Below are 57,671 nucleotides of genomic sequence, written 5' to 3'. Positions count from 1 at the left end.
GCGGTCGTTGTGGCGAATGGAAGGATGACTGGCGCGGTGCGCACGCGCCGGCGCCAGGGTGCGTGATGCACGACCGGGCCGGGCTGTCTCGCGTCCGACCCACACTCGCCATCAGTCACCCCTACTGCAGGTCGCGCAGATCCAGATTGCGCAGCTTGGGCGCTTTCCAGCTGGTGACGCCGACCACGCCCAAGGTCACGCAGCCGCCAAGTACCACGGCGGGCACCAACCCGATCAGCCGCGCCATGACACCGTCGTAGAACGCACCCAGTTCGTTCGACGAGCCGATGAAGATGCCGTTGATCGAGGACACGCGGCCGCGCATCGCGTCCGGCGTGGCCAACTGCAGGATGGTCGAACGCACGATCACCGAGACACCGTCGCACATGCCGTAGGCGAGCAGGATCGCCGCCGACAGCCAGAAGTGCCGCGACAGGCCGAAGGCGATGGTGCACAGGCCGAAGCCGGCCACTGCCAGCAGCAGCACGCGCCCGGCATTGCGCTGCAGCGGGTGCCGTGCCAGCCACACGCCGACCAGGATCGAACCCAGCGCCGGTGCCCCGCGCAGGATGCCCAGCCCCTCGGGGCCGTAGTGCAGGATGTCGTGGATGAACGCCGGCAGCATCGACACCGCGCCGCCCAGCAGCACCGAGAACATGTCCAGGGCCATCGCGCCGAGCATGATCTGGTTGGAGAACACGAACTGCGCGCCTTCGGCGATGCTGCGGAAGATCGGTGCGCGCGGGCCTTCGTGCACCGGCTCGGACACGCGCAGCAGCCACAGCGCCAACAGCGCCGCGCTCGAGGCGCCGATGGCGGTGCCGTAGGCCAGGCTCTTGCCGCCCCAGCCGACCAGCAGACCGCCCAGCGCCGGGCCGATCACCATGCCGGCCTGGAACGCGACGCTGCCGACGCTGGCGCCGCGCGCATAGGCCTCGCGCGGCAGGACGCGGGCGAACAGCGCGTTGTACACCGGCGACAGAAACGCACGCGCGGCGCCGGTCAGGGCGATCGCCGCGTAGATCGGCCACACGCCCTGCGCCGCCAGCCAGCCGCGGCTCACCGCCAGCAGGACCGCGGCGGTGGCGACCAGGCCGACGCTGGCGAGCATGCCCAGGTAGCGGCGCGGCAGGTGGTCGACCAGGTAGCCGGCGAACGGGGCGATGCAGAAGAACGGCAGGATCTCGGCCAGCCCGATCAGGCCCAGCGAGAACGGATCGCGGGTGATCTCGTAGATATGCCAGCCGACCGTGACCGCGACGACCTGGTAGGACAGCATCGCCAGGATGCGGTAGGCCAGCACCAGGGCGAAGCCGGGGTGCGCCAGCAGCGTGCGCAAGGTCTGCGGTGGGGTGGGCAGCGGCGCGCTCATGCCTGCTGGGCGCGCGCGGTGTCCTGGATGAAGGCCAGCAGCGCGGCCAGGCCGTTGCTGCGGGTCGGTGACAGATGCTTGCCCAGGCCGATGGCGGCGACGAAGTCCGGCGCGGTGGCGAGGATGTCCGCGGCGCTGCGCCCGGAATAGACCCGCAGCGCCAGATAGATCAGCCCGGAGACGATCGCCGAGTCGCTGATCGCATGGAACACCAGGCGTTCGGCATTGCCCTCGGGCACGATCCACACCATCGACTGGCAGCCGTGCAGACGGTGCTCCTCGGTCTTCCAGTGCTCGGGGAAGGCGGGCAGCTTGCGGCCCAGGTCGATCAGGTACTGATAGCGCTCGGACCAGTCGCCGAAGAAGCCGAACTCCTCGGCGATGGCGGCCTGGGCGTCGGCGGGCGTGGGTTCGAGCGGAAAGTCGGTGTCGGTCATAGCAGTCCAAGATCAAGCGATGTAAAGCCCCTCTCCCTCCGGGAGAGGGGTTGGGGTGAGGGTGCGGGCGAAGCATCGCGAACTGTCGATGCGAGTCGCTTCGCGTCGTACCCTCGTCCACCCCTTCGGGCGTCTTGTAAAGCCCCTCTCCCCTCGGGAGAGGGGTTGGGGTGAGGGTACGGGCGCAGCTTCGCGAACTTGTCCATGCGAGTCGCCTCGCGCCGTACCCTCATCCGGCGCCCGTACCCTCATCCGCCCCTTCGGGGCACCTTCTCCCAAGGGGAGAAGGGAACAGCCGCGCTTCTTCTGACTGCGCGTGTGGTGTTCACCCGCGCTTCCAACGTACGCCCTGCGGCGTGTCCTCCAGGACAATGCCGGCGTCGGCCAGTTCCTGGCGGATGGCATCGGCGCGGGCGAAGTCGCGGGCCTGCTTGGCGTCGCTGCGGGCGTCGATCAGCGCCTGGATGCGGGCGTCGTCGTCGCTGCCGGCACCCTGGAACCAGACCTGCGGATCCTGCTGCAGCAGGCCCAGGGCCAGGCCGGCGCCGAGCAGGCGGCCCTTGGCCTGGCGCAGCGTGTCCGCACGTTGCGTGGCGTCGGCGGGGTCGGGGCCGCCGGCCGGCGCCGCCTCGCGCAGTGCCTGTCGCGCCTGGGTCGCCAGGCTCGACAGCACCGACAGCGCCAGCGGCGTATTGAGGTCGTCGTCGAGGGCCTCTTCGATCTCGGCCGGAATGACGGCTTCGGCGTCGATGGCCTGCAGATCGCGCAGCGTTCCGTACAGGCCGTCGAGCCGGGCCACCTGGGCCTGGATCAGGGCGTCGGACCAGTCCAGCGGCTGCCGATAGTGGGCACTGAGCAGCGCGCAGCGCAGCGCCTCGGGCGGGTGGCGCTCGATCAGGTCGTGCACGGTCTCGATGTTGCCCAGCGACTTGCTCATCTTGGCGCCGCTGAAGGTCAGCATGCCGTTGTGCAGCCAGACGCGGGCGAAGGTGGCGCCGCCGTGGGCGCATTCGCTCTGCGCGATCTCGTTCTCGTGGTGCGGGAACTGCAGGTCGACGCCGCCGGCATGGATGTCGATGGTCTCGCCCAGGTGCGCGGCGGCCATCGCCGAGCACTCGATGTGCCAGCCGGGGCGGCCGCGGCCCCATGGCGAGTCCCAGCCCGGCAGGTCGTCGCTGGAGGGCTTCCACAGCACGAAGTCGCCCGGATCGCGCTTGTACGGGGCGACCTCGACGCGGGCGCCGGCCAGCATCTCCTCCGGGTCGCGCCGCGACAGCTTGCCGTAATCGGCGAAGCTGGCCACCGCGAACAGCACGTGGCCCTCGGCGGCATAGGCGTGGCCGCCGGCGATCAGCCGCTCGATCATCGCCACGATGTGCGGGATGTGCGCGGTGGCCGCCGGCTCGATGTCCGGCGGAGTCACGCCCAGCGCGGCCATGTCCTGGCGGTAGATGGCCGCGAAGCGGTCGGTGATGGCCGAGATCGGCACGCCCTGCGCCTGCGCGGCGGCGTTGATCTTGTCGTCCACGTCGGTGATGTTGCGGGCGTAGCGCAGTTTGCCGTAGCGGCGCCGCAGCAGTGCCGCCAGCACGTCGAACACCACCGGGCCGCGGGCGTTGCCGATGTGCGCGTAGTTGTAGACGGTGGGGCCGCAGACGTAGAGCGTCGGGCCGGCCACCGGATCGAGCGGTTCGAAGGCGTCGACCCGGCGGGTCAGGTTGTTGTGCAGGCGCAGGCTCATCGGCATCGGCGGTGGGGAAACCGTCCGATTCTACCGGCAGCCGTCGCCAGGCGGGCGCGCGGCGCGCCTGTCGGCTCGCGTTCAGCCCGACGCAAGCCGCCATGCCTACACTCATTGGTCTGCCCTTGCGAAGCTGCTGCCGATGCGCCCGAACCCGTTGTTGCCGCTGGTCGGCATCCTTGCCTGCGCCGCCGCGCCGGCCTGGGCGCAGGACTCCGAGGCGCGCAATCGGGTGGTGGTGATCGAGAACGTCAAGCTGGACTATGCCCAGGTGCTGAACGTGGAGCCGGTCTACCAGACCCTGCGCGCCACCCGCACCGAGCAGCAATGCGACCCGGCCCCCGCGCCGGCCCCGACGGCGCCGGCGCCCAAGCCGGCCGAGGACGACAGCCGCTTGAACCGGTTGATGGATTCGGTGAAGGACATCTTCAGCCGCCGCCACGAGGAGCCGGCACCGCAGACGGCTGCGCCGGCCGCGGCGCCGCAGGGCGGACGCAACTGTCGGATGGTCGAGGTCGGCCGTGAGTTCCGCCGGCCCATCGCCTACGACGTGGACTATGTCTACAAGGGCACCAAGTACCGCTCGCGGCTGCCCGAGGATCCGGGCAACCGCCTGCGTATCCGCGTCTCGGTGGCGCCGTACGTGCCCGACGCGGTGGTGGTGCCGCCGCGCTGAGCGCCGCGCGCGCTTGCGCCTGTGGCGTGCGCGTGCGAGGATGCGCGCCGATGAAAGCGAACCTGCCCCAGCACGATCTCAGCGCCGCACGCATGGCCTCGGGCATGACGTCGCGCGCGCGTCGACCGGAATCCCACATTCTCGCTGGGTAACCGGAGCGTCGTGCCGTTCGTTCTGAAAACCCAGCCCGAGGCTGGGTTTTTTCGTTTTCATCGGCCGGAAAAGTTTCACCCGTAAAGAACCTCCCTGTAGAACGCCTCGCGCGTCCCCGCGTCCCCACCGCTGCAAAGGATCGATCGATGTCTCTGAAGCACTTCTTGAACACCCAGGACTGGAGCCGCGCCGAACTGGACGCGGTGCTGACCCAGGCGGCGCTGTTCAAGCGCAACCGCCTCGGCAGCGAGCTGAAGGGCAAGTCGATCGCGCTGGTGTTCTTCAACCCGTCCATGCGCACCCGCACCAGCTTCGAGCTGGGCGCGTTCCAGTTGGGCGGCCACGCGGTGGTGCTGCAGCCGGGCAAGGACGCATGGCCGATCGAGTTCGACCTGGGCACGGTGATGGACGGCGACACCGAAGAGCACATCGCCGAGGTGGCGCGGGTGCTGGGCCGCTATGTGGACCTGATCGGCGTGCGCGCGTTCCCGAAGTTCGTCGACTGGGCCAAGGACCGCGAGGACCTGGTGCTGAAGAGCTTCGCCAAATATTCGCCGGTGCCGGTGATCAACATGGAGACCATCACCCATCCCTGCCAGGAGCTGGCGCATGCGCTGGCGCTGCAGGAGCACTTCGGCACCCGCGACCTGCGCGGCAAGAAGTACGTGCTGACCTGGACCTACCATCCCAAGCCGCTGAACACCGCGGTGGCCAATTCCGCGCTGACCATCGCCACCCGCCTGGGCATGGACGTGACCCTGCTGTGCCCGACCCCCGACTACGTGCTCGACGAGCGCTACATGGGTTGGGCCGCGCAGAACGTGGCCGAGAGCGGCGGCTCGCTGAGCGTCAGCCACGACATCGACAGCGCCTACGCCGGCGCCGACGTGGTCTACGCCAAGAGCTGGGGCGCGCTGCCGTTCTTCGGCAACTGGGGCCCGGAGAAGCCGATCCGCGACCAGTACCAGCACTTCATCGTCGACGAACGCAAGATGGCGCTGACCAACAACGGCGTGTTCTCGCACTGCCTGCCGCTGCGCCGCAACGTCAAGGCCACCGACGCGGTGATGGATTCGCCCAACTGCATCGCCATCGACGAGGCCGAGAACCGCCTGCATGTGCAGAAGGCGATCATGGCGGCGCTGGCTGGCCAGGGCCGCCGGGATTCGTGATTCGGGATTGGGGATTCGCAACATCGGCTTCCCTATCCGTTCTTACTTTAGTCAACCGCAGAGAGACTCCCCCATGTCGCAGCAATCCGCTTCCACGAATCCCGACTCCCCAATCCCGAATCCCGGCCTCAAGGACATCGTCCTCGCCTTCTCCGGCGGCCTCGACACCAGCTTCTGCATTCCCTACCTGCAGGCCAAGGGGTATGCGGTGCACACCGTGTTCGCCGACACCGGCGGCGTGGATGCCGAGGAGCGCGACTTCATCGAGAAGCGCGCCGCGGAACTGGGCGCGGCCAGCCACGTTACCGTCGACGGCGGCCCGGCGATCTGGGCCGGCTTCGTCAAGCCGTTCGTGTGGGCGGGCGAGGGCTACCAGGGCCAGTATCCGCTGCTGGTGTCGGACCGCTACCTGATCGTCGATGCCGCGCTCAAGCGCGCCGAGGAGCTGGGCACCAAGACCATCGCCCACGGCTGCACCGGCATGGGCAACGACCAGGTGCGCTTCGACCTGGCGGTCAAGGCGCTGGGCGACTACGAGATCGTCGCGCCGATCCGCGAGATCCAGAAGGAACACACCCAGACCCGCGCCTACGAGCAGAAGTACCTGGAGGAGCGCGGCTTCGGCGTGCGTGCCAAGCAGCAGGCCTACACGATCAACGAGAACCTGCTCGGCCTGACCATGTCGGGCGGCGAGATCGACCGCTGGGAAGCGCCGGGCGAGGGCGCCCGCGGCTGGTGCGCGCCGCGCAGCGCGTGGCCGACCGAGCCGCTGACGGTGAAGCTGAAGTTCGTGCAGGGCGAGGCGGTCGAACTCGACGGCAAGGCGCTGCCGGGCGAACAGATCCTGGCCAGGCTCAACAAGCTGTTCGCGCCCTACGGCGTGGGCCGCGGCGTGTACACCGGCGACACCGTGATCGGCCTGAAGGGCCGCATCGTGTTCGAGGCGCCGGGCCTGGTGGCGCTGCTGGCCGCGCACCGCGCGCTGGAGGACGCGGTGCTGACCAAGCAGCAGAACCGCTTCAAGCCGGACGTGGCGCGCAAGTGGGTGGAGCTGGTCTATGAAGGCTTCTACCACGACCCGCTGAAGACCGACTTGGAAGCCTTCCTGAAGTCGTCGCAGGCGATGGTCAACGGCGAGGTGACGCTGGAGACCCGCGGCGGCCGCGTCGACGCGGTGGCGGTGAAGTCGCCGCACCTGCTCAACGCCAAGGGCGCGACCTACGCGCAGTCGGCGGACTGGGGCGTGGCCGAGGCCGAGGGCTTCATCAAGCTGTTCGGCATGAGTTCGACGCTGTACGCGCAAGTGAATCGCTGACGCTCCGAAAAGCCCCTCTCCCTCCGGGAGAGGGGTTGGGGTGAGGGTCCGGGCGAAGCCTCGCACTAGTTGGTTGCGCGAGCTTCGCCAGGATCTTCACCTGCTGGCGCGATTGGCTTCACCAGGCTTCGCTCGTACCCTCATCCGCCCCTGCGGGGCACCTTCTCCCGAGGGGAGAAGGACCTGTCTGATGGACCTCATGCACGCACTGCGCATCAGCACCGACAAGCAGGAACTGGATTTGCCGTTGATCCATCGCTTCCTAAGCGAGCAGGCCTATTGGAGCCTGGGCATCCCGCTGGACACGGTGCAGCGGGCGATCGCCGGTTCGCTGTGCTTCGGCGGCCATCTCGATGGCGTCGGGCAGGTGGCGTTCGCCCGGGTCATCACCGACGGCGCGACCTTCGCCTATCTCGCCGACGTGTTCGTGCTCGACGCCTATCGCGGCCGCGGCTACGGCAAGCAACTGGTGGCGGCGGTGATGGCCCACCCCCAACTGCAAGGCCTGCGTCGCTTCATGCTCGCCACCTCCGATGCGCATGCGCTGTACGCCCAGTATGGGTTCGCCGCGCCGGCGCGGCCGCAGTCGTTGATGGAAATCGCCTATCCCGATCTCTACCGCACCAGCACCACGGCAGCCTGACACACCATGACCGATCTGCTCACCTCCACGCTCGATCACCTGCAGGCGCTGGTGTCCTTCGACACCCGCAATCCGCCGCGGGCGATCGGCACCGATGGCATCTTCGACTACCTCCGCGCGCAACTGCCCGGCTTCGCGGTGGAGGTGGTCGACCACGGCGCCGGCGCGGTCAGCCTGTACGCGGTACGCGGCACGCCGAAGTACCTGTTCAACGTGCACCTGGACACGGTGCCGGATTCGCCGCACTGGAGCGCCGATCCGCACGTCATGCGGCGCCTGGACGATCGCGTGGTCGGCCTTGGCGTGTGCGACATCAAGGGCGCGGCGGCGGCGCTGCTGGCCGCGGCCAATGCCGGCGACGGCGATGCCGCGTTCCTGTTCTCCAGCGACGAGGAAGCCAACGACCCGCGCTGCATCGCCGCGTTCCTGGCCCGCGGTATTCCCTATGAAGCGGTGCTGGTGGCCGAGCCGACCATGAGCGAGGCGGTGCTGGCGCACCGCGGCATCAGTTCGGTGCTGATGCGCTTCGCCGGCCGCGCCGGGCATGCCTCCGGCAAGCAGGATGCCGCGGCCAGCGCCCTGCATCAGGCAATGCGCTGGGGCGGCCGTGCGCTGGACCACGTCGAGTCGCTGGCGCATGCGCGCTTCGGCGGGCTGACCGGGCTGCGCTTCAACATCGGCCGGGTCGAGGGCGGGATCAAGGCCAATATGATCGCGCCGGCGGCGGAGCTGCGCTTCGGTTTCCGGCCGCTGCCGTCGATGGATGTGGATGCGTTGCTGGCGACCTTCGCCGGCTTCGCCGAGCCGGCCGCGGCGCATTTCGAGGAGACCTTCCGCGGGCCGAGCCTGCCGTCGGGAGACATTGCGCGCGCCGAGGACAAGCGCCTGGCCGCGCGCGACGTCGCCGATGCGCTGGAGCTGCCGATCGGCAACGCGGTGGACTTCTGGACCGAGGCCTCGCTGTTCTCCGCCGGCGGCTACACCGCGCTGGTCTACGGCCCGGGCGACATCGCCCAGGCGCATACCGCCGACGAGTTCGTGACGCTGGAGCAACTGCAGCGCTACGCCGCCTCGGTGCACCGCATCATCAACGGCGCGCGCTGAGCCGCGCGCCTTTCCACGTCGCCCGGACCGATCCTGCGATCGGCTCCACCCTGGATTCCTTCGGACATCGCCCCACGCCATGCACGCCAACCGCCAAACCCGCCAGACCATCGTGCGCCTGCTCTCGAGCATGGCCAGCGCGAAGGAGATCAGCCAGTACCTCAAGCGCTTCTCGCAACTGGACGCCAAGCGCTTCGCCGTGGTCAAGGTCGGCGGCGCGGTGCTGCGCGACGACCTTGAGGCGCTGACCTCCTCGCTGTCGTTCCTGCAGGAAGTGGGCCTGACCCCGATCGTGCTGCACGGCGCCGGCCCGCAGCTGGACACGGAGCTGTCCGCCGCCGGCATCGACAAGCAGACTGTCAACGGCCTGCGGGTGACCTCGCCGGAAGCGCTGGCGATCGTGCGCCGGGTGTTCCAGGCTTCCAACCTGAAGCTGGTCGAGGCGCTGCAGCAGAACGGCGCGCGCGCCACCTCGATCACCGGCGGCGTGTTCGAGGCGCAGTACCTGGACCGCGATACCTACGGGCTGGTCGGCGAGGTCACCGCGGTGAACCTGGCGCCGATCGAGGCCAGCCTGCAGGCCGGCTCAATCCCGGTCATCACCAGCCTGGGCGAGACCCCCAGCGGCCAGATCCTCAATATCAACGCCGATTTCGCCGCCAACGAACTGGTGCAGGAACTGCAGCCGTACAAGATCATCTTCCTCACCGGCACCGGCGGCCTGCTCGACGAACAGGGCCGGGTGATCGATTCGATCAACCTGTCCACCGAGTACGACCACCTGATCGCGCAGCCGTGGATCCATGGCGGCATGAAGGTCAAGATCGAGCAGATCAAGGACCTGCTGGACCGGCTGCCGCTGGAGTCTTCGGTGTCGATCACGCGCCCGGCCGACCTGGCCAAGGAACTGTTCACCCACAAGGGCTCGGGCACCCTGGTGCGGCGCGGCGAGAAGGTGCTGCGCGCCACGGCGTGGGGCGAACTGGACCTGCCGCGGCTGAAGACCCTGATCGAATCCAGTTTCGGCCGCACCCTGGTGCCGGACTATTTCGACACCACCAAGCTGCTGCGCGCCTACGTCAGCGAGAACTACCGCACCGCGGTGATCCTCACCGACGAGGGTGGCTATACCTACCTGGACAAGTTCGCGGTGCTCGACGACGCGCAGGGCGAGGGCCTAGGCCGCGCGGTGTGGAACGTGATGCGCGAGGAAACGCCGCAGCTGTTCTGGCGTTCGCGCCACAACAACCAGGTCAACATCTTCTATTACGCCGAGTCCGACGGTTGCTTCAAGCAGGAGAAGTGGAAGGTGTTCTGGTACGGCCTGGAGACCTTCGAGCAGATCCAGCACTGCGTGGCGCATTGCGCGACGCGCACGCCGACCCTGCAGGGTTGAGCGGCGCCTTCGTCATGACCGTTCCCATCTCCAGCATCGATCCCGTGCTGCCCGAGGCCTGGCGCCACGTGCCCACACTGCGCGGCCGCCACGTCAGCCTGGAGCCGCTGCAGGCGGCGCACGCCGAGGGCTTGCGCAACGCCGTACGCGGCAGCGGCCTGGAGGCGCTGTGGTACACCAACGTGCCAGCGCCGGAGCGGGTGGACGCCTACGTCGCCGCCGCGCTGGAGGTGCAGGCGCTGGGCCGGGTGCTGCCGTTCGTGGTGCGCGATGCGCAGGGCGAGATCGTCGGCAGCACGCGCTTCTACGGCCTGGATCCGCAGGTGCCGACGCTGTCGATCGGCTACACCTGGTATGCGCCGCGGGTGCAGCGCAGCGGCCTGAACACCGAGGCCAAGCTGCTGCTGCTCGGGCATGCTTTCGACACGCTCGGCTGCCTCAGCGTGGTGTTCGAGACCAGTTGGTTCAACCACGCCTCGCGCACCGCGATCGCGCGGCTGGGGGCCAAGCAGGACGGCGTGCTGCGCAACCACAAGCGCCACGCCGACGGCACCCCGCGCGACACCGTCATCTTCTCCATCATCGATACGGAATGGGCCGGGGTGAAACGCCACCTGCAGTTCCGCCTGGATTCGCACGCATGAGCACTTCCATTCATTCCATCGGCATCGTCGGCGCCCGTGGCCACACCGGCGCCGAACTGATCCGCCTGATCGCCGCGCATCCGCAGTTGCGGCTGGCCTTCCTGTCGTCGCGCGAGCTGGACGGGCAGCGCGTCGACGCCCACCACGACGCTTACCAGGGCGAACTGCGCTACGAGAATCTCGACCCGGAAGCAGTGGCGGCCAAGCGTGCCGACGTGGTGGTGCTGGCGCTGCCCAACGGCAAGGCCGCGCCCTACGTGGCGGCGCTGGATGCGGCGGTCGCCGCCGGTGCGCCCGACCCGGTCGTGGTCGATCTGTCCGCGGATTACCGCTTCGACCCGGCCTGGTACTACGGCCTGCCGGAACTGACCCGCGTCGGCTATGCCGGGCAGCGCCGCATCAGCAACCCGGGCTGCTACGCCACCGCGATGCAGCTGGCGATCGCGCCGCTGCGCGAGCAGCTCGCCGGGCCGCCGCAGTGCTTCGGCGTGTCCGGCTATTCCGGTGCCGGCACCACGCCGTCGGACAAGAACAACCCGGCGCTGCTGCACGACAACCTGATGCCGTACGCGTTGACCGACCACATGCACGAGCGCGAGGTGTCCGCGCAGCTTGGCGTGCCGGTGGAATTCATGCCGCATGTGGCGCCGCATTTCCGCGGCATCACCATGACCGTGAACCTGTGGCTGCAACAGCCGCTCAAGCTGGACGCGGTGCAGCAGCTGTATCGCACGCGCTATGCCGGTGAGCCGCTGATCGAGGTGATCGACGAGGCACCCTGGGTCAGCCGCATCGCCGGCCGCCACGGCGTGCAGCTCGGCGGCTTCACCCTGGCCCCGGGCAACAAGCGGCTGGTGCTGGTGGCGACGCTGGACAACCTGCTCAAGGGCGCCGCGACGCAGGCGATGCAGAACCTCAATCTGGCGCTGGGCGTGGACGAACTGACGTCGATCCCGCGGATGGACGCGCCGCAGTAGGGCGCCACCTCAGCGCGGCATCCATCACCGCCGCAGCGCGCCGCTTTCCGAATCCCCAATCCCCATTCCCCAATCCCGGCTCTCCAATGACCAATCTGCTCTGGCAAAAACCCGGTGTCGCCGTCGACACGCAGATCCAGGCCTTCCTGGCCGGCGACGACGTGCTCCTGGACCGCGAGTTCTTCCTGCACGACATCGCCGCCAGCGGCGCGCACGCCGAGGGCCTGCAGCGCATCGGCATCCTGTCCGCCGACGAACTGGCCGGGCTGCAGCGCGAGCTGGCGGTGCTGGCCGAGGATTTCCGCAGCGGCGCGTTCGTGCTGGATGCGCGCTTCGAGGACGGCCACTCGGCGATCGAGGCGCGGCTGACCGAGCGCCTGGGCGATGCCGGGCGCAAGATCCACACCGGGCGCAGCCGCAACGACCAGATCCTGGTCGCCACCCGGCTGTGGCTGAAGGACAAGTTGGCGTGGCTGGCGCAATTGAGCGCGGAGATCGCCAAGGTGGCGCTGGACCGCGCGCAGGCCGAGCGCGACCTGCCATTGCCCGGCTACACCCACATCCAGCGTGCCGTGGTGTCCTCGGCGGGCATGTGGTGGGCGGGCTGGGCCGAGGCCTTCCTCGACGATGCCGTCCGCGCCCGCGACACCCTGCGCCTGGTCGACTGCAATCCGCTGGGCACCGCCGCCGGCTACGGCGTCAACCTGCCGCTGGACCGTGCCCACACCACCGCCGCGCTGGGTTTCGCGCGCCTGCAGGTCAGCCCGATCTATGCGCAGCTCTCGCGCGGCAAGTTCGAGATGGCCGCGCTGGAAGCGCTGGGCAGCGCCACCCTGGATCTGCGCCGCCTGGCCTGGGACCTGTCGCTGTTCACCAGCGGCGAATTCGGCTTCGTCGCGTTGCCGGCGCAGTACACCACCGGCAGCTCGATCATGCCCAACAAGCGCAACCCGGACGTGATCGAGCTGATGCGCGCCACCCACGCCAGCGTGGCTGCCGCGCGCACCGAGATCGAGCAGTTGCTGTCGTTGCCGTCGGGCTATCACCGCGACCTGCAGAGCAGCAAGGGCGCGATCTTCCATGGCTTCGGCCGAGGCCTGTCCGCGCTGGAGCTGCTGCCGGCGCTGCTGGCCAACCTGGAGTGGCGCGAGGACAGGCTGCGCGCGGCGATCGATTCGGGCATGTACGCCACCGACGTGGCGGTGGAAGCCGCAGTGGCCGGTGTGCCGTTCCGCGAGGCCTACCAGGCCGCCGCCGCGTCCGCCGACAGCGCTGGGCAGGGGCGCACGCCGGAAGGCAGCCTGGCCGCGCGGGTCTCGCCCGGCGCTGCCGCCGATCTGCGCCTGGACGAGCTGCAGGCGCGCTGGCACGCGCTGGACGCTTGATTGCCTGTGGGAGGGCTTCAGCCGCGACGCCTCGGCGCTAACGCGTCGGGGCTGAAGCCCCTCCCACAAAAAGCATTCGCTGCGACGCCGAACATGCAAACCGATTGCAGAAGGAACACCGTACGATGAAGCACTACCTGGTCCTGGCGATGCGCAAACCGAGCTTCGACGAGCGCGTGGTCGCGCCGCATCAGGCCTTCCTCGACGACCTGCGCGCACGCGGCCTGCTGGCGCTGACCGGCGGCTTCAGCGACCGCAGCGGCGGCGCCTACCTGCTGCAGGGCGTGGACGACCTGGCGCAGGCGCAGGCGATCGTCGCCGCCGATCCGCTGGCGATCCACGGCAGCTCCGACCTCACCGTCTACGAATGGAACACGCGCTGATCCCATGACCTCGCAGACGCCATCGCCCTTCGTCGAACAACGCCTGCCGCCGTGGCGGCGCGCGGTGCTCAAGGTCGGCAGCAGCCTGTTGGCCGCCGACGGCGGCGGGCTGACCCCGCGCTTCGCGCTGGGCCTGGCGCAGTTCGTCTCGGCCAACCTGGCGGCCGGGCGCGAACTGGTGATCGTGTCCTCCGGCGCGGTCGCCGCCGGGCGCGCCATCGTGCCCAAGGCCGCCGAGGCCGGTGCGGCGCTGGCGGCACGGCAGGCGCTGGCCGCGCTCGGCCAGGCGCAGTTGATCGCGCTGTGGCAGCGCTTCTTCGAGCGGCCGGTGGCGCAGGTGCTGCTGACCCACGACGACCTGCGCAACCGTCGCCGCTACCTCAATGCGCGCGCCACGCTGGGCGAACTGTTGCGGCTGGGCGCGCTGCCGGTGGTGAACGAGAACGACACCGTCTCGGTGGACGAACTCAAGCTCGGCGACAACGACAATCTGGCCGCGATCGTCGCCGCCCTGGTCGATGCCGATGCGCTGTTCATCGCCACCGATATCGACGGCCTGTACACCGCCGACCCGCGCCGCGACCCGCAGGCACAACCGCTGCACGAGGTGCAGGAACTGAGCGCGGCGGTGCTGGCCATGGCCGGCGGCAGCGGCAGCGGCGTGGGCACCGGCGGCATGCGCACCAAGCTGGAGGCCGCGGCCAAGGCCGGCGCCGCCGGCATCGAGACCTATCTGTTCAACGGCCGCAGCGCCGAGGTGCTGCGCGGCCTGGCCCAGGACAGCCTGCGCGGCACCCGCATCCATGCCGCGCGCACCCGCATCGCTGCGCGGAAGTACTGGCTGCGTCACGTGCCGGTGGAACCGGGAGCGATCCTGATCGATGCTGGCGCTGCCGCCGCGCTGCTCGACAAGGGCGCCTCGCTGCTGCCGGGCGGCGTGGCCGGTGCTGTGGGCGAGTTCCGCCGCGGCGACATGGTGGAGGTGCGCCTGCGCGACGCGGCCGGGGAACGCTGCCTGGCGCGCGGGGTCAGCCAGTACGCGGCGGTGGACATCCGCCGCATCGCCGGCCGCCACTCGCGCGACATCGAGGCGATCCTGGGCTACAACTACGGCGAGAACGTGATCCATCGCGACGATCTGGTGGTGGTGCGGGAATCGGGAGTCGGCAATGGGGAGTCGGCGTAACTGCGTCGAGCCCCGCACCAGCCGCGACGGCGCCGCGGATTCTGCTCCAATGTGCGCGCCGCCTTTCATTTCCCAACGTAGCGCCTAGCCTTTTCGAATCCCGAATCCCGAATCCCGAATCCCGAATCCACCGGAGCCGCCCAATGACCTCCATCCGCACCCAGGCCCTGCACTGCCGCGATGCCGCGCAAGCGCTGGCGCAGTTGTCGTCGCCGGCCAAACAGGCGCTGCTGGAGGCGATGGCGGCGGCGCTGGAGGCGGATGCCGAAGCGATCCTCGCCGCCAATGCGCGCGATCTGGAGGCGGCGCGGGCCAAGGAGGTCGGCAGCGCGATGCTCGATCGGCTGGCGCTGGACCGCAAACGCCTGGACGGCATCGCCGCGGCGCTGCGCGAGGTGGCGGGCCTGCCCGACCCGGTGGGGCAGGTAACCCGCGACGACGTGCGCCCCAACGGCATCCGCGTGCAGAAGATCCGCGTGCCGCTGGGCGTGGTGGCGATGATCTACGAGGCGCGCCCCAACGTTACCGCCGACGCCGCGGCGCTGTGCATCAAGGCCGGCAACGGGGTGATCCTGCGCGGCGGCTCCGAGGCGATCCACTCCAATACCGCCATCGCCGCATCACTGCGCCGGGCGCTTCGCGCCGCCGGCATCGGCGAGGCCGCGTTGACCCTGGTCGAGGATCTGCGCCGCGAGACCATGCTGGAGCTGCTGCAGCTGAACGACATCGTCGACCTGGCGATCCCGCGCGGCGGCGAGGGCCTGATCCGCTTCGTCGCCGAACATGCGCGGGTGCCGGTGATCAAGCACTACAAGGGCGTGTGCCATCTGTTCGTGGACGCCTCGGCGGACCTGGCGCTGGCGGCGAAGCTGCTCATCGACGGCAAGACCACGCGGCCGGCCGCCTGCAATTCGCTGGAAACGCTGCTGGTGCACGCCGACGTGGCCGCGCGCTTCCTGCCGCTGGCGGCGCAGGCGCTGCGCGAATGCGGCGTCGCCCTGCGCGGCGATGCCGCCACCCGCGCGCTGCTGCCGGACATCGACCCCGCCAGCGACGACGACTACGCCGCCGAATATCTGGACCTGATCCTGGCGGTGGCGGTGGTGCCCGACCTGGACGCGGCGATCGCACACATCCGCCGCTACGGCTCGGACCACACCGAAGTCATCGCCACCGCCGATGCGGCCAACGCCGAGGCGTTCGTGCAGGCGCTGCGCGCGGCGGTGGTGATGGTCAACGCCTCCTCGCGCTTCTCCGACGGCGGCGAACTCGGCCTGGGCGCGGAGATCGGCATCTCCACCACGCGCCTGCACGCCTACGGCCCGATGGGCCTGGAAGCGCTGACCGTGGAGCGCTTCGTGGTGCGCGGCGAAGGCCAGGTGCGGCACTGAGGCGCTGCGATCCTGGTCGGTCGGGCGCCTGAGCTGCCTGGCAAGGGAGTGATCTGCGTCGTGTCGGTGGAGCTGGGGCAGGGCAGCCACCTGGGCTGATTGGCATAGCGTGCCTGCGCGCTCGCGTGCCCGCGGCGCCAACGGCGAGGGTCGGCGACCCAGCCTTTGTCACTTGCCGAGTGAGGCGCCGTCGCCTAGCGTCGCGGATTCGCCTCCTTTCGGGATCCAATGCTCATGCGCCGCCTCGCTCCCTGCCTGCTCGCCGCTGCCGTCGCCCTCGCCACCGCCGGCACCGCGTTCGCCCAGACCGCGCCGATGACCCCGGACATCACCGGCAAGCCCTTCGTCGCGCCGACCGCGGCCAACGACTACATCAAGCGCGAGGTGATGATCCCGATGCGCGACGGGGTCAAGCTGCACACGGTGATCGTGCTGCCCAAGGGCGCGCACGGCGCGCCGATGCTGCTGACCCGCACGCCCTACGACGCCAGCGGCCGTGCCAGCCGGCTGGCCTCGCCGCACATGCGCGATCTGCTGCCGCAAGGCGACGAGGTGTTCGTCGACGGCGGCTACATCCGCGTGTTCCAGGATATCCGTGGCAAATACGGCTCGGAGGGCGACTACGTGGTGACCCGGCCGCTGCGCGGGCCGCTCAACCCGACCAAGGTCGACCATGCCACCGACGCCTGGGACACCATCGACTGGCTGGTCAAGCACGTGCCCGAATCCAACGGCAAGGTCGGCATGATCGGTTCGTCCTACGAGGGCTTCACCGTGGTGATGGCGCTGGCCGATCCGCATCCGGCGCTAAAGGTGGCCGCGCCGGAGAGCCCGATGATCGACGGCTGGATGGGCGACGACTGGCTCAACTACGGCGCCTTCCGCCAGGTCAACCTGGACTACTTCACCGGCCAGATGACCCGGCGCGGCAAGGGCGAGGGCATCCCGCGCCAGGGCTACGACGACTACAGCAATTTCCTGCGCGCCGGCTCGGCCGGCGACTACGCCAAGGCCGCCGGGCTGGAGCAGTTGCCGTGGTGGCGCAAGCTCACCGAGCACCCGGCCTACGATGCGTTCTGGCAGGAGCAGGCGCTGGACAAGGTGATGGCGCGCACCCCGCTGAAGGTGCCGACGATGTGGCTGCAGGGGCTGTGGGACCAGGAAGACATGTGGGGCGCGATCCACAGCTACGAGGCGATGGAGCCGCGCGACACCGGCAACGACAAGAACTACCTGGTGATGGGGCCGTGGCGGCACAGTCAGGTCAACTACGAGGGCGCCTCGCTGGGCGCGCTGCAGTTCGACGGCGACACCGCGCTGCAGTTCCGCCGCGACGTGCTCAAGCCGTTCTTCGATCAGTACCTGGTCGACGGCGCGCCCAAGGCCGACACGCCGCCGGTGCTGATCTACGATACCGGCGCCAACCACTGGGACCGCCTGCAGCGCTGGCCGCTGAGCTGCGCGCAGGGCTGCCCGGCGCAGAGCAAGCCGCTGTACCTGGAGGCCGGCGGCCGCGTCTCGTTCGAGGCGCCCCAGGCCGGGCAGGGCGAGTACACCGAGTACGTGTCCGACCCGGCCAAGCCGGTGCCGTTCGTGCCGCGCCCGGTGGTGTTCGGCGACCGCGACATGTGGACCACCTGGCTGGTGCACGACCAGCGCTTCGTCGACGGCCGCCCGGACGTGCTGACCTTCGTCAGCGAACCGCTGCAGGCGCCGCTGCGCATCGCCGGCGCGCCGGAAGTGCACCTGCAGGCGTCCACCAGCGGCAGCGACAGCGACTGGGTGGTGAAGCTGATCGACGTGTACCCGGACCAGATGGCGTCCGATCCGAAACTGGGCGGCTACGAATTGCCGGTGTCGTTGGCGATCTTCCGCGGCCGCTACCGCGAAAGCTTCGAGCATCCGGCGCCGCTGACCCCGAACCAGCCGCTGGCCTACCGCTTCGGCCTGCCCACCGCCAACCACACCTTCGAGCGTGGCCACCGGGTGATGGTGCAGGTGCAGTCGAGCCTGTTCCCGCTGTACGACCGCAATCCGCAGACCTACGTGCCGAACATCTACTTCGCCAAGCCCGGCGATTACCAGAAGGCGACGCAGCGGATCTGGCACACGCCGCAGCAGGCCAGTTTCATCAGTTTGCCTGTGTACTGAGCCAGAGAGTGCCGCACCGGCGGCGCGCGACGCCACGCGTCGCGCTGCCGACCGTCCAGGTTCGGTGGGCCGATCGTCATGACAGGGCCGGGCGCTGCGCAGGCGCGCTGGCCGCATGGTGTCGCCTGCGCCTGTCGATGCAATCGTTTGCCGGCGCGGTTCGGCGAACGCAGCCGATGGAGGGACGCACGCAGCCGCGCAGAACCGGGCCATGCCGGTGGCGTCATTTTTTATTGCTTTGCGCAATAACCTTGAAAAACCCGCAGCGGGCTTTGTGAAAAAAGCGTCGCTGGAGTGTGGTGCTAAACACAGTTGTGTCACGTATTTGTGCCGATTTATTGCCCATGTGTGTCGTCGTTGGCAAAGATCGGTGCGTGCAAACGGAAGGGGGGACCGCGTAACGCCAGTTCTCTGGCGGGTATGCGGCACGATCGATCCGGACCTGAAGGTGGCACCTCGCAATGCAGGCGAGGCATGTCGGCGCAGTGTCACTGCACATGGTGTTGCCGTCCTGCCGTTCGAACTGTTTGGCTTTCACAAGGAGTGCCCGTGATGTCATTGGACACCGCCCGTTTGTCTCGTTCGCCCCGTCACGTGGCGCATTGCCGCCGCCGGCCTCATCCCCGGGTTTCTCCCTCGCAACGACCCCGACGCTAGCTGCGTCCACCCCGACGTGGCGCGCGGCAGTGCGTGCGCTGCGTTGCTTGATCACCGATCCAAAGCTTGTCGTGGACCGATAGGGCCGCGTAGGTGAGGTGTTGCCTGCGCATCGGCCGGCACGGCGCCCAGGCGCGTCGATTGCCCCAGGCCATCGGCTCACGCTCGCCCGCTTCCGCCCATCCTCGCGAAAGGAGTGTTCGTCATGAGTATCCAGGTCAAGGTTGTCCCGCACGATGCGGACCCCGCGCGCGCCCAGGCTATCCCGCTGCCATCAGACGGTGTAGTTCATCTGGATCAGCCCAGCCGTGTGGTGCTTGACATGCCGCCTGATGATATCGCGGCGTACACGCGTGAGGGCGATGATCTGATCGTGCGGATGAAAAGCGGCGAAATGCTGCGCGTTGCCCACTTCTTTGATCCAGCCCCTGAACCAAGCCAATTGTTCCTGACTCAGGAAGAGCGTCTGGTTGCGGTGCAGTTCTCCGGCACTGGCGAAGCAGGCGCATTGCTGGGCACATATGCGCCATTGAGTGTCGAGGCAGGATTCGAGTCACTGACTGCGGCGGGCATAGGCGCATCATCTGGCGGCCTCCTCGGGCCATTGCTGCTGGCTGGCGGGGTAGCGGCGGGCGCTGGCGCACTGGGTAGTATGAGCAAGCAGGACGACAGCAACCTGATCGCGCAGCCGCCGGCCTCGCCGCCCCCAGCGTCGCCCGTGCCGCCAGCGGCCGCCAGCAACTTGCGCATCGCGGAGAACGGCTTGCAGTTGACCGGAGCCGCGCAGGCTGGTGCCTGGGTACACGTCGACACCGATGGCGACGGACAGGTGGACCATATCGTGATGACCGAAAGCAGTGGCACCTTCGTTGTTGCCCTGCCTACTCCGTTGATCGATGGAGAAATGGTCTCGGTCGTGGTGATCGATCAGGTGGGCAATACCAGCCCGCCAGCGATGGTGCAGGCGCCGGACGTCACCCCGCCCGGTGCGGCCGGCAACCTGCAAGTGGCGCCCGATGGCAGCAGCCTCACCGGCACCGCGGAGGCAGGCGCGACGGTGGGTGTGGATACCAATGGCGATGGCGTGCCGGACGTGACCGCCGTGGTCGGCAGCGACGGCACCTTCACGGTACCGCTGCAGCCGCCACTCACCAATGGCGAACCGCTGACGGTGGTGGTGACCGACACAGCCGGCAACACCGGCCCCGGCGCCAGCGTCAACGCGCCCGACACCACGCCGCCGGCGGCGGCCGGCAATCTGCAGGTCTCGGCCGATGGCGGTAGCCTCACCGGCACCGCGGAGGCGGGCGCCACAGTGGGCGTGGATACCAATGGCGACGGCGTGCCGGACGTCACAGCCGTGGTCGGCAGCGATGGCACCTTCACCGTGCCCTTGCAGCCGCCGCTGACCGATGGCGAGACCCTGACCGTGGTGGTGACCGATCCGGGCGGCAACACCAGTCCGCCGGCCAGCGTGCAGGCGCCGGATCTGCTGGCGGCACCGGTCATCGACGCCAGCAACGGCAGCGTCATCGCCGGTACCTCGGAAGCGGGTGCGACCATCACCCTGACCGACGGCAATGGCGCACCGATCGGCCAGGCCATCGTCGATGCGTCCGGCAACTGGAGCTTCACCCCGGCCACACCGCTGGCGGACGGCACGGTGATCACGGCAGTCGCCAGCAATGCCGCCGGCACGGTCAGTCCGCCGGCGACCACCACGGTGGACGCGGTGGCACCCGCGGCACCGGTGCTGCAGCCGAGCAACGGCATGGAGATCAACGGCACGGCGGAGGCCGGTGCGACAGTGACGGTGACCGACGGCAACGGTGCGGTGATCGGGCAGGCCGCGGTCGATGCGTCCGGCAACTGGAGCCTCGTCCCCGCCAGTCCGCTGCCCGACGGCACGGTCATCACCGCTGTCGCCACCGATGCTGCAGGCAACGCCAGCCCGCCGGCGACGACCACCGTCGATGCGCTGGCGCCGGCCGCGCCAGTGCTGCAGCCGAGCGATGGCAGCGCGATCGTCGGCACGGCGGAGGCCGGCGCGACGGTCACCGTCACCGACGGCAACGGCACGGTGATCGGCCAGACCACCGCCGATGGCGCCGGCAACTGGAGCGTCACACCGGGCACGGCCTTGCCGGACGGCACCGTGGTCAACGTCGTCGCCACGGACGCGGCCGGCAACGTCAGCCCGCCCGCATCGCTCACCGTGGATGCGCTGGCACCGGCGGCGCCGGTGCTGCAGCCGAGCAACGGCACGGTGATCGTCGGTACCGCCGAGGCGGGGGCGACGGTGACGGTGACCGACGGCAACGGCACGCTGATCGGACAGACCACTGCCGATGGCGCGGGCAACTGGAGCGTGACCCCGGGCGCCGCGTTGCCCGATGGCACCGTGGTCAACGCCGTGGCCACCGATGCGACCGGCAACGTCAGTCCGCCGGCGACGACCACGGTGGATGCGCTGGCGCCGGCGGCGCCGGTGCTGCAGCCGAGCAATGGCACGGCGATCGTCGGGACTGCCGAGGCGGGTGCGACGGTCACCGTCACAGATGGCAACGGCAACTTGATCGGGCAGACGACGGCCGATGGCGCCGGCAACTGGAGCGTGACCCCGGGCGCCGCGTTGCCGGATGGCACGGTGGTGAATGCTGTGGCCACCGACGCGGCCGGCAATGCCAGCCCGCCGGCTTCCGCCACGGTCGATGCGCTGGCACCGGCTGCGCCGGTGCTGCAGCCGAGCAATGGCACGGCGATTGTCGGTACGGCGGAGGCGGGTGCGACCGTCACGGTGACCGACGGCAACGGCACGCTGATCGGGCAGACCACCGCCGATGGCGCCGGCAACTGGAGCGTCACACCGGGCACGGCCTTGCCGAACGGCACGGTGGTAAATGCCGTGGCCACCGATGCCGCCGGCAATGTCAGTCCTCCGGCGACCACCACGGTGGATGCGCTGGCACCGGCGGCACCGCTGGTCACGATCAGCCTGGACGGCAGCCTGCTCACCGGCACCGCCGAAGCCAACGCGCAACTGCGTGTGGTGGTGAACGGCGATACCGCCAATCCACTGTTGATCCAGGCCGATGGCAATGGCGCCTTCAGCCTGCCGCTGGTGCCGGCGCTGGTGATCGGGCAGGCACTGTCGGTGGTGGCGGTCGATGCCGCCGGCAACGTCAGCCCGCCCGCACTGCTCACTGCCCCGGATCTGTCGCCGCCGCTGCTCAGCGTGCCCGAGGCCGGCGATACCTGGATCAACGCTGCGGAAATCGGCGACGGCATCCAGGTGGTGGTGCAACTGCGGCCGAACATGCTGGTCGGCCAGGTGGTCACCGTGCATTTCGCCGGCCAGAACGGTTACGTGGTGGATGTCCCGCATACGCTCACCAGCGGCGACCTCGCTGCCGGCAACGTGGTGGTCTCGGTGCTGCCGCCGAGCGGCGGCGCCGCGTTGCCGCAGGGCGCCGCGACGGTCACCGCCGATCTCAACGGGGGCCCGGCCTCGTCCTCGGTCGGCTTCACCATCGATACGATCCCGCCGGCCACCCCGGTGCTGTCGCTGGTCGCCAATCTGCTGACGATTTCCAGCGAACCGGGCACTGCACTGACGGTCAACGTCAATGTGGGCGGCGTGCAGGCCACGGCCACGCTGACGGCCGACAACAGCGGCCTGGCCTCGCTGGATCTGCTCACCGGCCTGGACATCGGCCTGAGTTGGTCGCAGTTGTTGAACGCGCAGGTGTCCGTAGTGGGCGCCGATCCGGCGGGCAACACCAGTTCGGTCGCCTCGCTGGGGGTTGGCGCCAACATCGCGCAGCCGCTGACGCTGGGCGACTTCGGGCTGGACTTCGCATTGCTGCCGGCGACCTTCGGATTCAGCGGCAACGCCGACCCCAATGTCAGCCTGGCGATCCGCGTCATCACTCCGGCGCTCAATGTCGAACTCACGCCCATCCAGGCCGACGCCAATGGTGACTTCGCCTTGAACCTGCTCAGTCCCAGCGTCCTGAGCCAACTCGGGCTCACCGCGTCCGGCGTGCTCAACCTTGGCGCGCAGGTCGCCTTCGAAGTGGTCGCCACCGACACGCTGGGCAACGACAGTGCGCGCTATGGCATCAGCCTGTCCGGTAGCGGCGCGGCCCTGAGCATCGGCACCATCAGCGTGAACGGCACCGGCGGCATCGACATCCTGTCCGGCGCCGACGGCAGCAGCGAGCGCATCCTCGCCGGCGACGGCAGCGACCTGATCTTCAACATCGGCAGCGGCGATCAGGTGTTGGCCGGCAATGGCGACGACACCATCCAGATCACCGCGACCAACTTCACCAGCATCGACGGTGGCGCCGGCTTCGATACGGTGCTGTTCGCCAACGGCATCGACCTGGACTACAACGCGGCAGGCGTGGGCACGCTGTCCAACATCGAGCGTATCGACCTGGGCAAGGGCGACTCCGGAAGTACCCTGACCCTGACCGCGTCGGAGGTGCTGGCGATCACCGACGGCAACGATACCTTGCAGATCACCGGCGACAGCGCGGATGTGCTCAACGTCGTCGGTGCCGTCGACAGCGGCACAACACAGGCGATCGATGGCATCACCTACCACGTCTACAGCTTCGGCAGCGCCACGTTGCTGGTGGAGGACAACACGCTTGCGGTGGTGACGGCCTGATGGGGGAGACCTGCACGCACGGCCGGCGCGTGCGCCGGCCTGGCCGGGCGGCCAGCGCCTGCGTCTGGCTGTTGCTGGCGGTGCCGCCAGGTGCCTTCGCCATGTCGCTGGCCCAGGCGGTGCAACAAGGCCTGAGCAGCGAGCCGCAACTGCGCGCGGCGATGGCCGAGGCGGCACGTGCCGCCACCGACGTGCGCATCGCACGCAGCGGCTACTACCCGGCGTTGTCGGTGGGCGCCGGGCCCAAGGCAATGGATCCCGGCGAGGTGGTCTACGACGTCAACCTCTCGCAGATGCTGTACGACTGGGGCCGTGTGTCGAGCAGGGTCGCGGCGGCACGGGCGCAGCAGCGCGGGCAGGACGCCGGGGTGGAGGTCGCCGCCGACGATGCCGCGCTGGCGATCGTGGACGTGTACCTGGACGTACTGCTGGCGCAGCAGCGGCTGCAGGCGGTGCAGGCGCACCTGCAACGCCTGCAGGCCATCGCCGACCTCAGCGAAGCGCGCAGCGGTGGCTACGCCGATCGCAGCGAACTGGAGCGCACACGGCTGGAACTGGCGCGCGGGCAGGACCAGTTGGCGTCCGAGCAGGGCACGCTGCAGGAGGTGCGCAACCAGTTCCTGTTGCTGGTTGGCACGGAGGCCGAGGGTCTGCTCGAACCGGACCTGCCGGACCTGCCGCAACTGGCGCCGGCGCAGCTGGCGCGGACGGTGGACGCCTCGCCCTTGCTGCGCAAGGCCAACGAACAGGTGCGTGCCGCCGAAGCGGAAGTGCGCGAGGCCCGCGCGGCGTTGAAGCCGCAATTGAATCTGGAAGCCGCCGCGCTGCGCCGCGACGTCGGCGGGCGCCTGCAGAACGATTCGACCATTTCGCTGCGCCTGAGCATGGACGTCTTTCAGGGCATGTCGACGTTCCTGCGCCCGCAGGCCGCCCGGCAGCGCCTGGAAGCGGCGCAGTGGAACGTGGATGCCGTGCGCCGCGAGATCCTGCGCACCGTGCAGACGCTGGCCGATGCCGGCGATGCGCTGCGCGGGCGCGAGCAGGCACTGCTGCAACAGGCGCAGCAGGCGGTGGAGGTGGCCGAGCTCTACCGCGAGCAGTTGAGCGTGGGCCGGCGCGAGGTGATCGAACTGCTCAACGTACAGCGCGAGCGGCTGGAGGCCGAACGTCAGTTGATCGCGTTGCGGATCGAACGTAAGCGCCTGCGCTGCCGTGCCGCGGCGCAGGTCGGGGCGTTGCAGGCCATGTTCCGGGAGAGCGCCCATGCAGGTTGAGGACAATTCGGCGGTGTCGATCGGCGCCCCGCAGGCAGCGGACGTGGATGGCCTGCGGCCTGGCCTGTTGTTGCTGTGCCAGCGCCTGGGGCGGCCGTTGACCGATGCCGAACTGGTGGATGGCATTGCGCTGGATCAGGGGCGACTGCCCTTGCAGTTGGTCCCCCGGGCACTGCGCCGTGCCGATCTCAATGCCGACGTGCTGGACTATCCGCTCGCGGGGATGGACGGCTATCTGCTGCCCGCGCTGCTGTTGCTGCACGATGGTCGCACCCTGCTGCTGGAGGCGATCGAGTCGGAGAATGCTCGGGTGCTGCTGCCGCATGCCAGTGGCGGCGAGCAGACCATGCCGCTGTCCGAAATGGAGCGGCTGTACAGCGGCTCGGCGGTATTCGCCAAACCCCGCTTTCGCGACGATGGACGCATCGGCGGCTATGCCGGCAGCGACGCGGAGCACTGGTTCTACGGCCCGCTGAAGAAGTTGTGGCGCTCTTACGCCGAAGTGGCGACGGCGGCGATGGTCGCCAACCTGCTGGCGATCGCCACCGCGCTGTTCGCAATGCAGGTCTACGACCGCGTGGTGCCCAACGCGGCCTTCGATACCTTGTGGATCCTCGCCAGCGGCGTGGTCCTGGCGATCGTGCTGGAAGGCGTGTTGCGCACCCTGCGCGGGCAGTTGCTGGCGGTGCTGGGCAAGCGCCTGGATCTGCAGTTGTCCACGCTGCTGTTCTCGCGCGTGCTGGCCATGCGCATGGCGGCCAAACCGGGGTCGATGGGAGCCTTCAGTACGCAGGTCCGCGAGTTCGAGTCGGTGCGCGAGTTCTACACCACGTCCAGCGCAGCGCTGATCAGCGATTTGCCGTTCGTGGCGATCTTCCTAGCCATCATCGCCTTGATCGGCGGCCACGTGGTGTGGGTGCCGCTGGTCGCCTGCGTGTTGATGGTGCTGCCCGGGCTGCTGGCGCAGCGCCTGCTCGGCGCACTGTCGCGGCAGAACCTGCGCGAGGGCGCGATGAAGAACGGCCTGCTGCTGGAGGCGTTCGAGCATCTGGAATCGATCAAGGCCGCGCGTGCCGAGGGTCGCTGCCAGGGCCTGTGGGAGGGGCTGACCGCGCAACTGGCGGCCTCGGCGATGAAGACCCATTCGCTGACCACCGCGCTCAGCTATGCCGCCTCGGTGGTGCAGCAGCTGGCCTACGTCGGTGTGGTGGTGTTCGGCGTCTATCGGATCCAGCAGGGCGAGATGACCGTCGGTGCGCTGGTGGCCTGCTCGCTGCTGGCCGCGCGCGCGATCGCACCGCTGGGGCAGGCGGCCGCGGTGCTGGGGCGCTGGCAGCATACCCGGGTGGCGATGGAGGGGTTGGACCAGCTGCTGGGCGCAGCGCAGGAACGGCCGGCCGGCAAACGCTTCGTGCACAAGCTGCGGCTGAAGGGCGACTATCGCCTGGATGCGGTGACGCTGCGCCATGGCGATCAGCCGCCGGCGCTGGACGTGCAGGCGCTGCGAATCGGCGCCGGCGAGCGCGTGGCGTTGCTAGGCGGCAACGGCGCCGGCAAGTCCACCCTGTTGCGCCTGCTGGCGGGCCTGGTCGACGCGCAATCGGGGCGGCTATTGCTCGACGACGTCGCGATCGCGCAGATCGACCCGGCCGACCGCATGCGCAACATCGGCTACCTGCCGCAGGACGTGGCCCTGTTCCACGGCAGCCTGCGCGACAACCTCAACCTGCACGGCGCGGCGCTGGGCGACGACGAGCTGTACGCGGCGTTGGACGGGGTGGGGCTGGGGGCATTCGTGCGCGCGCATCCCTTCGGCCTGGATCTGCCCATCCAGGGCAACAGCAGCCTGTCCGGAGGACAGCGCCAGGCGCTGGGCCTGGCCCGGCTGCTGCTGCAGGATCCCGGCGTGGTGCTGCTCGACGAGCCCACCGCAGCCTTCGACCAACACAGCGAGCAGCTGGTCATCGCCTACCTGCAGCGCTGGCTGGGCACGCGCACGCTGGTGCTGAGCACGCACAAGCGCAGCATGCTCGAACTGACCCGGCGTGCCGTGGTGCTGCGGCAAGGACGCGTGGTGGTGGATGGACCGGTGGAGCAGGTGCTGCAGGGCAACCGGGTACAGGCGCCGGCGCCGGCACTGGCGGGCGGCCATGGTTGAGCGCACCGCGATCGCACTGCGGCGGCGGTTGGCCGATCCGCTGCTGGCCTCCACCCATCCGCTGTACCGGCCGTTGTTGTGGACCGTGTTGGCGACAGTGGCGATCTTCCTGGCCTGGGCGGCCTGGGCCGAGCTGGACGAGGTCACCCGTGGCGATGGCCGGGTGGTGCCGTACAGCCGCATGCAGAAGATCCAGAGCCTGGAGGGCGGGATCCTGGACCGGCTGCTGGTGCAGGAGGGCGAACTGGTCAAACCGGGACAGCCACTGGTGCGCCTGGAACGCACCCACTTCCTGACCAACTACCAGGAGTCGGTCAACCAGGAGCAGGTGCTGCATGCGGCGATCGCGCGGCTGGAGGCCGAAGTGCTGGGCAAGAACAGCATTGCGTTCCCGGCGCAGGTCGCCGACAACCAGGCCTTGCAGCGTTCCGAGCGCGACCTGTTCGAGTCCCGCCGCAGCAAGCTGGCCGAAGGCAGCCAGGCGATCCAGCGGCAGATCCGCCTGGCCCAGGACCAGTTGAACATCGTGCGGCCGTTGGTGGCCCGCGGCGCGGTCAGCCAGGTCGAATCACTCAAGCTCAGCCAGGACATCGCCACCTTGCAGGGCCGGCTCGGCGAGCTGCGCAACACCTATTTCCAGGAGGCCTACACCGAGCTGGCGCAGCGCAAGGCCGACCTCAGCGCGCTGGAGCCGATCGTGCGCCAGCGCCAAGACCAGTTGCGCCGGACCGAGATCCTGTCGCCGGTGCGTGGGCGGGTGAACACCGTGCTGATCAACACCCGCGGCGGCGTGATCCCACCGGGCGAGCCGATCATGGAGATCATCCCGGTGGAGGAGCGGCTGCTGGTGGAAGCCAGGATCAAGCCGCGCGACGTGGCGTTCCTGGTGCCGGGCATGAACGCGCGGGTCAAGATCACCGCCTACGACTACACCATCTACGGCGAGCTCAGCGGCACGGTCGAGCAGATCAGCGCCGACACCATCGAGGAGCAGACGCCGCAAGGCAAGGAATCGTTCTACCAGGTGCTGATCCGGACCGACGGCAGTCAGTTGCAGCGCAGCGGTGAGCCGCTGCCGATCATTCCGGGCATGGTGGCCGAGGTCGACATCCTCACCGGCAAGCGCAGCGTGCTCAATTACCTGCTGCGGCCGCTGTTGAAGGCGCGGTTGCGCTGAGCGCGGCCGCGCCCAGTCCAGCTCAGCTGCGTGACTCGACCAGAGAGATGCCTACCCGATCCACCGTTTTGTCGAGTTCGGTCACCGCTGCCACTGGCGCGCAGTAGGACGCAATCGGTCAGAGGCAGAGTGCGGCCTGCCGATTTATGGCGCGTGTCTGTTGTCTGAGTCGTGGGCGTCGGAACGGACATGCCCTCCGCCTCGCCTTCGGCGCGTGTCGTCGCCGAAGACGCGGGTCGTGATGCATGCGCCGGTTCCCCGTCGCCATTGTGGCGAGGCGCCGGGCCCGGGCGTCAAGGCCAGGTTGCTTCGAGAAGACGGGGGCGGGCGGCGGCGGGCGGCTGCCGCGCTGCGTGGCCGCACCGGATTGCGGACACAAAAAAACCCGGAAAACTGTGGTTTTCCAGGCTTCTTGTGACCTTGAAACTGGTCGGGGAGACAGGATTCGAACCTGCGACCTCTACGTCCCGAACGTAGCGCTCTACCAGACTGAGCTACACCCCGAAGGAGCCGCACATGATACGGAGGTCTTCCGCATTCGGCAAGCGCCTTTGCAAAAAAATTTCAGTCCCCCGCGGCGGCCGCGTCGGCCGCGTCCGCGGCGTTGCGCTCGCGGGCCTCGAACCACATCCCGTTGAGGATGGCGGCGGTGGAGGCCAGGCCGACACCGAGAATCCAGGCGAAGTACCACATGATCGTTTCTCCTTGCGGGCGCGTCAGTACGCGTTGGGGTTGTCGTCCAGGGAGGCGGCGGTGACCTTGCCCTTCAGCACGCGGTACACCCAGGTGGTGTAGCCGAGGATGATCGGCAGGAACACCACGGTGGCCAGCAGCATGATCCACAGGGTCAGGTGGCTGCTGGAGGCGTCCCACACGGTCAGGCTGGAGCCCGGCTGGCTGGAGGACGGCAGCAGGAACGGGAAGATCGCAAAGCCCACGGTCAGGATGATGCCGGCGATGGCCGCACCGGAGGCGATGAACGCCAGGCCGCCGCGGCGCTTGCGCAACAGCGCCGCGCTGAGCAGCAGGCCGAGCAGGCCGGCGGCCGGGGCCAGGGCCGTCAGCGGCATGGTCTTGTAGTTGTGCATCCAGCCGCCCACCTCGCCGAGCACGGCGGTCTTCAGCAGCGGGTTGGTGGCGCCGTCGGTGACCACCTGCGAAGTGACCGCATAGCCGGGCAGGCCGGTGGCCGCCCATACTCCGGCGCCGGCGAACAGCGCGCAGGCCGCCAGGGCGGCGATGCTGCCGTAGCGCGCCGCGCGCTCGGCCACCGGGCCGTCGGTCTTCAGCACCAGCATCGCCGCGCCGTGCGCCACCAGCATGCTCACGCTGAGCAGGCCGGCGAGCAGGGCGAACGGCATCAGCAGGCCGAAGAAGCTGCCGGTGTAGAACACCCGCAGGGTGTCGTCGAAATGGAACGGCACGCCCAGCAGCACGTTGCCCACCGCCACGCCCATGATCAGCGCCGGGATGAAGCCGCCGACGAACAGCGCCCAGTCCCAGCCGTTGCGCCAGCGCTGGCTGGGCAGCTTGCCGCGGAACTTGAACCCGACCGGGCGCAGGATCAGCGCGAACAGGATCACGAACATGGCCAGGTAGAAGCCGGAGAAGCTCACCGCGTACAGCGGCGGGAAGGCGGCGAAGATCGCGCCGCCGCCCAGGATCAACCAGACCTGGTTGCCTTCCCAGACCGGGCCGATGGTGTTGACCACCAGCCGGCGTTCGGCGTCTGTCTTGGCCACGAACGGCAGCAACGCGCCGACGCCCAGGTCGAAACCGTCCATCACCGCGAAGCCGATCAGCAGGATGCCCAGCAGCAGCCACCAGATCACGCGCAGCGTGGTGTAGTCCAATGCAATGAAGTCCATGGTGTGTCTCCTGCCGGAATCAGAGGTGGCCGGCGGCCGCAGGCGCGGCGATCGGGGTGACGGGACGCGGGGCGGGTTGCAGCAGGGCGGGCAGGTCGTCCGGCCCCTTGCGGATCGCCTTGAGCATCAGCTTGATCTCGATGATCAGCAGCGTGGTGTAGATCGCCACGAAGCCGGCGAGGGTGATCAGGATGTCGTGCAGGGCCAGGCCGGAGGCGGCATAGAAGGTCGGCAGCACGCCTTCCACCGCCCACGGCTGGCGGCCGTACTCGGCCACGAACCAGCCGCACTCGATCGCGATCCACGGCATCGGCAGTGTCCACAGCGCCAGCTTCAGGAACCAGCGCTTGTCCTCGAAATTGTGCTTGCACGAGAACCACAGCGCGGCGGCGAAGAAGGCGATCAGGTAGAAGCCCAGGCCGGCCATCACCCGGAACGTCCAGAACAGCGGCAGTACGCGCGGCACCGTGTCCAGCGCGGCCTTGGCGATCTCCTCCGGCGTGGCGTTGAGGATGTCCTCGCGGTAGCGCTTGAGCAGCAGGCCATGGCCCAGGTCCTGCCAGTGGCGATCGAACACCGCGCGCGCCTCGGCGTCGTTGCGGTTGGCCTTGAGCCGCTGCAGCGCGCCGTAGGCGATCTGCCCGCCGCGCACGCGGTGCTCGGCGCGCTTGACCAGTTCCAGGATGCCCGGCACCGGCGTGTTCAACGAGCGCGTGGCGATCAGGCCCATCAGGTATGGCACCTTGATCGCGTAGTCGTTCTTGCCGGTGGCCTGATTGGGGATGCCGAAGGCGGTGAAGTCGGCCGGCGCCTGCTCTGTTTCCCACATCGCCTCGATCGCGGCCAGCTTCATCTTCTGGTGCTCGTTGGCGGCGTAGCCGCTCTCGTCGCCCAGCACCACCACCGACAGCGAGGAGGCCAGGCCGAACGCGGCGGCCACCGCGAACGAGCGCCGGGCGATGTCGCGGTGCTTGCCGCGCAGCAGGTACAGCGCGCTGATCGACATCACGAACACCGCGCCGGTCACGTAACCGGCGCTGACCGTATGCACGAACTTGGCCTGCGCCACCGGGTTGAACACCACCGCCATGAAGTCCACCACTTCCATGCGCATGGTGTCCGGATTGAACACCGCGCCGGTCGGGTTCTGCATCCAGCCGTTGGCGATCAGGATCCACACCGCCGACAGGTTGGTGCCCAGCGCCATCAGCCAGGTCACCATCAGGTGCTTGACCGGGGTGAGCTTGCTCCAGCCGAAGAAGAACAGGCCGATGAAGGTCGCCTCCAGGAAGAACGCCATCAGTCCTTCGATCGCCAGCGGCGCGCCGAAGATGTCGCCGACGTAGTGGCTGTAGTAGGACCAGTTCATGCCGAACTGGAACTCCATGACGATGCCGGTGGCCACGCCCATCGCGAAGTTGATGCCGAACAGCACGCCCCAGAACAGGGTCATGCGCCGCCACACGTCCTTGCGGGTCATGACGTACACGCTCTCCATGATCGCGATCATGAAGGACAGGCCCAGGGTGAGCGGGACGAACAGGAAGTGGTACATCGCGGTCATGGCGAACTGCAGCCGCGACAGCTCTACGACAGTGGTGTCGATCATGGCTGTGCTACCTCGTGGAAGATGTGCATCTGGGTGGCCGAGTGGCGGGAGATTGGAGGCGATCTTCCGCCGCTGCGGCGCGTTCGACCTTGATTCAGATCAATGTGCGGGACCGGGGTGCCCGGCATCGTGGCGGCCACGGCGGTTCCGGTCCGGAAGCGCCTTCCCGCTAAACTGGCGACTTCGTTCGCCGCGCCGAGCCCGTTTTGACCGATTCCGCCGAGCCGTCCACTGCACTGCCCGCCGATACGCCGCAGCAGCGGCAGCAGCGCATGCGCTGGCTGGAGGGCCTGGCTGCGGCCGCGCGCGGCCGCCAGCGCCTGGCTGCGGCGGCGATCAGCGCGTCCGGCGCGCTGCTGATCGTGCAGGCCGGTGCCATCGCCTGGCTGGTGCAGGCGCTGCTGGTCGAGCGCCGTGACCTGGCGCAGGCACTGCCGGCCTTGGGCCTGCTGGCGCTGGTGTTGGTCCTGCGCGCCGGGCTCGGCGTCGCCGCGCAGCGGGCTGCCGGCGATGTCGCCGATGCGGCCAAACTCGAGCTGCGCCGGCGCGTGTACCGGCAACTGCTGCAGCGCGGTCCGCTGTGGCTGCGTGGGCAGCGCAACGGCGAACTGGGCGAACTGCTGCTGGCGCATGGCGATGCGCTGGACGGTTACTACGCCGGCTACCGGCCCGCGCGCTGGGAAGTGAGCGTGGTGCCGCTGCTGATCGTGCTGGCGGTGGCGTGGAGCGACTGGGTGGTCGGTCTGATCCTGTTGTTCACCGCGCCGCTGGTGCCGATCTTCATGATGCTGGTGGGCTGGGGCGCCGAGGCTGCCGGCCGCCGTCAGTTGCGCGAACTGGCGCGGATGGGCGGGCACTTCGCCGACCGGCTCAAGGGCCTGGGCCTGTTGCGCCTGTACGGGCGCGGCGACGACGAACTGCGCGGGATCGCCGCTGCCGCCGAGGGCGTGCGCGAGCGCACGCTGAAAGTGCTGCGCATCGCGTTCCTGTCGTCCACCGTGCTGGAGTTCTTCGCCTCGGTCAGCGTGGCGATCGTCGCGCTGTACCTGGGCCTGAGCTACCTCGGCATGATCGCCCTGCACGGCAGCGTGCCGACCCTGGGTACCGGCGTGTTCTGCCTGCTGCTGGCGCCGGAGTTCTATGCGCCGCTGCGGCGCCTGGCCGCGCATTACCACGACCGCGCCAATGCGCTGGCCGCGGCGGCCGAGGTGGAGCGCATGCTGGAAAGCCTGCCGCAGGCCATGGATGCGCCGGCTGCGCACGCCGAGGGGGCCGCCGTGCCGAACGACGCCGCTGCCGAGGCAATGCCCGTCGCCGCGCCTTCCACAAGCGCGTCGCGCGAGGTACCGCTGCTGCAGGTGCGCGCGCTGCATCTGCGGCCGCTGGGCGCGCGTTGCGATGCGGTGCAGGATCTGAACTTCGCATTGCACGCCGGCCAGCGCCTGGCCCTGGTCGGCCCCAGCGGCAGCGGCAAGAGCACGCTGCTGGAAGCGCTGGCCGGGTGGCTGCCGCCGCGTGCCGGTACCTTGCAGGTGCGCAAGGGACTGCGCATCGGCTACGCCGGGCAGCGGCCGTATCTGTTCCACGGCAGCATCGCTGACAACCTGCGCCTGGCCGATCCGCAGGCCAGCGCTGCGCAACTGCATGCCGCCGCCGAGGCGGCGCAGGTGCTGCGCTTCGCCGCGCGGCTGCCGCAGGGGCTGGACACGCCGATCGGCGAGCGCGGCTTCGGCCTTTCGGGCGGCGAGGCGCGGCGCATCGGCCTGGCGCGACTGTTGCTGCGCGATCCCGAACTGCTGTTGCTGGACGAACCGACCGCGTTCCTGGACGCGGATACCGAGGCGGACCTGCTGCGCACGCTGGCGGACTTCGCCCGCGGCCGCAGCGTGATCGTCGCCACCCACAGCGAGGCGGCGATGCGCTGGGCCGATACCGTGCTGCGGTTGCCGGCCCGCAACGCCTCCGCCGCGACCCAGGGAGCGCAGCCATGAGCGGCACCCGCGACAGCTTGCGCGGCGTGTTCGGCCGCCATCTCGGCCGGCTGCTGCTGACCGCGCTGCTGGTGCTGTGCACGATGCTGGCCGGGGTCGGGCTGCTCGGCCTGTCCGGCGGTTTCCTCACCGCCGCCGCGCTGGCCGGCGCGGTCGGCATGGGCAGCGGCTTCAACTTCTTCTCGCCGTCGGCCGGCATCCGCGCACTGACCTTCGCGCGCATCGCCTCGCGCTACGGCGAAAAGCTGGTCGGACACGACGCGACCCTGCGCATCGCCCGCGACCTGCGGGTGTGGTTCTTCCGCCGCGCGCTGCCGCTGGCACCGGCGCGGCTCGGCGCCAGCCGCACCGGCGAACTGCTGGCACGGCTGATGTCGGACATCGGCGAGGTCGACGGCCTGGTGGTGCGCGCGCTGGCGCCGCTGGCCGCACTGCTCGGCGTCGGCACGATCGGCATTGCCGCGGCAGCGGCGATCCACGGGCCGGCGGCGCTGGTGCTGACCGCGCTGGCGTTGGCGATCGGGCTCGGCGTGCCGTGGGTGGTGGCGCGCGGCGGCGAGGCCCGCGAACGCGCACGCGCGCAGCAGCGCGAAGCCTTGCGTACCCTGGCCTACGAAGGCCTGGAGGGCGCCGCCGACCTGGCTGCGCTCGACGCGCAAGCCGCCTGGATCGCGCGCGTGGACGCCAGCGCGCAGGCGGTGCGCGCCGAGGACCGGCGTCAGCGGCAGCGGCTGATCGGCGGCAACGCCTTGCACGCGCTGTGCGCTGCGGCGGGCCTGTTGGCGATGCTGTGGGTGGCGCTGCGTGCGGCGCGTGCCGACGCGATCAGCGCCGAACAGGCCGCCGGCCTGGTGTTCCTGACCGTGGCCCTGCTCGAGGTCTGGGCCGGGGCCGGCCTGGCCTGGCAGGCGCTGCAGTCCGGCCGCGTCGCCGCGCGGCGCCTGCAGGCGATCGCCGGGCAGGCGCCACCAGTGCTAGACCCGGCGCAACCGCAGTCGCTGCCGGCCACTGGCGAGGTGCAGTTCGACGACGTCGTGTTCGCCTGGCCGGGCGAGGCGCGGCGCGTACTCGACGGTGTGTCCCTGCGCATCGCCCCGGGCGAGCGCATCGCCCTCTGCGGCGACAGCGGCAGCGGCAAGACCACCCTGTCGGCGCTGCTGCTGCGGCTGTGGGATCCGCAACAGGGCAGCGTGCGCTACGCCGGCACGGATTTGCGTGAGGTCGCCGAGGCACAGTGGCATCGCCGCGTCGCCTGGCTGCCGCAGGGCGCGCCGGTGTTCGCCGGCAGCGTGCGCGACAATCTGCGCCTGGGCGATCCATCGGCCGACGATGCGCGGCTGCAGCGGGTGCTGACCGACGTGCGGCTCGACGCCTGGCTGCACGAAGTCGGTGGCCTCGACGCCTGGCTCGGCGAAAACGGCGCCACCATGTCCGCCGGCCAGGCGCGGCGCCTGGCCCTGGCCCGTGCCCTGTTGCGCGAGGCACCGTTGCTGGTGCTGGACGAACCCACCGAAGGTCTGGACGTGGACACCGCGCAGGCGCTGCTGCGCGACCTGGCACAGGCGCTGGGCCAGCGCAGCCTGCTGCTGATCAGTCACGATGCGCTGCCCGACGGTGTGGTGCATGTGCGCTATCGCTTGCAGGGCGGACAGCTCGTGCGCAGCGTCGAAGCGTCGGGCGATGACACGGTGTGAGACACGCGCAGCGTGACTGGTCGCGCGTGGCGCACGTGTGCCACGAATGGCGGCGACCTCCAAGCACGCACGTCGCAGAACGATGGCAACTGGGACGAGATTCTCTAATGGTATACAACGCGCCGTCAGTGTCGGCCTGTGAGACGTCACCGCTCTAGAATTTCGCGACGGTCGGTGATGCGGAACGAACACCACGAAGCGGTAGTCAGTTTCTTTCCGGGTGACCGGGCGACAGGGGGTTGCCCATCAGAGAAAAGGAGTTTCACGTATGTCTGGAACAATGTTCGCGAAGAAACGTTTGTCTGCCCTGGTGCGACTCGGGGTGATGGCAGGTTTGTCGTTGAGTGGCACAGTCAACGCGCAGGCGCTGACCAATGATCCGCTTTCGGCGCAGCAGTGGGCGCTCAATGCGATCCGTGCGCCGCAGGCCTGGGCGCTGGCCCCAGCCGGTGGCGAGAGGATCCGCGTGGCGGTTCTCGATACGGGCTATTCCGAGCATCCAGATATTAACTGGGCCAAGGACGGTGCTGGTCAAGACTTCTATCTGGACGCAACTCAGGTCTTGGACGATGACGAAAAGGCAGGGCAGGATCCTAGGAATGTTCCGTCGTACACGCACGGTACGCATGTTGCTGGTATCGTTGCGGCCCGAACCAACAATGGTCAGGGAATCGCTGGCGTCTGTCCGCAATGCGAAGTGGTGTCGATCAAGATCGACCCTGTAGATCAGGACATTGCACGCGGCGTTCAACTCGCGGTGCAGGCTGGCGCGCGAGTGATCAATCTCAGCCTCGCTCAGCCAGATGTTTCGTGTAGCGCTAGCGAAACGTACAAGCTCACAAAAGCGGCGATCGCCAGCGCGGTGTCCGCGGGGGTGTCGGTCGTCGCAGCGGCCGGCAACCACAATACGCCTGATATCAGCTACGGCAACGAGCCACTCCCGAGGGCGCGGGTCGATGTAGCGAATGTGAGTCCAGCGTCCTGTCCCGGGGTGATTTCTGTCGGGGCATCCCTCGGTACGCCGCAGCAGCCAAATGTGGAAGCTCCCTACAGCAATGGTGGCCCGTCACTGACATTGACTGCTCCAGGTGGTGGCGTGACGATTGAGGACGGTTTGTACGGTGCTGGCGTGGAACCATGCTCTCTGCAGAACAATGTCGGCAATAGGGGATTCAGCACAAGCAGGGTGGGTGTGCTGGCGACTTGGGCTGAGGGCACCGGCACGCAATGGGTGCACTGCTATCGCTATTTGAGCGGAACGTCGATGGCAGCACCACATGTCAGTGGTGTCATCGGTCTGATGCTTTCTGTTAATCCCTCGCTGAGTCCCGCGCAGATCACGAACATCCTGCAATCTTCTGCCGGCCCGGTGGTATGTCCTTCCGGCGGTTGTGGCGCTGGCATGCTGAATGCAGAAGCTGCAGTCAGTCAGGCACGAGGCGTCGCCGGCCAGTGGACGTCCGCTGGTCCTTGCCGCTACAACGTGCCTGGCCAATCGGCGCAAACGCCGTGCGCATTGGGCAGCATGGATGTCTCGCCGGACGGCACTGAGACGGTCACCGCTTATGGCCATGTGTGGAAGTTCGATGCTCAGGGCTTGCCGGTGACGCTTCCCGTGCCGCTCAGCAGTTCGCCTGTCTATGCACGCGGGAACGGGCCGTGCACGGCGCAGTTCGCGAAGCGCAAGAAGTCGTGCACGTTCGACACCCGCGCCGAAGTGAACTACCCGGGTGTGGGCTATTTGGAATCCATTACCGCCTATGGCCGTTACTGGAACTTTGACGCTAACGGTCAGCCATTCGGCCCGCAGGGTGGAGCGCTGCACGATGTACCGCGATACGCTGCCGCCAATGGGCCGTGTTACCAGAAAACCCAGAGGAATCCCTGCGTATTCGACACGCGCTCGCTGGTCGTGTTCCCGGAGTGGGGCGGGCTGGTCGAGTCGGTCAACGCCTATGGCCAGTACTGGATGTGGGATGCCAACGGCAATCTGCTTGCTTCCGGTCCGCTGCAGAGCGTTGCGCGCTATCAGCAGATCTGCAACTACGGTCCGGCGGGTACGCCGTGCAAGTTCGATACGCGTGAGCTCAAGAGCAATCGACATGAGGTGATCACCGCCTATGGCCGTTACTTCGAGTTCAATGGCGAGGCGCTGATCCAGAACACGGCCTTGGCGGACATGCCGCGGTTCAACTGATATCACCGTTGCCGGCGTCCTGCTGCAACGATCGGCGAGAGTACGGCAAAGGATCTGCCGTGCTCTCGCTTCTGCCTTTCCAATTCCGTGTGTCGCCAGCGCTTCAGTCGGTTCGTGCGTACGGCCGTGGCAGCGGTTACGCGCGGGGGATCTGCCAGGTGCGACGTGTTCGGAGGGAAATCAACTCACTGAGCGGGATGCATCTTGAGGTAAGTCCATCTCGACTTGCCGATGGCGGCATCGCCAGGCACCGCATGATGGAGTGGTGCGGCCAGTACGCCGCACCACTCACAGCGCATCCAGAAACTCCCGCACCGCCGGTCCGAACCGCGCGAAATCCACCAGGAACGCATCGTGGCCCTGCGGCGAATCCAGCCCCAGGAACTGCGCCTGTGCGCCGCCGGCGCGCAGGCCGTCGGCGATCTGTTGCTGCTGCTGCACCGGGAACAGGATGTCGGTGTTGGCGCCGATCGCCAGCGCGCGCTCGATGCGGATCGTGGCGATGCCGGCCAGCACGTCGCCGCCCGCAGGTTCTGCCAGGTCGAACCAGTCCATCGAGCGGCTCAGGTACAGATAGCAGTTCGGGTCGAAGCGGCGCACGAAGCGGCGGGCGTGGCCTTCCAGGTAGCTCTCGACCTGGAATTCCAGGCCGAACGGATCGTCGTCGGTCTGGTCCGAGTCCAGCCGCACGCGGCCGAAGCGTCCGTCCCATTCCAGCGCCGAGCGATAGGTGATCACGCCGAGCTTGCGCGCCATGCGCATGCCCGACTCGGGATAGGTGGCTTCGTCGTAGTCGCCGCCATTCCAGTTCGGATCCAGGCGGATCGCCTCGCGCTGCAGCGAGCGGATCGCGATCGAGAACGGCAGTGCCTGCGCGCTGCCGGAGATGTTGATGTGGCTGCGCGCCAGGCTGGGATGCCGGTGCAGCAGCGCCAGCGCAGTCATGCCGCCCATCGAGTTGCCGATCACGCAGGCCAACTGCGCGATGTTCAGTGCCCGCACCACTTGCGCGGCGGCGTCTGCACCGTCCTCGATCGAAAGCTCCGGGAAGCGCAGGCGATACGGCTGGCCGTCGTCCGGGTGCGCTGAGGCGGGGCCGGTCGAGCCCTTGCAACTGCCCAGCGAGTTCACGCAGATCACGAACCAGCGCTGGGTGTCGATCGGCTTGCCCGGGCCGAGCATGCCTTCCCACCAGCCTGGCGTGGGATCGTCGGCATTGGCTGCGGCATGCGCGTCGGGCGAGAGTCCGGTGACGATCAGGACCGCGTTGTCGCGCGCGGCCGACAGCGTGCCCCAGGTTTCGTAGGCGACCCGCGCGCCATGCAACTGGCCGCCACGTTTCATCGGGAACGGCGAGGGCAGGGCGAGGAAGCGGCTGCCGGGCGGGATGAATTCGGTCATGCGCCGATTCTAGCCGCGCGATTGCGCATCCGGCGTATGCGTGGTGCGGGATGGAGCGTGTCGGGCCGCGATGGCGTCCGTGAGTGACGCCGGGCCGGATCTACCGCGCGTCTGATCATTCGCTTCCACCGCGATCCAGTCCGACACGCTGTTGCCTCGTGGGAGCGGCTTCAGCCGCGACAGGCCTCCCGGTAGAGCGTGTCGCGGCTGAAGCCGCTGCTGCAACGACGTTTCGCATTCTTGCTGGCGTCTTGGCCTGGTCGCGACCGGACGGTCCCGATCAGGCACGGTCGCTCCCACACGACTGCTTGCGCTATGGCTTGCCGATCACCAGCTCCACCGGCGCGGTCGCCGGCAGGGTGACCGTCACCGGCGCCGATTCCAGATCGCCCTCCTGGCGCATGGCATTACCGCTGGCCGACAGCCGCGCGATCACCTGCACCTGCTTGAGTTGCGAGAGTTTCTGCGTCGGCATCGGGCTGTCCGCGTCGCTCAGCGTCACCCGCAACGGCAGCGCCTGCAGTGGATGCTTCTGCACCGCCACCGGCATCGGCGGGCCGCCCGGTACGCGTGCGATCACGAATACGCTGGCGTCGCCGCGCAGGCGCACGCGGGCGGCGAACGCCGGGTCCAGCGACACCGCCACGGTCAGGCCGGCGGTCGCCGGCGCCTTGTCAGGCTGCGCCGTGGCGCCGGCAGTGGGCAAGGCGGGCAGGCCGGCGGCGCTGCGCGCCGCGTCGATCTGTGGCCGCAGCGCCGCGGCGGTGGCTGCGTCCACGCGCGGCAACAGCGCTTCCCAGGTGGCCGCGGCGGCGGCGTCCTGGCCGCGCTGGCGCTGGGCGATGCCCAGGAACCAGGCGCCGCGTTCGCTGCCCGGCGCCAATTGCAGGGCGTGCTGCAGCCAGGCCAACGCCTGGTCGTCGAACTGCCGTTGCGGGTTGGCCATCGCACGCGCCTCGGCTGCTTCGATCAGCAGCGGCGCCTGCTCCGGCGCCAGGCGCACCGCACGCGCGAATGCGGCCGCGGCCTCGGCGTGGTGGCCCAGCGACATCTGGCTGCGGCCGAGCAAGGCCCAGCCGTCGGCCCGGTTGGGATCCTTCGCCAGCGCCGCCTGCAGTTGCTTCACGCCATCCTCGAGCGTGCGTGGTGCCTCGCGGTTCTGCGCCTGCAACGCGCGCGGGGTGCCGACCAACGCATACAGCGCCGCCGTCGCCACGCCCAGCGCCAGGATCGCCACCGCCAGCACCGCGCCGTTGCGGCCGCGGCTGCGCAGCGGCCACAACACCACCGCGAACACCAGCGCCGCCAGCGCCACCGCCGCGGCCGACATGCCCCAACTCAGCATCGCCTCACCATTCCTGTTCGTCCTGCAGCGGTAGCGCGGTCGCTGCCGGCGCGCGTCGCCGCACCATCCGGATCAGCACCACGGCGCCGCCGGCCAGCAGCAGCAAGGGGCCGAACCACAGCAGCCAGGTGCGCGCTTCCAGTTGCGGCCGGTACAGCACGAACTCGCCATAGCGATCGACCAGGAACTGCTTGATCTGCGCATCCGATTTGCCCTGGTGCATCAGTTCCAGCACTTCGCGGCGCAGGTCCATGGCGATCTGCGCGTGGGAGTCGGCCAGCGACTGGTTCTGGCATTGCACGCAGCGCAGTTCCGCGGTCAGCGCATGGAAGCGCGCCTCCTCGGCGGCGGAGCGGTAGGCCAGCGGGGTCGGATCGGACACTGGTTCGGCGCCGGCCAGCGTGGACCACGCCAGCAGCGCCAGCAGGCCCAGCCGCAGCGCAGGCCGGCGGTGCTGGCTCATGGCGTGGCCTTACCCTGGGCGCGCGTCGGCGGGGCGTCGCGCTCGGCCTGCTCCAGTGCCGGCAGCAGTTCGTCGCGGATGATCGCATCGGTCAGCGGGCCGGCATGCTTCCAGCGCACCACGCCGCGCGCGTCGACCAGGAAGGTCTCCGGCGCCGCGGCCACGCCCCAGTCGATCGCGGTACGCCCTTCGGGATCGAACAGCACCGCCAGGAACGGATTGCCCAACTGCTCCAGCCAGCGCAGCGCGTCCTCGCGGGTGTCCTTCCAGTCGTAGCCGATCACCCGCACACGCTTGCTGAGCGCGAAGCGGGTGAGCACCGGGTGTTCCTCGCGGCAGGCCGGGCACCAGCTGCCCCACACGTTGAGCACGTACGGCGCGCCCAGCAACTCGCTGCTGCGCACGCGGATCGAGGCGTCGTGCAGCAGCGGCAGTTCGAACGCCGGCGCCGGCTTGCCGATCAGCGCCGAGGGCAGTGCGTCGCGATCGGCGCTGCCGGAACGCTGCACCGCATACACCATCAACGCCAGCAGGCCGAGGAAGAACAGCGCGCCCAGCAGGATGGCGGGCAGCGGCAGGCGACGTGGAGCGGGAGCGGACATCAGGGGGTCTCCGGGGAACGACGGAAGCGCCGGTCGGCGGCGGTGACGAAACCGCCCAGCGCCATCAGCGCCGTGCCAAGCCAGATCCAGCGCACGAAGGGTTTGACGTGGACGCGCATCGCCCAGGCGTTGCCGCCCAGCGGCTCGCCGAGGGCGACGTAGACATCGCCGAACAGGCCGGGGTGGATGCCGGCTTCGGTCATGTTCTGGCCGCCGCTGGCGTAAAGACGCTTTTCCGGGTGCAGCAGCGCCAGCGGGCGATCGTCGCGCAGCACCTGCACGTGCGCGCGCTCGGCCACGTAGTTGGGGCCCTTGCGCTGGTCCAGGCCCTGCAGCTCGAAGCGGTAGCGGCCCAGCTCCAGGTGCTGACCGGGCGCCAGCGCCACTTCGCGCTGCTGCTCCAGGGCCTCGACCAGCAACGCGCCGGCCAGAAAAACGGCGATGCCGGTGTGCGCCAGGGTCATCCCCAGCATCTCGGCAGTGAAACGGCTGCCCTTGAGCTGGCGCCGGCTCCATACGAAGCGCGCGGTGCCCAGCAGCACCCAGGTCGCGGCGGCGACGCCGGCGGCGGTCTTCCACGCACCCTGCGGCGCCAGGAAGAAGCCGATTGCCCCGGCCAGCAGCGCCAGGCCGGCCCACGGCGCCAGCAGCGCCAGCGGCCGCGACGCCTGTTCGCGCTGCCAGCGGGTCAGCGGACCGAACGGCAGCAACGCCACCAGCGGCGCCATCAGCACGATGAACAAGGTGCCGAAGTAGGGCGGCCCCACCGACAGCTTGCCCAGGTCCAGCGCATCGGCCAGCAGCGGATACAGCGTGCCCAGCAGCACCATGGCGCAGGCGCAGGTCAGCAGCAGGTTGTTGGCCAGCAGCAGGGTCTCGCGCGAGGCCGGGGCGAAGCGTTGCCGCGCCTCGTCGGCCGCCGCCGCCACCCGGCCGCCGCGCAGCGCGTACAGCAGCAGCGCGCCGCCGCACAGCAGGCTCAGGAACACCAGGATGAACAGGCCGCGGGCGGGGTCGGCGGCAAACGAGTGCACGCTGGTCAGCACGCCCGAGCGCACCAGGAAGGTGCCGAGCAGCGACAGCGAGAATGCGGCGATCGCCAGCAACAGGGTCCAGGCGCCGAAGCTGCCGCGTTTCTCGGTGACCGCCTGCGAATGCAGCAGCGCCGCGCCGGCCAGCCACGGCATGAAGCTGGCGTTCTCCACCGGGTCCCAGAACCACCAGCCGCCCCAGCCCAGTTCGTAGTACGCCCACCAGCTGCCGAGGGCGATGCCGATGGTCAAAAAGCCCCAGGCCACGTTGGTCCACGGCCGCGTCCAGCGCAACCAGCGCGCGTCCACCTGGCCGTCCAGCAGCGCGGCGATGGCGAAGGCGAACGGCACCGCGAAGCCGACGTAGCCGGCGTACAGCAGCGGCGGATGGATCACCAGGCCGGGATCCTGCAGCAGCGGATTGAGATCGCGCCCTTCCAGCGGTGCCGGCAGCAGCCGCGCGAACGGGTTGGAGGTGAACAGCAGGAACGCCAGGAAGCCGATGCTGACCAGCGCCAGGGTGCCGATCACCCGCGCGACGACGTGCGCCGGCAGACGCCGCGAGTACAGCGCGACAGCGCCGGTCCACAGCGCCAGGATCAGCGTCCACAGCAGCAGCGAGCCCTCGTGCGCGCCCCACACCGCGGAGTAGCGGTACACCAGCGGCAGCAGCGAATTGGAGTTCTCGGCGACGTAGGCCACCGAGAAGTCCTGGGTCACGAACGCATGGGTGAGGATCGCGAAGGCGCCGGCGACCAGCGCCAGTTGCGCGAACGCGGCCGGCCGCGCCACGCCCATCCAGCGCGCATCGCCGCGCTGCGCGCCGGCCAGCGGCAGCGCCGCCTGCAACACCGCGGTGAGCAGGGCGAGGATCAGCAAGAGCTGACCGACCTCAGGCAGCATGGCGCTTGCGGAACGCGCGGGCGGGTAGGGCGGGACGCGCAGCGGATTGCGGGATGCACATGGCGCAAGGCTGCCCCCCCGGGTTCCGTCGCCGCTGCTTGGTGGTGCCAACGATCGTGCCAGCGCTTTTGCTTCGACGATTCCCCATTCCCCAATCCCGATTCACGCCCCTCACTGCATCGCCCCCACATCATGCTTGCGATGCGCGCTGCCCATCTTGTCCGCCAGCTCCTTCGGCATATAGGTCTCGTCGTGCTTGGCCAGCACGTCCTCGGCGACGAACACGCCGTCGTGCATGCTGCCGGTGGCCACCACCGCCTGGCCCTCGCGGAACAGGTCGGGCAGGATCCGGTCGTAGCGCACGGTCAGTTGCGCATCGCCGTCGGTGACCCGGAAGTGCGATTGCAGCGAACCGGGTGCGCGCTGGAACGAGCCCTTCTCGACCATGCCGCCGAGGCGGAAGCGCGCGTGCGCGCCGGTCTTGCCGGCCAGCACTTCGGCCGGGGTGTACAGGTAGGCGGCATTGCGCTGCAGGGCCATCGCCACCAGGGTGGTGGTCAGGCCGGTGGCCAGCACCAGCAGCATCAGCCACAGCAGGCGGCGCTTGCGCTGCGGGTTCATCGGCTCAGCTCCAGCGGCGGCGCCGGTTCGGCCTTGGCCTGGCGCTTGCGTTGCGCGCGCAGCCGTGCCGCCCGCAGGGCGTTGCGCACCTGCAGCCGCGCCAGCACGAAATCGGCCAGCAGCACCCCGGCGAACACCGCATAGGCACCGACCACATACGGCAGGTAGTTCATCCGCGTGCCTCCGCCAGTTGCGTCACCCAGTCCTTGCCGGCCTCGCGGCGCAGGTTGTCGGCGCGCGCGCGCGCCAGCAGCGAGCCGGCGAACCAGAACTTGGTCGCGGCCACCATCAGCCACAGCGGCGGCAGCATGCTCGGGTCCATGCTGGACTGGCCGAACAGGCGGATGGTCTGGCCCTGGTGCAGCGAGTTCCACCACACCACCGAATAGCGGATCACCGGCAGCAGCACCACGCCGACGATGGCCAGCAGCCCGGCCGCGCGTGCGGCGGTGCGCCGGTCCTCGATCGCCAGGTACAGGCCCATCACGCCGATGTACAGGAACAGCAGGATCAGCTCGGTGGTCAGGCGCGGGTCCCAGTCCCACCAGGCGCCCCACATCGGCTTGCCCCAGATGCTGCCGGTCAGCAGGGTGATCAGGGTGAAGGCGGCGCCGATCGGCGCGCAGGCCATCGCCAGGATCTCGCACAGCTTGATCCGCCAGACCTGGGCGATGGCCGCGTACATGGCCATCAGGCCGAACACGAACAGGCTCATCCAGGCGCTGGGCACATGGATGTAGAGGATGCGGAAGGCGTCGCTCTGCAGGCGGTCGGCCGGGACCACGAACAGGGCCTGCCAGATGCCCACGCCGGCCAGCAGCAGCGCCGCCAGGTAGCACCACGGCGTCCAGCGCGCAGCGAAGCGATCGAAGGTCGGCGGCGAACCGAGTTGGTGGAACCAGCGGACGAGAGAGGCCATGCGGACGATTCTAGCTGGCGGAAGGCGGGCTTCGATGCGACAACATTCGATGCGACAACGACGGAACGGCGAGGGAACACTGCGCTTGCATGGTACGACCGCCGTCGCGCCCGCGCTGCCCCAAAAGGCTCAGCTCAGCGAGATGCGGATCGCCGCGGCCGCCGCCAACGGCGCCAGCACCAGGCCCGCGACCAGACCCGCGGCCAGCAACAGCAGGCCGCCGGCCGGATCCAGGCCCTGCGCCGCCGCCGCCACGCTGCCGGCGCCGAACACCAGCACCGGCACGTACAGCGGCAGGGCCAGCAGCGCGACCAGGATGCCGGCGCGCTTCATGCCCACCGTCAGCGCCGCGACCACCGCGCCGAGCAGGCTCAGCAGCGGGGTCCCCAGCGCCAACGATGCCAGCAGCACCGGCATGCGGTCATGTGGCAGGTGCAGCAATTCGCCGAGCAGCGGGGCGGCCACGATCAGCGGCAAGGCGGTGGTGACCCAGTGCAGCAGCACCCGCACCAGCACCAGCCAGGCCAGCGGCACCGGCGCCAGCAGCCATTGCTCCAGCGAGCCGTCCTCGGCATCGCTGCGGAACAGGCTGTCCAGCGCCAGCAGGCCGGCCAGCAGCACCGCCAGCCATAGCGCGGCGCCGGCCACCTCGCCGAGCAGGCGCGGCTGGTTGCCCAGCGCCAGCGCGAACAGGGCCACGATCAGCAGGGCGAACAGCGCCGGCTGCAGCGCGTCGCCGCGGCGCCGCCACAGCAGGCGCAGGTCGCGCAGCAGCAGCGCCCGGGTGGCCTGCCACAGCGAAGGAACGGGCGTGGCCAGGCTCATGCGGCGACTCCGCTCAAGGTCAGCATGCGGGTGCGCACGGGGGGGGCGGCATAGGCGCCATGGGTGGTGACCAGGGCCGCGCCGCCGCTGCGCAGGTGCGCGGCGATCATGCGGTTGACCAGGGTGATGCCGTCCAGGTCGAGGTTGGCGTAGGGCTCGTCGAGCAGCCACAGCGGCGCCGGCGACAGCCACATCCGCGCCAGCGCCAGGCGCTTCTTCTGCCCGGCCGACAGCTGCCTTACCAGGGTGTCCTCGTAGCCGGCCAGGCCGACGATGGCCAGCGCGCTGCCGGGCATCTGCTTGGCCCGGCGCCCCTGCAGGCCGCACAGGTAGTGCAGGTTCTCCAGGGTGCTCAGGTCGGCCTTCAGTGCGCCCAGGTGGCCCAGGTAGGCCATGAAGCGGGCGCGGTCGCCGCGCCGCACCGGGTGGCCGTCGATCTCGATGCGCCCGGCCTCGGCGCGCAGCAGGCCGACCAGCACCCGCAGCAGGGTGGTCTTGCCGGCGCCGTTGTCGCCCTGCACCAGCAGCGCCTCGCCGGCATCCAGGTGGAAGTCCAGCGGACCGAACACCGCGGCGTCGTCGCGGGCGAACGTGAGCCCGTGCGCGGCCAGTAGCGGTGGGGCGGTGTACAGCGGATCGGTCATCGGCGAAGGCCGCGGCGGATGGCGCGGCGGCGGGCGGCAAGGGAAGGCGCGCATTGTATCGGCATGCGGGCGTCCGGCGGATGCCGGCGGCGGCCACACGCGGCGATGCGCATGCGCTGCGTCAGTGGAGCGGCGGCGTGTAGGGCGCATCGCCGGCAAGCGGCTTTGCGTACACTCGGCGTTTTCCCGCTGCCCGCAGATCCCCCGCATGCATCCGCAGACCAAGCTGCCCAAGGTGGGCACCACCATCTTCACCGTGATGTCGCAACTGGCCGCCGAGCACGGCGCGGTCAACCTGGGCCAGGGCTTTCCCGATTTCCCGGTGCCGCCGCGGCTGATCGAGGCGCTGGACCGGGCGATGCGCGACGGCCACAACCAGTACCCGCCGATGACCGGCGTGCCGGCGCTGCGCCAGGCGATCGCCGAGAAGGCGCTGCGCTGCTACGGCGCCCAGGTCGATGCCGACACCGAGGTCACCGTCACCAGCGGCGCCACCGAGGCGCTGTTCAACGCCATCCACGCCGTGGTGCGCCCGGGCGAGGAGGTGATCGTGCTGGACCCGGCCTACGACAGCTACGAGCCGGCGATCGACCTGGCCGGCGCGCGTGCGGTGCACGTGCCGCTGGACCCGCAGACGTTCGCGGTGGACTGGGAGCGGGTGCGCGCGGCGATCACCCCGCGCACCCGCCTGCTGATGCTCAACAGCCCACACAACCCGTCCGGGGCCATGTTCGGCGCCGATGACCTGCAGGCGGTGGCCGAGCTGCTGCGCGGCAGCGACATCTTCCTGATCTCCGACGAGGTCTACGAGCACATCGTGTTCGACGGCCGCCGCCACGAGTCGGTGCTGCGCTGGCCGGAACTGCGCGAGCGCGCCTTCGTCGTCTCCAGCTTCGGCAAGACCTATCACTGCACCGGCTGGAAGATCGGCTACGCGATCGCGCCGCCGGCGCTCAGCGCCGAGTTCCGCAAGGTCCACCAGTACAACACCTTCGCCAGCTTCGGCCCGGCCCAGCACGCCTTCGCCGCGATGATCCGCGAGGAGCCCGAGCACGACGAACAGCTCGGGGCGTTCTACCAGGCCAAGCGCGATCGCTTCCGCGAACAATTGCTGGGCACCCGGCTGAAGCCGCTGCCGGTGCCGGGCGGCTACTTCCAGCTGGTGGACTATTCGGCGGTCAGCGACCTGCCCGATACCGAATTCGTGAAGTGGCTGACCATCGAGAAGGGCGTGGCGGCGATCCCGCTGTCGCCGTTCTACCAGGACCCGCCGCCCGCCCAGCGCCTTGCCAGGCTGTGCTTCGCCAAGAACGAGGCGACGCTGGATGCGGCGATCGAGCGCTTGCGCGCGCTGTAGCGCTTAAGTGCCGGGATTGGAGATTTGGGAATGGGGAATGGTGAAATCTCGCCGATGCGCTTAGCCTTTACCCATTCCCTATTCCCCTTTCCCGATTCCCTGCTATGAACGATCTGAGGATTTCGTTGGTCCAGGGCGATACCCGCTGGCACGATCCGGCTGGCAACCGCGCGTATTACGCCGAACTGCTGGCGCCGCTGGCCGGCGTCACCGACCTGGTGATCCTGCCGGAGACCTTCACCAGCGGCTTCTCCAACGATGCGCTGGCGCAGGCCGAGGACATGGACGGGCCGACCGTGGCGTGGATCCGCGAGCAGGCGGCACGGCTGGGCGCGGCGGTGACCGGCAGCGTACAGTTGCGCGTGCCCGGCGCCGATGGCGAGGCCAAGGTATTCAACCGCCTGCTGTGGGCCACGCCGGACGGCGTGTTGCAGCATTACGACAAGCGTCATCTGTTCCGCTACGGCAACGAACACCTGCGCTACGCCGCCGGGCACGAACGCCTGTGCGTGGAGTGGAAGGGCTGGCGGATCAATCCGCAGGTCTGCTACGACCTGCGCTTCCCGGTGTTCTGCCGCAACCGCTACGACGTCGAGCGCCCGGGTCAGCTGGATTTCGATCTGCAGCTGTTCGTCGCCAACTGGCCGTCGGCGCGCGCCTACGCCTGGCGTACGCTGCTGCGCGCGCGCGCGATCGAGAACCTGTGCTTCGTGGCCGCGGTCAACCGCGTCGGCGTGGACGGCAACGACCTGCACTATGCCGGCGACAGCGCGGTGATCGATTTCCTCGGCCAGCCGCAACTGGAGATCCGCGAGCGCGAACAGGTCGCCACCACCACGATCTCCGCCGCCGCGCTGGCCGCGCACCGCGCGCGCTTCCCGGCCATGCTCGATGCGGATGCCTTCAGTCTGGACGACTAGCCTGCGGCTCCCGTGATGCCGGAAAGCTCATCGTGCTATTTCCGAAGACGCCTGTCGTAGGAGCCGCTTCAGCCGCGACGGGCTTTCCCGGTAACCCCTGTCGCGGCGGATTTCGAAAGCGCGGCAATAGCCCCTCCCGCAGCATGTTGCGGCAAGCGTGGCGGGTGCACTGTGGGAGGGACTTCAGTCCCGACGCATTACGCCATCAGCAAGTGCTTCGCACGTCGCCGCTGCATGCGCGTTGACGCCCACAATGCATTGAGGCAGTCAGGCCAAGCCGGCGCAGACGAGTGCTGGAGATGTTTGGCGCGGGCCTCGCCTTCTGCCTGTACGGGGCCGACCGCGCCCGCCGCGATTGGAAATGCCTGCTGAACGCACGCGCGACGCTCCCGCAACCTTGTCGCGGCCGCGACAAACCCATTGCTACCCTCGCGCCTTGTCCACCCACCCGGAATGCCCACATGATCAAGTCGCTCTCTCTGCTCGCACTGCTGGGTGCGGCCGCGCTCGCGCCGCAGGCCCAGGCCGCCGGCAACATCGATTGCAAGCTGTCCTTCAACCTGTCCGGCTGGTCGGTGTTCTACAAGACCGCCAAGGGCACCGGCACCATCACCTGCAACGACGGCGCGGTGATCCCGGTCAAGATCAGCAGCAAGGGCGGTGGCCTGACGGTCGGCAAGTCGAAGATCGTCGGTGGCCGCGGCACCTTCACCGGCGCCTATAGCCTCAACGATCTGTTCGGCACCTATGCCGCCGCCGAAGCGCATGCCGGCGTGGTCAAGTCCAGCACCGCGCAGGTCGTCACAAAGGGCGATATCTCGCTGGCCCTGGCCGGCACCGGCGAGGGCGTCGATCTGGGCGTCAACGTCGGCAACTTCGTGATCGAGCGCCGCAAGTAAGGCTTGCTCTGTGCCTGCCCCGCCCGCAGCCGCGCGCGGGGCAGGCGCTGTTTTATCCGGCGGTCACGACGATCGACGCGAGGCTGGCCAGGGCGAGGGTGAGCAGGAGGAGGTTTTTGCGTGACATGCGGAGTTTTCGGCAGGGATGAAGTTTTTTGCTTGGGCGATGCGCTGCTCGAGATGGCAAGCGTCAGATAGCGGCCGCAGCGGCAGGTTGGATGCGTTGTCCGAACACGGTGTGCGAGGATGCCAGGGCCATGAATTCCTCCACGGGTAATGGCCGGCTGAAATGGTAGCCTTGACCGATGTCGCATCTGATGCTGCGCATGCGCGCCGCGTCCTCTTCGGTTTCGATGCCCTCGGCGACCACGCGCATTCCCATGCCGTGCGCCAGCCGAACGATGCCCTCCAGCGTTTCGAACACATGCGTGGTCAGCCGCGAGCGCCGGACCATCTGATGGTCGATCTTCAGGATGTTGAAAGGCGCCATGCACAGACGGTGGATCGAAGATCCCCCGGTGCCGAAATCGTCGATGGCGCAATCGATTCCATTGAGTCGCCAGTGGGCCACGGCGCCGGCGATGTGGCGGTCGCAGTGATCCATTCCGTCCTCGGTCACCTCGATGGCGAAATGGTGGGGGACGCCTCCCGAACGAATCAAGCGTTGGACGATGCAGTCCGCCCAGCTCGCCGAGACGAGACGGGTGGCGGATACGTTGATCGACAGTTTCAGCGTTGATGGCAAGGACAGCGAGCTGCTGACGCTGGCCACCGTGTCGATCAACTGGCCGATCAACTCCTCCCCAAGGTCGCATTCCTCCAGGAGAGAGAGGAAATGGTTCGGGCCAAGCACGCCCAATGTCGGGTGCTGCCATCGCACCAGCGCTTCTGCGCCCGCCATGGCGCCGGTGGTGAGGCAGTAACTCGGCTGCAGGAAGGCGGAAATCTCTCCAGTGCGGTAGGCGGCGTGGACATCGTCGGCGGTGATGCGCTGAGCGGTATTCTCGATGAGCTGGCCATCGTTATCGATGGTCGTCGGCGGGTTTGCGCGGTACAGCATGTCGGTGAAGTCGAACAGCCGCAGCGCCTCTCCGGCGAAGACCAATTGCATCAGCCCGCCGTCGCGTTGCTGCGCATATTCATGGATTGCGCTCTGGAAGCGCATGTCCGTCACTCCACCGACGATGACATGTCCGCTGAAATGGCTGTCGGCCAGGGCATCGATCAATTGCAGGGCCGATGCGCCCTGCAAGCGCGCCGACGTCACCACCAGGTCGATCGGCGTGGTGCGCATCCGTTCGAGCAGTTGGTCGTTGTTGCTTGCGCTATGGACCTTTGCCACGCCCAGCCGTTGCAGCAGCTTGCCGACGTAGGAACTCCGCAGTTCGCTGTCGTATGCGATCAAGGCATTGCGGATGTTGAAGAACGGAACATGTGCGCTTTTGTTCATGAGAGCCTCATCGGTGGCGTGTGGGCGGCAACGCGGGAACCCGACTCTTGCCGAGAATCTCAGCTTGTCTGCAGATCGCGGCGGCGGTAATGGCGCGTGCCTTAAGCGCGGATGGGCGCGCGCCCAAAGACGCAAGTGCGCGCGATGGGGCATGCGGCAAGGCGTGGACGCGAGCCGGACAGCGCCGAAAGGCCGGATTTTTGCTGCGTTGGCGAGCGAGATGGCGCTGAGCTATCCTGCGGCCATTCGCCTGCCCGCGGCGTCGCAGGGCGTTCCGAGAGCCGAGATGCCGCAAAAATTACTTGCCAGAACTGGACGACACTACCGGCGCATCCTCTACGGGTCGGCGACCGCGCTTTCGCTGTCCATCGTCACCGCTGCCTGGCTGTTTTGCAGCGGTATCATCAATCAGTATCGCGAAAAGCAAGTCGCGCAGTTCGTCAAGGACAGCGAGGAAGTGCAGACTCAGGTGGATCAGTTGTCGGCGCGGCTGATCCAATTCGCCGATGTCTACGAAGGCGTATGGAATCTACGGCAGAACGATACCGTCCCCGTGCAGCGCTATGCGCGCAAGTTGGCCGACGGACACGGCTTCGCCCAGACCACGGACGACCTGACCGCGACCCCTTTTACGCTGGTGAGCGTGTTGACCGGTGCGGGCGATACCGAGCGGCTGGCAACGGCGATGCGGGTGGTCCGCGATATCTCTGCGGCACCTTCCATCGACGCCAGAAAGGCCGGCGTGACTCTGGAGGGGTTCCTGTATGCGCCCGACGGCAGTTTTCTGGCCGCGTCTCCCGTGCTGGGCACGGCAGCGTTGGACAGTGCGCGCCGCCAGGGCGCCGATGCCTTCATTCGCCAGCGCATCGCCGCGGTGGAGCGCCTTGTGGCGTCGACGCCGACGCAAGTGCTGCGCAAATACAGATTGTTGTGGCGCCCAGCCGATGCCAGCGACGGGCAAACTTCCGTGTCGCAACTCATCGTGCCGATGTTCCACGATGGCAAGCGGGTCTTCACTATCGCGTTGTCGCTGCCGGATCGGCAGTTCATGCAGTTCTTCCTGCGCAGGGAAGTCCGGCGCCCGGGGTTCTTCCTGCTGAACAAGGAGGGTCAGCTGAACCTCCGCGATCCTCCGCAAGATCCGGACCAGGCGGCGTTGCTGGCTCGGGTTCTTGCACAAGCGGCGCAGTTCCGCGGAGTTTCCGGCGAGCCGATCACCCTGTACCGGAACGACATTTTCCTGGTGGCCCAGCGCATCGGTGGTCCGGACTGGATCGCGGTCTACGCCTATACCTGGAGCGACGTGCTGGCGAATCTTCAGTACGAATTCTTCACCGGCGCGCTTGTGTGCCTGCTGGCGCTCGTCCTGATGTGGGTAACCGTCATCTATTTCGATCTCAGGGTGACCAGGCCGCTGCTCAGCAGCGCCGAAAAGCTGATCGAGGCCGAACACTTCAGCAAGGCGATCATCGACACCTTGCCGATCGGCATCGGCATTTACGCGCCGGGGACCGAGTCGGTGATGCTGGAGAACGGCGTTGCCAAACGCATGCTTGGCGACCGCAGCGAGGACTTCTACCGACACGTCATGCGCGAGCGCAGCGCGCAATCTGTGCCCGGCGCGCAGCATTCGTTCATCGAGGTGCAGTGGGACATCGCCGAGGGTCAGAGCAGCTACATCGGCGTGGCGTCGTCGCAGACCCGCTTCGACGGCCGTTCGGTGGTGTTGCTGGGGCTGGTCGACATCAACGAGCGCAAAGCCAACGAAATGCTGTTGATAGAAGCCAAGCAGACCGCCGACGAAGCGAACCGGGCCAAGTCGATGTTCCTGGCGATCGTCAGCCATGAGATCCGCACGCCGTTGCATGGCGCGATGGGTCACCTGGAACTGCTGGCGCGCAGCCCACTGGGATTGGAGCAGTGCGAATGGGTGGACATGATCCGCCGCTCGTTCGACGCCTTGCTCACTCTGGTCAACGATCTGCTCGATTCGACCAAGCTCGAGGCCAACGCGCTCAAGATCAATCCAGTACCGATGTCGCCTAACGATGTGCTGGAGCGTTGCGCGCGCAGTTTCGGCGCGTCGATCCTGCAGAGCGGCGTCGCTTTCTACTGCGTGACGGACCCGGAGCTGGATGCCGTGATGCAGGGCGACGACCAGCGCTTGGCGCAGATCCTGCAAAATCTGCTGGGCAATGCGGCCAAGTTCACCGAGCGTGGCTCGGTCATGATCTCTTCGCGCTGTCTCAAGCTACAGGACGACACGGTGTGGGCGCGTTTCGAGGTCGCCGATACGGGCATCGGGATTCCCGCCTCGATGCAGTCGGCGATCTTCAACCCGCTGGCGCAGGCCGACGACAGCATCAGTCGCCGTTTCGGCGGTACCGGATTGGGTTTGTTCCTGTGCCGCAATCTTTCGCGCTTGATGGGCGGGCGCATCAGCGTCAGCAGCGAACCCGGTGCGGGTAGCGTGTTCCGGGTCGACCTGCCGTTCAAACGCAAAGCGCACGCGCTTCCTGCCGACTCGCACGCGCTGGAGGGAATCACGGTGGATCTGGTGTGCGCGCAGCCGGCATGGCGGGACATGCTCGCCGAGCGGTTGCGCCGCTGGGGCGCAGCCCTGTACGACGAGGACGCGCAACCGGCGCGCTTGCACATCCGGGTGCTGGCGCAGGCCGATGGCGGCGTCTTGAACGCTGCCGACCTGAGCGCGGTGCCGGCGCTGGGCACCGTATTCGTGACCGCAAAGGGGCCGTTGGTGCCGCATCGCCACGAAACGCGGGTCGAGGTCAGTTCACTGAGCCGCGAAGGATTGCTCGACGCCATGAGCGCACTGACCGGTATCACTCCCCGCCCCGCCGAACGCTATGCGGGGGGGCTCGCCGAGGAGGTGGTCGAACAGGATCTGGACATCCTGGTGGCCGAAGACGATGCGGTGAACCGTACGCTGATCAAGCACCAACTTGCGGCGTTGGGATGCCGCCGCGTGCGGGTGGCCGTCGATGGAATGGAGGCGCTGACGCTGTGGCTCGAGCGCCGCGCCGATCTGGTCATCACCGATCTGGGCATGCCGCAACTGGATGGCGTCGGCCTGCTGCGGAAGTTGCGCGATTTCGATCCGGGAGCGCGGATCGTAGCCACCTCCGCGTCGGCCGCGGCGGAGATCAGCGCCGATACCGAGCAGTTTTCCGATCTGCTGCAAAAGCCTGTGTCGTTGAACGACTTGCGCCGTGTCCTGAGGAGCACGATGCTCGTCCGCAATTCCTCCGAGGTTTCCGAGGGCGGCCGGGAACCTCCTTCGGACGAACTGCTGGATGCCTTGCTGTGGCAGGCGCTCCGGTCCGAGTGGGACGCGGAGCGGCAATCGATCGAGGAGGCGCTGGTCTTGCAGGATCTGGAATTGTTGCGTCGGCGCCTACACCGTCTGCAGGGCGCTTTGATGGCGTTGGGGGCGGACGATCTGTTGGCGGAACTGCAAGTAGTGCAGGAGCTCTGCCCGAGCGCGGATTGGGCTGTGCTGTCGGCGCGTTGCCGGCAGTTGCTTCTGCATGTGGAGCAATCGCTGCGTTGAAGCGGCCGACGACGCGGCCGAAGTGACGCCGATTGGCGCTTGGCGCCCACGTTGAGTCAGTCCAGTCATCGCAGGTGGCGTCGCCGACGCGGTCGTGTCCGGGCGATGTCTCCGATGATGAGGGCGCGCGCGCTGCGTTCTGCCTGACACTCCCTGAGCCTGTTGGAACCGCACATGCGGAAGCGCAAACGCGATCAGTGCATGATGCTCGACGCATAGCGCTGGATGGACGGCACGAGCCGGTTCGCCTTGGCGGCTGCGCAGCCGTTTTGTCAGCCGCTCTAGATGGCCCCGGGCATGCGCCGCCAGTCGCTGGCGGTGCAGGTCGAGCCGGCTGACGCGGAGTGTGCCCAGGCACGATCGCTGGCACAAGACGTTCGCATACGTCAGGGGCAAGAGCCGCGCCCGCTCTCATCGGCCAGGGCAACGCCGGTTAGCGTCCGACGCAAAGGGCCATGAAAAAGCATCGAACTGGACATGACCACGCTGTTCTGATCCCGCAAGGGATTCCGTCCCGTTGCCGTGCCGTTGGTGCAGCGAAACGATGGCTGGCTCAATCGATTCCGACGCGCAACCCACGATGATGGCGGTCCGCCCAGAACCTCGGCGGAGCTTCACTTGGTCGTCCTTCCCATCCTCTCGCTCGACAAAGCCGCATCTGTTCTTCAACGTCCATGACGCGCGCTAGACGCCCTGACTGTCCAACTCGCGCAGCAGCGCGGCCAGTTCGACGTCGTTCTTGGCGCCCAGCTTCTTCATCGCCGCGATCTTCTGGTTGCTGATGGTCTTGGGGCTGCGCTTGAGCCGATCGGCGATCTCGCTCAGCGATAGCCCATCGGCGGTCATTCGCGCCACGGTGGCTTCCTTTGCGGAGAGCGCGTCCATTCCGATGGCCCCGTTCTTGCGGTAATGCGTTGTCAGCAGCGCTGCCGACAGCGAACCGGGGACATAGAGGCGGCCGCTGGCGACTTCCTGCACCGCCGCGGCCAGGTTGCCGAAATCCGCGCGGCTCTTGCCGATGAAACCGGAGGCGCCCAGTTGCAGCGCCGCCGAGACGATCGAGGGTGCGGTGTGCGCGCTGAGCACCAGCAATCGCATCTGTGGCGCCAGCCGGCGCAGGCGCTGCAGCAGATGCAGCCCGTCGGCTTGCGGGTCGCTTTCGAATTCATAGTCGCACAGCAGCACATCCACCGGCTGTTTGACGAGCTCACGCAGCAACTGGCCGATGCCGTCGCAACTGAAGAGCAGGTCGATGCCCGGCGTGTTCTTCAGCACGCTGGTCACGCCGAGCAGCACGATCGGGTGGTCGTCGGCGATACCGACTCTGATCCTGTCCATTGTTGGGTCCTGTTGCCGCTGCCGTCATGCGCGATGTTATTCGCCGAATCATACGTCAGCTTCGCCATTCATCGGTGGCGAAACTGAGATTGAAGCCGCATGGCGTCTGTGCTGTCGGCTGAATCTTTCGATGCCAGAGACCGGATTTTGGGTATTGGCTCGTGCATGACTGGGGGTTTCCCCGTCTTGCCCTTGTCGAAGAAGTGTCAGTTTTCTTCTGTCGATTGTCGTGCCGAACGTACGGTTTTGGGCATTCGCCCATGTGTGGAATGGGGTTTTCCCATCGTGTCCTTGTCGAAGACGTTCTAAATTTTTTCTGGCGGGCGCAACGCCGAATGCGCGGTTTGGGGCATTCGCTCATGCACGGGATGAGGCTTCCCCGTCGTTGCTGCGCCAACAAAATTCTAACTTTCTCTGCTCTATAAATTACAGGTGGTCCAAAATGAATAGGGTATTCAGGGTTGTGTGGAATCGCACTATCGGTGCATGGGTGATTGCGTCGGAGCTGGCGAAGAGTAGGTCGAAAGGCCAAGGTGCCAAGTCTAAAGAAGAATCTGTCGCTGCCTGCTTGCTCGTTGCGAGCCTGTTGGCGATGTTCGGCGTCAGTGGTGAGGCGATGGCCGCCCAGGTGGAGGCCGGTGGGATGTTCCGGGTGTTGGGTTGTCAGTCTTGGAGCAAGAATCCTTATTGTCAGGTTGACGCGTATAAGGCAATTGCGGTTGGCGACGCTGCGAATGCCTGGTCCTCGGCTGCAGACGCGCTTGGGATCAATGCCAAGACCTCCAGCGGCGATGAGACTGCGACCAATGACGATGGGACTGCGATCGCGGAGGGCTATAACGCGAGCGCCGCCGGTAAGGGGGAAGGTGCGTACTCCGCGGCAACCGAGGGGCGAGCCTGGGCGCTTGACGATACGGCTGCAGCGTTGAATGAAAATAGCCTAGTAACAGGTGCCGGTATTGTTGGGAGTGGCCATTCCATTGCGACTGGCTATCAAGTTGAGGCCACCGGCGATGACGCTTCCGCCTTCGGTGTGCGCTCCTCGGCGAGCGGGATACGCGGAGTGGCGATCGGCAATCGTGCGGAAGCGCAAGATACGAATAGCGTGGCAGTAGGCACCGGCACTAGTGGTGTATTGGCAGGCGGAGAGTCCTCGATCGCGCTTGGTATTAATTTGAGGGCGACCGCGCGAGGTGCCATCGCGGTCGGCGATGCTGTCGTTTCCTCGGGCGTCGGTGCCATCGGGATCGGCAGCTATTCCAATTTTGAGGCGCATAACAAGGCACAGGGTGACAATTCCATCGCCATAGGCAACGACGCCAATGCCATCGTAGATGATTCGGTGGCGCTCGGTAAGTCAGCGGTGGCCGGCAATTCTCAAAGCGGTGCCAGTGCCGATGTGGCGCTTGGCAGTGCAGCCAACGCGACCGGCGGCAAGAGCCTGGCGCTGGGCGTGAATGCGACGGCCACAGGTGCCAACAGTGCTGCGATTGGGTCGTCGGCGGCCGTGTACGGCAGTGATGCGATGGCACTGGGCAGTCGCGCGGTGGCGGGCGACGAGAAAAACAAGAGCGACGACAACAACATAGCGCTGGGCTACGCCGCCAATGCCCATGGCGGAGCCAGCCTCGCTATGGGCTACACGGCTAGATCCACAGCCGCCAGCGGCATCGCCATCGGCAATGCCGCTGATGCCAGCGGCGAGAAAAGCATCGCCATGGGCTACGCCGCCAATGCCAATGGCGGAGCCAGCATCGCCATGGGCTACACGGCTAAATCCACAGCCTCCAGCGGCATCGCCATCGGCAATGCCGCTGATGCCAGCGGCGAGAAAAGCATCGCCATGGGCTACGGGGCCACTTCCGCAGGCCGTAACGGCACCGCCATGGGCTACGGGGCCACTTCCGCAGGCGGCAACGGCACCGCCATCGGCAAATTCGCCCATGCCGACGA

44 protein-coding genes and 1 tRNA gene are annotated in these 57,671 nt (G+C 68.3%); 26 read left to right on the top strand and 19 right to left on the bottom strand.

What is annotated here, in order from left to right:
* Positions 1-121: 121 nt before the first annotated feature.
* The 3 genes from SLW56_RS00225 to cysS all read right to left on the bottom strand — a co-directional run bounded on the left by SLW56_RS00225 (position 122) and on the right by cysS (position 3,550).
* Complete coding sequence (locus tag SLW56_RS00225; RefSeq protein ID WP_043095628.1) at positions 122-1,372, bottom strand: MFS transporter; 1,251 nt, start codon at positions 1,370-1,372, stop codon at positions 122-124.
* On the bottom strand, positions 1,369-1,809 hold the full coding sequence (locus SLW56_RS00220; RefSeq protein WP_017912501.1) for a SufE family protein: 441 nt from the start codon (positions 1,807-1,809) through the stop codon (positions 1,369-1,371). Before SLW56_RS00220 ends, SLW56_RS00225 begins: the two co-directional genes overlap by 4 nt.
* 325 nt (positions 1,810-2,134) lie before the next feature.
* The gene (cysS, locus tag SLW56_RS00215; protein ID WP_295910599.1) at positions 2,135-3,550 is read right to left on the bottom strand and encodes a cysteine--tRNA ligase; all 1,416 of its coding nucleotides are present in this window, start codon (positions 3,548-3,550) and stop codon (positions 2,135-2,137) included.
* Between the two features lie 142 nt (positions 3,551-3,692).
* On the opposite strand from cysS, the gene SLW56_RS00210 reads away from it, so the two are divergent.
* The 18 genes from SLW56_RS00210 (at position 3,693) to SLW56_RS00125 (ending at position 28,070) form a co-directional block, all read left to right on the top strand.
* A complete protein-coding gene (locus tag SLW56_RS00210; RefSeq protein ID WP_150409058.1) occupies positions 3,693-4,226 on the top strand; it encodes a hypothetical protein in 534 nt (177 codons plus the stop codon).
* A 299-nt stretch (positions 4,227-4,525) separates the two neighbouring features.
* A complete protein-coding gene (locus SLW56_RS00205) occupies positions 4,526-5,551 on the top strand; it encodes an N-acetylornithine carbamoyltransferase (RefSeq protein ID WP_267121041.1) in 1,026 nt (341 codons plus the stop codon).
* 73 nt (positions 5,552-5,624) lie between these two features.
* On the top strand, positions 5,625-6,866 hold the full coding sequence (locus tag SLW56_RS00200) for an argininosuccinate synthase (protein WP_320694177.1): 1,242 nt from the start codon (positions 5,625-5,627) through the stop codon (positions 6,864-6,866).
* A gap of 190 nt (positions 6,867-7,056) precedes the next feature.
* Complete coding sequence (locus SLW56_RS00195) at positions 7,057-7,509, top strand: GNAT family N-acetyltransferase (RefSeq protein WP_043095626.1); 453 nt, start codon at positions 7,057-7,059, stop codon at positions 7,507-7,509.
* A 6-nt stretch (positions 7,510-7,515) separates the two neighbouring features.
* Positions 7,516-8,613, top strand: coding sequence for an acetylornithine deacetylase (locus SLW56_RS00190; protein ID WP_295844333.1), 1,098 nt, complete (start codon positions 7,516-7,518; stop codon positions 8,611-8,613).
* A 79-nt stretch (positions 8,614-8,692) separates the two neighbouring features.
* On the top strand, positions 8,693-10,009 hold the full coding sequence (locus SLW56_RS00185; protein ID WP_320694176.1) for an acetylglutamate kinase: 1,317 nt from the start codon (positions 8,693-8,695) through the stop codon (positions 10,007-10,009).
* Between the two features lie 14 nt (positions 10,010-10,023).
* Positions 10,024-10,653, top strand: a complete 630-nt coding sequence (locus tag SLW56_RS00180; RefSeq protein ID WP_267123288.1) for a GNAT family protein — start codon at positions 10,024-10,026, stop codon at positions 10,651-10,653.
* Positions 10,650-11,630 carry an N-acetyl-gamma-glutamyl-phosphate reductase gene (gene argC, locus SLW56_RS00175; protein WP_320694175.1) on the top strand — a complete coding sequence of 327 codons (981 nt, stop codon included), beginning with the start codon at positions 10,650-10,652 and terminating at the stop codon, positions 11,628-11,630. The genes SLW56_RS00180 and argC overlap by 4 nt, the downstream gene beginning before the upstream one ends.
* 86 nt (positions 11,631-11,716) lie before the next feature.
* A complete protein-coding gene (gene argH, locus SLW56_RS00170) occupies positions 11,717-13,015 on the top strand; it encodes an argininosuccinate lyase (protein WP_320694174.1) in 1,299 nt (432 codons plus the stop codon).
* Positions 13,016-13,140: 125 nt separating this feature from the next.
* Entirely contained in the window at positions 13,141-13,398 is a 258-nt protein-coding gene (locus tag SLW56_RS00165) for a YciI family protein (protein WP_017917302.1), read from the top strand.
* Positions 13,399-13,402: 4 nt separating this feature from the next.
* A complete protein-coding gene (proB, locus tag SLW56_RS00160) occupies positions 13,403-14,584 on the top strand; it encodes a glutamate 5-kinase (protein WP_152237520.1) in 1,182 nt (393 codons plus the stop codon).
* Between the two features lie 143 nt (positions 14,585-14,727).
* A complete protein-coding gene (locus SLW56_RS00155) occupies positions 14,728-15,975 on the top strand; it encodes a glutamate-5-semialdehyde dehydrogenase (RefSeq protein WP_320694173.1) in 1,248 nt (415 codons plus the stop codon).
* Between the two features lie 234 nt (positions 15,976-16,209).
* Positions 16,210-18,126 (top strand): CocE/NonD family hydrolase, encoded by a 1,917-nt coding sequence (locus SLW56_RS00150; RefSeq protein ID WP_295960340.1) that lies wholly within the window; start codon positions 16,210-16,212, stop codon positions 18,124-18,126.
* A 115-nt stretch (positions 18,127-18,241) separates the two neighbouring features.
* On the top strand, positions 18,242-18,679 hold the full coding sequence (locus SLW56_RS00145; RefSeq protein WP_320694172.1) for a hypothetical protein: 438 nt from the start codon (positions 18,242-18,244) through the stop codon (positions 18,677-18,679).
* A gap of 309 nt (positions 18,680-18,988) precedes the next feature.
* Positions 18,989-23,461, top strand: a complete 4,473-nt coding sequence (locus tag SLW56_RS00140; protein WP_320694171.1) for an Ig-like domain-containing protein — start codon at positions 18,989-18,991, stop codon at positions 23,459-23,461.
* A gap of 101 nt (positions 23,462-23,562) precedes the next feature.
* Positions 23,563-24,735 carry a TolC family protein gene (locus SLW56_RS00135; protein WP_320694170.1) on the top strand — a complete coding sequence of 391 codons (1,173 nt, stop codon included), beginning with the start codon at positions 23,563-23,565 and terminating at the stop codon, positions 24,733-24,735.
* The gene (locus SLW56_RS00130; protein WP_320694169.1) at positions 24,725-26,893 is read left to right on the top strand and encodes a type I secretion system permease/ATPase; all 2,169 of its coding nucleotides are present in this window, start codon (positions 24,725-24,727) and stop codon (positions 26,891-26,893) included. Before SLW56_RS00135 ends, SLW56_RS00130 begins: the two co-directional genes overlap by 11 nt.
* Positions 26,886-28,070 (top strand): HlyD family efflux transporter periplasmic adaptor subunit, encoded by a 1,185-nt coding sequence (locus tag SLW56_RS00125; protein ID WP_320694168.1) that lies wholly within the window; start codon positions 26,886-26,888, stop codon positions 28,068-28,070. Before SLW56_RS00130 ends, SLW56_RS00125 begins: the two co-directional genes overlap by 8 nt.
* 427 nt (positions 28,071-28,497) lie before the next feature.
* Here SLW56_RS00125 and SLW56_RS00120 read toward each other — a convergent pair.
* The 4 genes from SLW56_RS00120 to SLW56_RS00105 form a co-directional block, all read right to left on the bottom strand.
* A tRNA-Pro gene (locus SLW56_RS00120) sits at positions 28,498-28,574 on the bottom strand.
* A gap of 60 nt (positions 28,575-28,634) precedes the next feature.
* The gene (cydX, locus tag SLW56_RS00115; protein ID WP_010343450.1) at positions 28,635-28,763 is read right to left on the bottom strand and encodes a cytochrome bd-I oxidase subunit CydX; all 129 of its coding nucleotides are present in this window, start codon (positions 28,761-28,763) and stop codon (positions 28,635-28,637) included.
* A 23-nt stretch (positions 28,764-28,786) separates the two neighbouring features.
* Complete coding sequence (gene cydB / locus SLW56_RS00110) at positions 28,787-29,938, bottom strand: cytochrome d ubiquinol oxidase subunit II (RefSeq protein ID WP_152237528.1); 1,152 nt, start codon at positions 29,936-29,938, stop codon at positions 28,787-28,789.
* A gap of 19 nt (positions 29,939-29,957) precedes the next feature.
* Positions 29,958-31,547, bottom strand: a complete 1,590-nt coding sequence (locus SLW56_RS00105) for a cytochrome ubiquinol oxidase subunit I (RefSeq protein ID WP_017910523.1) — start codon at positions 31,545-31,547, stop codon at positions 29,958-29,960.
* Positions 31,548-31,819: 272 nt separating this feature from the next.
* On the opposite strand from SLW56_RS00105, the gene cydD reads away from it, so the two are divergent.
* The 3 genes from cydD to SLW56_RS00090 all read left to right on the top strand — a co-directional run bounded on the left by cydD (position 31,820) and on the right by SLW56_RS00090 (position 37,429).
* The gene (gene cydD, locus SLW56_RS00100) at positions 31,820-33,538 is read left to right on the top strand and encodes a thiol reductant ABC exporter subunit CydD (protein ID WP_320694386.1); all 1,719 of its coding nucleotides are present in this window, start codon (positions 31,820-31,822) and stop codon (positions 33,536-33,538) included.
* The gene (gene cydC / locus SLW56_RS00095; protein WP_320694167.1) at positions 33,535-35,232 is read left to right on the top strand and encodes a thiol reductant ABC exporter subunit CydC; all 1,698 of its coding nucleotides are present in this window, start codon (positions 33,535-33,537) and stop codon (positions 35,230-35,232) included. Before cydD ends, cydC begins: the two co-directional genes overlap by 4 nt.
* Before the next feature lie 268 nt (positions 35,233-35,500).
* Positions 35,501-37,429: a S8 family serine peptidase gene (locus SLW56_RS00090; protein WP_320694166.1), complete on the top strand. Its 1,929-nt coding sequence runs from the start codon at positions 35,501-35,503 to the stop codon at positions 37,427-37,429.
* A 288-nt stretch (positions 37,430-37,717) separates the two neighbouring features.
* On the opposite strand, the gene SLW56_RS00085 is transcribed toward SLW56_RS00090, so the two are convergent.
* The 10 genes from SLW56_RS00085 to ccmA all read right to left on the bottom strand — a co-directional run bounded on the left by SLW56_RS00085 (position 37,718) and on the right by ccmA (position 46,183).
* Entirely contained in the window at positions 37,718-38,830 is a 1,113-nt protein-coding gene (locus tag SLW56_RS00085) for a homoserine O-acetyltransferase (RefSeq protein WP_295923272.1), read from the bottom strand.
* A gap of 313 nt (positions 38,831-39,143) precedes the next feature.
* Positions 39,144-40,175, bottom strand: coding sequence for a tetratricopeptide repeat protein (locus SLW56_RS00080; RefSeq protein WP_320694165.1), 1,032 nt, complete (start codon positions 40,173-40,175; stop codon positions 39,144-39,146).
* A 4-nt stretch (positions 40,176-40,179) separates the two neighbouring features.
* Positions 40,180-40,638 (bottom strand): cytochrome c-type biogenesis protein, encoded by a 459-nt coding sequence (locus tag SLW56_RS00075; RefSeq protein ID WP_017907310.1) that lies wholly within the window; start codon positions 40,636-40,638, stop codon positions 40,180-40,182.
* Positions 40,635-41,243 carry a DsbE family thiol:disulfide interchange protein gene (locus SLW56_RS00070; protein WP_026143515.1) on the bottom strand — a complete coding sequence of 203 codons (609 nt, stop codon included), beginning with the start codon at positions 41,241-41,243 and terminating at the stop codon, positions 40,635-40,637. The genes SLW56_RS00075 and SLW56_RS00070 overlap by 4 nt, the downstream gene beginning before the upstream one ends.
* The gene (locus SLW56_RS00065; protein WP_320694164.1) at positions 41,240-43,174 is read right to left on the bottom strand and encodes a heme lyase CcmF/NrfE family subunit; all 1,935 of its coding nucleotides are present in this window, start codon (positions 43,172-43,174) and stop codon (positions 41,240-41,242) included. The genes SLW56_RS00070 and SLW56_RS00065 overlap by 4 nt, the downstream gene beginning before the upstream one ends.
* Positions 43,175-43,345: 171 nt before the next feature.
* Positions 43,346-43,795 (bottom strand): cytochrome c maturation protein CcmE, encoded by a 450-nt coding sequence (ccmE, locus tag SLW56_RS00060; protein ID WP_320694163.1) that lies wholly within the window; start codon positions 43,793-43,795, stop codon positions 43,346-43,348.
* Positions 43,792-43,968, bottom strand: a complete 177-nt coding sequence (locus tag SLW56_RS00055) for a heme exporter protein CcmD (protein WP_010343776.1) — start codon at positions 43,966-43,968, stop codon at positions 43,792-43,794. Before SLW56_RS00055 ends, ccmE begins: the two co-directional genes overlap by 4 nt.
* Positions 43,965-44,714 (bottom strand): heme ABC transporter permease CcmC, encoded by a 750-nt coding sequence (ccmC, locus tag SLW56_RS00050; protein WP_267118055.1) that lies wholly within the window; start codon positions 44,712-44,714, stop codon positions 43,965-43,967. Before ccmC ends, SLW56_RS00055 begins: the two co-directional genes overlap by 4 nt.
* A gap of 129 nt (positions 44,715-44,843) precedes the next feature.
* Positions 44,844-45,539, bottom strand: coding sequence for a heme exporter protein CcmB (gene ccmB / locus SLW56_RS00045; protein ID WP_017907306.1), 696 nt, complete (start codon positions 45,537-45,539; stop codon positions 44,844-44,846).
* Positions 45,536-46,183 carry a heme ABC exporter ATP-binding protein CcmA gene (gene ccmA / locus SLW56_RS00040; RefSeq protein WP_017907305.1) on the bottom strand — a complete coding sequence of 216 codons (648 nt, stop codon included), beginning with the start codon at positions 46,181-46,183 and terminating at the stop codon, positions 45,536-45,538. The genes ccmB and ccmA overlap by 4 nt, the downstream gene beginning before the upstream one ends.
* Positions 46,184-46,391: 208 nt before the next feature.
* Here ccmA and SLW56_RS00035 point away from each other — a divergent pair, with 208 nt between their 5' ends.
* The 3 genes from SLW56_RS00035 (at position 46,392) to SLW56_RS00025 (ending at position 49,359) form a co-directional block, all read left to right on the top strand.
* Entirely contained in the window at positions 46,392-47,540 is a 1,149-nt protein-coding gene (locus SLW56_RS00035; RefSeq protein ID WP_043095607.1) for a pyridoxal phosphate-dependent aminotransferase, read from the top strand.
* A gap of 104 nt (positions 47,541-47,644) precedes the next feature.
* The gene (locus SLW56_RS00030) at positions 47,645-48,460 is read left to right on the top strand and encodes an amidohydrolase (protein WP_152238020.1); all 816 of its coding nucleotides are present in this window, start codon (positions 47,645-47,647) and stop codon (positions 48,458-48,460) included.
* A 461-nt stretch (positions 48,461-48,921) separates the two neighbouring features.
* A complete protein-coding gene (locus SLW56_RS00025; protein ID WP_017914143.1) occupies positions 48,922-49,359 on the top strand; it encodes a hypothetical protein in 438 nt (145 codons plus the stop codon).
* A gap of 190 nt (positions 49,360-49,549) precedes the next feature.
* On the opposite strand, the gene SLW56_RS00020 is transcribed toward SLW56_RS00025, so the two are convergent.
* Positions 49,550-50,809 carry an EAL domain-containing protein gene (locus SLW56_RS00020; RefSeq protein WP_043095605.1) on the bottom strand — a complete coding sequence of 420 codons (1,260 nt, stop codon included), beginning with the start codon at positions 50,807-50,809 and terminating at the stop codon, positions 49,550-49,552.
* Between the two features lie 220 nt (positions 50,810-51,029).
* On the opposite strand from SLW56_RS00020, the gene SLW56_RS00015 reads away from it, so the two are divergent.
* Positions 51,030-54,380 carry an ATP-binding protein gene (locus SLW56_RS00015; RefSeq protein WP_267101597.1) on the top strand — a complete coding sequence of 1,117 codons (3,351 nt, stop codon included), beginning with the start codon at positions 51,030-51,032 and terminating at the stop codon, positions 54,378-54,380.
* Between the two features lie 684 nt (positions 54,381-55,064).
* On the opposite strand, the gene SLW56_RS00010 is transcribed toward SLW56_RS00015, so the two are convergent.
* On the bottom strand, positions 55,065-55,718 hold the full coding sequence (locus SLW56_RS00010) for a response regulator transcription factor (protein WP_017915652.1): 654 nt from the start codon (positions 55,716-55,718) through the stop codon (positions 55,065-55,067).
* A gap of 442 nt (positions 55,719-56,160) precedes the next feature.
* Between SLW56_RS00010 and SLW56_RS00005 the strand changes: the two genes are divergently transcribed.
* A partial coding sequence (locus SLW56_RS00005; RefSeq protein WP_320694162.1) for an ESPR-type extended signal peptide-containing protein occupies positions 56,161-57,671 on the top strand: 1,511 nt, incomplete at its 3' end.

Origin of the sequence: Xanthomonas sp. LF07-6 (assembly GCF_034105445.1) — a bacterium.
GTDB lineage: Bacteria > Pseudomonadota > Gammaproteobacteria > Xanthomonadales > Xanthomonadaceae > Xanthomonas_A > Xanthomonas_A sontii.
This window is presented reverse-complemented; position numbering and strand designations above follow the sequence as displayed.

What these genes read in the sequence shown, in the direction of transcription:
- SLW56_RS00180 (WP_267123288.1), top strand. Translation starts at nt 10,024, where the DNA reads ATGACCGTTCCCATCTCCAGCATCGATCCCGTGCTGCCCGAGGCCTGG.
- ccmA (WP_017907305.1), bottom strand. Translation starts at nt 46,183, where the DNA reads ATGACCGATCCGCTGTACACCGCCCCACCGCTACTGGCCGCGCACGGG.
- proB (WP_152237520.1), top strand. Translation starts at nt 13,403, where the DNA reads ATGACCTCGCAGACGCCATCGCCCTTCGTCGAACAACGCCTGCCGCCG.
- SLW56_RS00055 (WP_010343776.1), bottom strand. Translation starts at nt 43,968, where the DNA reads ATGAACTACCTGCCGTATGTGGTCGGTGCCTATGCGGTGTTCGCCGGG.
- SLW56_RS00155 (WP_320694173.1), top strand. Translation starts at nt 14,728, where the DNA reads ATGACCTCCATCCGCACCCAGGCCCTGCACTGCCGCGATGCCGCGCAA.
- ccmB (WP_017907306.1), bottom strand. Translation starts at nt 45,539, where the DNA reads ATGAGCCTGGCCACGCCCGTTCCTTCGCTGTGGCAGGCCACCCGGGCG.
- SLW56_RS00035 (WP_043095607.1), top strand. Translation starts at nt 46,392, where the DNA reads ATGCATCCGCAGACCAAGCTGCCCAAGGTGGGCACCACCATCTTCACC.
- ccmC (WP_267118055.1), bottom strand. Translation starts at nt 44,714, where the DNA reads ATGGCCTCTCTCGTCCGCTGGTTCCACCAACTCGGTTCGCCGCCGACC.
- SLW56_RS00210 (WP_150409058.1), top strand. Translation starts at nt 3,693, where the DNA reads ATGCGCCCGAACCCGTTGTTGCCGCTGGTCGGCATCCTTGCCTGCGCC.
- SLW56_RS00065 (WP_320694164.1), bottom strand. Translation starts at nt 43,174, where the DNA reads ATGCTGCCTGAGGTCGGTCAGCTCTTGCTGATCCTCGCCCTGCTCACC.
- cydC (WP_320694167.1), top strand. Translation starts at nt 33,535, where the DNA reads ATGAGCGGCACCCGCGACAGCTTGCGCGGCGTGTTCGGCCGCCATCTC.
- argC (WP_320694175.1), top strand. Translation starts at nt 10,650, where the DNA reads ATGAGCACTTCCATTCATTCCATCGGCATCGTCGGCGCCCGTGGCCAC.
- SLW56_RS00140 (WP_320694171.1), top strand. Translation starts at nt 18,989, where the DNA reads ATGAGTATCCAGGTCAAGGTTGTCCCGCACGATGCGGACCCCGCGCGC.
- cydD (WP_320694386.1), top strand. Translation starts at nt 31,820, where the DNA reads ATGCGCTGGCTGGAGGGCCTGGCTGCGGCCGCGCGCGGCCGCCAGCGC.
- SLW56_RS00200 (WP_320694177.1), top strand. Translation starts at nt 5,625, where the DNA reads ATGTCGCAGCAATCCGCTTCCACGAATCCCGACTCCCCAATCCCGAAT.
- SLW56_RS00015 (WP_267101597.1), top strand. Translation starts at nt 51,030, where the DNA reads ATGGCGCTGAGCTATCCTGCGGCCATTCGCCTGCCCGCGGCGTCGCAG.
- SLW56_RS00125 (WP_320694168.1), top strand. Translation starts at nt 26,886, where the DNA reads ATGGTTGAGCGCACCGCGATCGCACTGCGGCGGCGGTTGGCCGATCCG.
- SLW56_RS00130 (WP_320694169.1), top strand. Translation starts at nt 24,725, where the DNA reads ATGCAGGTTGAGGACAATTCGGCGGTGTCGATCGGCGCCCCGCAGGCA.
- SLW56_RS00190 (WP_295844333.1), top strand. Translation starts at nt 7,516, where the DNA reads ATGACCGATCTGCTCACCTCCACGCTCGATCACCTGCAGGCGCTGGTG.
- SLW56_RS00225 (WP_043095628.1), bottom strand. Translation starts at nt 1,372, where the DNA reads ATGAGCGCGCCGCTGCCCACCCCACCGCAGACCTTGCGCACGCTGCTG.
- SLW56_RS00075 (WP_017907310.1), bottom strand. Translation starts at nt 40,638, where the DNA reads ATGAGCCAGCACCGCCGGCCTGCGCTGCGGCTGGGCCTGCTGGCGCTG.
- SLW56_RS00150 (WP_295960340.1), top strand. Translation starts at nt 16,210, where the DNA reads ATGCGCCGCCTCGCTCCCTGCCTGCTCGCCGCTGCCGTCGCCCTCGCC.
- SLW56_RS00030 (WP_152238020.1), top strand. Translation starts at nt 47,645, where the DNA reads ATGAACGATCTGAGGATTTCGTTGGTCCAGGGCGATACCCGCTGGCAC.
- SLW56_RS00105 (WP_017910523.1), bottom strand. Translation starts at nt 31,547, where the DNA reads ATGATCGACACCACTGTCGTAGAGCTGTCGCGGCTGCAGTTCGCCATG.
- argH (WP_320694174.1), top strand. Translation starts at nt 11,717, where the DNA reads ATGACCAATCTGCTCTGGCAAAAACCCGGTGTCGCCGTCGACACGCAG.
- SLW56_RS00020 (WP_043095605.1), bottom strand. Translation starts at nt 50,809, where the DNA reads ATGAACAAAAGCGCACATGTTCCGTTCTTCAACATCCGCAATGCCTTG.
- cydB (WP_152237528.1), bottom strand. Translation starts at nt 29,938, where the DNA reads ATGGACTTCATTGCATTGGACTACACCACGCTGCGCGTGATCTGGTGG.
- SLW56_RS00025 (WP_017914143.1), top strand. Translation starts at nt 48,922, where the DNA reads ATGATCAAGTCGCTCTCTCTGCTCGCACTGCTGGGTGCGGCCGCGCTC.
- SLW56_RS00165 (WP_017917302.1), top strand. Translation starts at nt 13,141, where the DNA reads ATGAAGCACTACCTGGTCCTGGCGATGCGCAAACCGAGCTTCGACGAG.
- SLW56_RS00135 (WP_320694170.1), top strand. Translation starts at nt 23,563, where the DNA reads ATGTCGCTGGCCCAGGCGGTGCAACAAGGCCTGAGCAGCGAGCCGCAA.
- cydX (WP_010343450.1), bottom strand. Translation starts at nt 28,763, where the DNA reads ATGTGGTACTTCGCCTGGATTCTCGGTGTCGGCCTGGCCTCCACCGCC.
- SLW56_RS00010 (WP_017915652.1), bottom strand. Translation starts at nt 55,718, where the DNA reads ATGGACAGGATCAGAGTCGGTATCGCCGACGACCACCCGATCGTGCTG.
- SLW56_RS00085 (WP_295923272.1), bottom strand. Translation starts at nt 38,830, where the DNA reads ATGACCGAATTCATCCCGCCCGGCAGCCGCTTCCTCGCCCTGCCCTCG.
- SLW56_RS00185 (WP_320694176.1), top strand. Translation starts at nt 8,693, where the DNA reads ATGCACGCCAACCGCCAAACCCGCCAGACCATCGTGCGCCTGCTCTCG.
- SLW56_RS00195 (WP_043095626.1), top strand. Translation starts at nt 7,057, where the DNA reads ATGGACCTCATGCACGCACTGCGCATCAGCACCGACAAGCAGGAACTG.
- SLW56_RS00080 (WP_320694165.1), bottom strand. Translation starts at nt 40,175, where the DNA reads ATGCTGAGTTGGGGCATGTCGGCCGCGGCGGTGGCGCTGGCGGCGCTG.
- SLW56_RS00220 (WP_017912501.1), bottom strand. Translation starts at nt 1,809, where the DNA reads ATGACCGACACCGACTTTCCGCTCGAACCCACGCCCGCCGACGCCCAG.
- SLW56_RS00205 (WP_267121041.1), top strand. Translation starts at nt 4,526, where the DNA reads ATGTCTCTGAAGCACTTCTTGAACACCCAGGACTGGAGCCGCGCCGAA.
- ccmE (WP_320694163.1), bottom strand. Translation starts at nt 43,795, where the DNA reads ATGAACCCGCAGCGCAAGCGCCGCCTGCTGTGGCTGATGCTGCTGGTG.
- SLW56_RS00090 (WP_320694166.1), top strand. Translation starts at nt 35,501, where the DNA reads ATGTCTGGAACAATGTTCGCGAAGAAACGTTTGTCTGCCCTGGTGCGA.
- SLW56_RS00145 (WP_320694172.1), top strand. Translation starts at nt 18,242, where the DNA reads ATGGTGTCGCCTGCGCCTGTCGATGCAATCGTTTGCCGGCGCGGTTCG.
- cysS (WP_295910599.1), bottom strand. Translation starts at nt 3,550, where the DNA reads ATGAGCCTGCGCCTGCACAACAACCTGACCCGCCGGGTCGACGCCTTC.